Below are 54,875 nucleotides of genomic sequence, written 5' to 3' on the forward strand. Positions count from 1 at the left end.
CCAGAGCAACTGACGCGCGGTCAAGCGCACCTCGCCGTGATGATCCCGGTGCAGCGGCTTGGGTTGTCGGAGCGCGTACCACCAGATGAAGAGCGCCGACATCGACGCCGCGAGCAGGACACCCAGCCGCGGGCTGGCCACGCTGACGGCCGTTGCCCCGAGCATCGGCCCGACCATGAACAGCAACTCCTGAGCCGTCGCATCCACTGCGTACGCCGTCCGAAGCCCCGGCCCTTTGACGAGTCGCGGCCAGGCGGCGCGCAACGTCTGCATCACCGGCGGCACGAACCCACCGCTGATCAGGGCGGCCAGTGGCATCAGCCGATACCACCCGGGCGGCAGCAGAGCGATCCCGAGTTGGGCGACGCTCCAGGCGAGCCCGGTGAGCAGCAGGACGCCACGGGGGCCGCGTCGATCGGCCGCGCGAGACCACAATGGCCCGGCGATCGCCGTACCGATGGAGTACGCACCGGCGACCACGCCGGCCCAGCGGAACGACCCGCTCAGATCCTTCGCGAGGAACGCGATCGGAACCATCGTGGCGAGGATGGGCAGGCGCGCCAGCAGCGAGGACACCAGCAGCGCCATCACGCCGTGCGTCCGCCACAGCTCGCGATACCCGGACAACTCCATGGACGGCATTCTCACTCTGCCCACCGACAGTTTGCGATGGATTACCTCGCGGACGGAACCGGCCCACCTACGATGGGCCAATGACCGAGCACAAGCCGGTGGAAAGCTGGCTCACGGACATGGATGGCGTGCTGGTGCACGAGGAGCGTGCCATCCCCGGGGCCAGCGAGTTCATCGCGGCGCTGCAAGCGTCAGGGAAGAAGTTCCTGGTGCTCACCAACAACTCGATCTTCACTCCCCGTGACCTGCGGGCCCGGCTGCTGGTTGCGGGCATCGACATCCCCGAGACGGCGATCTGGACCAGTGCGCTGGCTACGGCCCAGTTCCTGGACGACCAGCGTCCGGGCGGTACGGCGTACGTGATCGGCGAGGCCGGGCTGACCACGGCGCTGCACGAGGTCGGCTACGTGCTGACCGAGCGGGACCCGGACTACGTCGTCCTGGGGGAGACCCGCACCTATTCGTTCGAGGCGATCACCAAGGCGATCCGGTTGATCTCCGACGGCGCGCGGTTCCTCGCGACCAACCCCGACCCGACCGGCCCGTCGCAGGAGGGTCCACTCCCCGCGACCGGGTCGGTGGCCGCGCTCATCACCCGGGCCACCGGCGTCGCGCCGTACTTCGTCGGCAAACCCAACCCGCTGATGATGCGCAGCGCGCTGAACCGGATCGAGGCGCATTCCGAGACGACCGTGATGATCGGTGACCGGATGGACACGGACATCATCAGCGGTCTCGAGGCCGGCCTCCGCAGCGTGCTGGTGCTCTCCGGCTCCACCGGCGAACACGAGGTGGACCGCTTCCCTTACCGTCCGACGCGGATCGTCGAGTCGATCGCCGACGTCGTACCACTCGTCGCAGCGATGGCCTAGCAGGTCAGCGTGCGGAAACCGTAGCCCTGCGCCTTGAGCGACTTCAGGATGGTGGGCAGCGCGGCCGCGGTCTGAGTGCGGTTCCCGCCGCCGTCGTGCATCAGGATCACCGACCCGTTGTGGACGTTCTTGAGCACGCGCTGCACGATCGCCGGTGCACCGGGCTTGGTCCAGTCACGGGAGTCGACGGTCCACACCACCAGGTCCTTGCCGAGCGCCTTTGCCCGTTGCGTCACGGTGGGGTTCATTCCGCCGTACGGCGGTCGCAGGCAGGCCGGCGTGCTCCCGGTCGCCGCCCGGATGGCCTGGTCCGTCGACGCGACCTCCTGCCGGAACGCCGCTGCGCCCAGCTTGCGGAGGTCGGCGTGGTTCCAGGTGTGGTTCTCCACGCTGTGCCCGGCGGCGTGGATGGTCTTGGTCAGCTCCGGGTGCTTCGCGACGTTCTTGCCTACCTCGAAGAAGGTGGCCTTGGCGTCGTACTTCGCCAGGATCGCCAGGATCTGCGGTGTGTACGTCGCATCAGGCCCATCGTCGAAGGTCAGCACCACGTACTTGGTCGGCAGCGCGACCTTGGCCGGCGTCGGGGCCGCCGCCGAGGGCGCGGGCGCGGGCTTGGATGCCGGTGGTTGACCGGGTGTGCGGGCGGCCGCGACAACGACAGAGCCGATCACCGCGCTGACCACCATCATCATGGCCAGCCCGATCATCCGGTTGCCGGCGCGCGTCAAGCGAACATCCATGCGTCCCCCAGGGCGGTGGGTGGCTCACTTCCTCACCCGTCCACCATGGGCACACCGCTGCCGAAAGCCAGCGCCCACGCCGCTTCCGCGTCAACAAACCACGAATACCGGACGCTCAGGTACAGGACATCGTGGTGAAGCCGTAGCCGCGCGCCTTCAGGGTTCTCAGGATCGTCGGCAGCGCGGCAACCGTCTGGCTGCGATTCCCGCCGCCGTCGTGCATCAGGATCACCGACCCGCTGTGCACCTTCGCCAGCGCCCGGCGCACGATCACCGACGTTCCCGGGCGCGACCAGTCGCGCGTGTCGATGGTCCACACGCGGATCTTCTTGCCGAGGGCGGCTGCCCGCCGGGAGACGAGTTTGTTTGTTCCGCCGTACGGTGGCCGCAGGCAACGTGGGGTGTAGCCCGTCTGGGCCCGGATGTAGCGGTCCGTCTTCTGGACCTGGGACCTGAAGGACGCCGCCGAGACGTGGCGGAGATCCGGGTGCGACCAGGTGTGGTTCTGCACGCTGTTGCCCTGCTGGTAGGCGCGCCGGGTCAGGCTCGGGTAGCGAGCGACATTCTGGCCGATCTCGAAGAAGGTTGCCCTCGCCCCGTATGCGTGAAGGATCTTCAGGATCTGTGCGGTGTACCGCGGACTCGGGCCGTCGTCGAAGGTGAGATAGACGTACTTGGCCGCGGCATCGGCCTGGGTGGCAGCGGTCGTGGTGGCTCGGGTGGTCGTGGCTCGGGTCGTGGTGACCCGGGGTTTGGCAGTCGCCGTGAGCCCAAGCGTCGTGACCAATCCGATGGCGACCGCGGTGATGATGAGTCGGCGTGGCCAGCTTGCCTGGGCCGGCGATCGACGAAACAGAGACATGGCTACCCCCCCGTGTGTAGCTGCACCCCGAACGGGGCCGTTCTCCATCGTGCGCCCCCGGCAGGCCTTTCGGCCAGGGCCTCAGAGCACCTGTGACAGGAACTGCCTCAGCCGCGGCGACTCCGCCGCGCTGAAGATCTGCTCCGGTACGCCGGACTCCACCACGACTCCGTGGTCCATGAATGCCACCTGGTCGGCGACCTCGCGGGCGAACCCCATCTCATGCGTGACGACGACCATCGTCATCCCCGCCTGGGCGAGGTCGGCCATCAACCCGAGCACGCCCTTGACCAGCTCTGGATCGAGCGCCGAGGTCGCCTCGTCGAAGAGCATTACCTCGGGTTTCATCGCCAGCGCCCGGGCAATCGCGACTCGTTGCTGCTGACCGCCGGACAGGTTCCCTGGGCGCGCCTCTGCCTTGTGGCTGAGTCCGACGAGCTCCAACTGCTCCAGGGCGTTGGCCCGCGCCTGCTCGGCGTCGAGCTTCTTGAGCTTGCGTAGGGGGAGGGTGATGTTCTCGAGCACGGACTTGTGCGGGAAGAGGTTGAAGTGCTGGAACACCATCCCGATCCGGCGCCTCAATTCGTCCGGATTGCCCTTCAGTACGGACTCACCGGCCAGCCTGATGTCGCCGGCTTGCGGTTCGAGTAGGCGGTTGATCACCCGGAGCAGCGTCGACTTCCCGGATCCCGATGGGCCGATCACACACGCCGTACGCCCGGTCGGTACGGCGAGATCCACGCCCCGCAGCACCTTGTTGCTGCCGAACGCCAACTCGACTCCGGCCACCTCGAGGCTGGCGGCAGTGTTGACCTCAACGGTGGTTGGCATGCGCCAGCTCCTCCAGTACGACGTCGTCCGCGCGGGACTCGTCGGTCGGACGGCCCTCCCGGAGGCGCTTGTCGAAGTAGTTCACGAGATGGGTCAGCGGCACCGTGATCACCAGGTAGAAGATGCCCGCGAGCAGCAAGGGAGACAGGTTGCCGTTGGTCGCGGCCGCGTCCTGGCCGATCCGGAACAGCTCGCGCTGACTGGCGAGCAGGCCGAGGAAGTAGACCAGGCTCGACTCCTTCACCAGTGCGATGAACTGATTCACCAGCGCGGGCAGGACCCGGCGTACGCCTTGCGGAATAACGACCAGCCGCATGCCGTCCGGGTAGCTGAACCCCAGTGCGCGGGCCGCCTCGAGCTGGCCCTTCTCCACGCTCTGGATGCCGGAGCGGAAGATCTCGCCGATGTACGCGGCGGCGATCAGGGACAGGGCGAGGATGCCGAGCGGGTACGGGTTCGGGCCCCACCAGTGCCTGGTGATCGGGGACAAGCCCTGGCCGATCAAGAGGATGGTGAGGATCGCGGGCAGGCCGCGGAAGATGTCGGTGTAGATCTTCGCAGGCCAGCGCAGCCGGCGCTTGGTGGACAGGGCGAGGACCGCCACGATCATGCCGAGCAAAGTGCCCAGCACGACCGAGGCGGCCGCCAGGATGAGGGTATTGACCAGTCCCACCGTGAGCATCTCGGGCAGGACGTCCTTCATCGACCCCCAGTCGAGGAAGGTGTCGTTCAGCGTGGACCAGATCTCCATCAGCCGGCTGCGGGGGTGGTGCTTGCCTTGGGCGCGGCGACGTTCCCGCTACCCGGCTTGAAGTTCGCCGGTACGGCGCGACCCGGGTAGTACTGCGCCACCAACTTGGTCCAGGTGCCGTCGGCGATCACCTCGTCGAGCGCCTTGTTCACCGCGTCGCGCAGCTTGTCGTTGCTCTTGGCCACGGCGAACGCCATCGGCGCGTCACTCAGCTCCTTGGCGGCCAGGATGACCGTGCCGCCGCCTTGCTCCTTGGCCATCTTCTCGCCGATCTCGGCCGGGCTCACCCAGGCATCGGCCGTACCGGCCTTGAGTTGGCCGAGCGCGGCGTTGTAGTTCGGCACGCGGACCGGGTTCAGGTTCTTGGTCGTGGCGTAGTCGTCCTGGACGGTGCCCTGGACCACGACCACGCGCTTGCCCTCGAGCTGGTCGAACGACGTGATCCCGGAGTCCTTGGTGGTGTTCAGGCCGAGGTAGCCGAAGTCGTACCCGTTGCTGAAGGCAACCGTCTTCTTGCGTGCCTCGGTGACCGTGATCGACGAGCTCCCCAGGTCGAACTGACCGCCGTTGACCTGCGAGAGCAGCGCGGAGAAGTCGGTCCCGACGAACTCGGGCTTCAGGTTCAGCTTCGCCGCCACCGCGGCGATCAGGTCGTTGTCGAACCCGGTGAACTTGCCGTCCTTCACGTACACGTTCGGCGGCGCGTCGGTCAGCGTCCCGATCCGCAACGTCCCGGCCTTCATCAGCCCGAGATCCGGACCACCACCCGCGGCCGAGTCCTCATTGCTGCCACAGGCAACCATCGAGACAGCCAACGTGACCGCGACCCCAACCGCAACAACCCGCCGAACAGCGCCCAACGCGCGCACAAGCCTCTCCTCACAACGTCAACAAACGCAGGGCAATCCACCCCGCCGACGCAACCCAACACCACCCCCACCCCGCCATTCCACCCCCGACACCCACTGAGACAACCCCGAATTGTCCACCCCGCTTGTGCTATATCAACGCTCAGTTCGACACAAAGCCCACCCGTCCTGGGCCCTTCAACCGTGCCCAACCCCACACAAGAGCCGCCGTCCCAGGCGTGCCCAACCCCGCCTGATCTCCTCCGCAAGCCGCCGTCCTAGGCGTGCCCAACCCGCCCGACCTCGCACGAAAGCCAATGTTCTAGGCGTCTGAAGCGTGCCTGACCCGCATGGAAGCCGTTGCCCTAGGCTCCTCAACCGTGGTTTGTGCACGCGGTGGGACCGTCGACGGCGGCTCCTCAGCCGTGGTGTTTCTCATAGTGGGCGAGGGCATCGGCTGTGCGTCCGGTCCCATAGGCCAGCAGCAACTCGGCCACGGCCGGCGAATGCTCCGCGGCCGCAGCGGCCGCCGCCTGGATCTCCTCGGCGGAAGCGACCGCCCGGAAGAGGTCTTGGATCTCGCGCACGACAGCCCGCGCGGGCTGTGACGTGTTCGCGGTCAGATCGTGCGGGACAGCCGGCGAGGGCTGACTCGTCGGTGCCGGCAATCCAGCGGGCGCCGCGAATGGTGTCGCCGAGTCCGTGACCTGTCCTGCCAGGTGGGCGGACGATCGCGGTAGATGTGTGGTCGTGGGGTCGTAGGCGCCGGTGGCGGCCCGGATCCGGTCCAGGTCGCCGGGAATGTCTTCGGGATCGATCTCACCGGCAACCGCCAGGTCGGCGAGCTGCGAGACCGCGCGAAGGCGCGACACCACCGCGGGGTTGCCGATCTTCACCCGCTGCGCGCTCATCAGCTGCGACAGCATCGGCGCGGACAGTCCGATCACCTGCGCGAGGCCGCTCTGGTTCAACCCGAGCGGCCCTGCCACCCGCCGTACGACCTCACCGAGCGGCTCGCCGTATAGGTCGATCTGCTGCTGGATGTTGTGTGCTGTCTGGTCCATCGGTGAGCTCCCCTCTCGCCGGCCGCCGTCCGTGGTCGACTGCAAACATCTTCGCAGTTGCGAAGGCAAATTTCCAGTCCTGGCGTTTGCAGTTGTGGATTTCGAGCGTGAGACAACCGGTTTGACATTTGCGATCGCAAACTGCCAAGGTTTGCGGCAGCGAATCTCACTGGAGGAAACGATGACGGCTCTGCAGGGACACCGCCGCCCCGCGGTGTGGGCGCTCCTCGCCATCACACTGACCGCCATACTGGCCGGTCTGACGACCGGGACTGCCCTGGCCGACCCCGATCCAGCCAGCGGCAAGCTCGTCCTGGTGCTCGACTCATCCGGCTCGATGAAGGAGCCGGCTGGCGACGGGCAGACGAAGATCGCCGCGGCTCGGACCGCGCTGACGCAGGTGGTGACCAAGCTGCCGCCGACCGCGGAGGTGGGCCTGCGGGTGTACGGCGCGACCGTGTTCAAGCGCACCCAGCCCGGCGCGTGCACCGACACCCAGTTGACGGTCCCGATCGGCACGAGCAACCGGCCGCAGCTGCAGGCCGCGATCACGAAGTACAAGCCGTACGGCGAGACTCCGATCGGCTACGCGCTTCAGCAGGCGGCCAAGGACCTCGGCCCGAGCGGTCAGCGCACCATCGTGCTGGTCTCCGACGGCGAGGCCACCTGCGCGCCGGATCCCTGTGTGGTGGCGCAGTCGATCGCGAAGCAGGGCATCGACCTGAAGATCGATGTGGTCGGGTTCCGCGTCGGCGGGAAGGCCCGGACCCAGCTGCAGTGCGTCGCTCGAGAAGGCCGGGGTGACTACTACGACGCCGACTCGACCATCGACCTCGAGGCCGGGCTGGATCGCCTGTCCACCCGCGCCTTCCGCCCGTTCCGGATCTCGGGTACGCCGGTCCAGGGTGCGCCGCAGCAGGAAGGCGCCCCGGTGCTTGCCCCGGGCCACTATTCCGACACGTTCGGGGTGGACGACACCTCGAAGCACTACCTGATCAAGCGGACCATGACCGGGTCGACGCTGCGGGCCGGGGTGAGCTTCCGGCGTCCGTCGGGTGGCAGCTTCGTCATCCAGGCCGAGGTGAAGCTCAACACGCTCACCGGTGAACAATGCGGCTGGAGCTACCCGAGAGCGTTCGACGGTGACCAGGGCCTCGCCACGGGCACGGCCGCAAGCTGGTCGAAGTACAAGAAGGAGAACGACGAGTGCGCTGAGTCCGACCAGTTGGTGCTCACCGTGAACCCGGGCAAGGACTTCCGAGAGATCAAGGGAGTGCCGTACGAACTGCGGATCGAGGAGGAGCCGCCGGTGGATTCGACCACCAGCCTCCCGGCGCCGGCCGCCGACCCGGTCTGGGTACCGATGGCTGGTTCGACTCCGCACGAGATCGTTCCCGGCTCCAGCTTCCCGGATGCACCGCTGCTCGAGCCCGGTAGCTACAAGACGACGTTGATGCCGGGGGAGCTCCAGCTCTACAAAGTCAAGGCCGACTGGGGTCAGCGGATCCAGGCACAGATCACCGTGCCGGAGATGGCCGGCGCCATGGCTGAGGCCATCGATGGGATCCGCTACGTAGACACCGCGCTGATCTCGCCCATCGGTGAGGACGTGTACGCCGTATTCGCCAAGAAGGTGCCAGGTGGTTCGTACACGAAGGCTGTGCTCACCAAGCGTGGCCTCGTGAAGGCAGTGACGACCAAGGAGATCCGCTACCTGAACCGGAACGGAGCCAACAACCAGGACACCGGCACCTCGACCCCGGGCGAGTACTACATCGCGGTCTCGCTGACCCGGAAGACCGACGACAAGGCCTTCGCGATCCCGCTGATCCTGACCGTCGGCCTGCAGGGCACCGCCGGCACCGGAAAGCCCGAGTACGTCGACGGCGCAACGCCGGTCTCCGGTGACTCGATCACCCCGTCGCCAACCGCGTCCCCCTCAGAGACCCCGAGCAACGGCTCTGGTGACGGCAACAACACCGAGGCCGGCGGCCCGGTCCAGGGCAGCGCCGACTCAGACGACGGCACTCCGGTCGGCCTGATCGCAGGCCTCGGCGGAGGCGGCCTACTCCTCCTACTGCTCGGCGCGTTCGCAGTACTCCGCCTCCGCAAGAAGCCGCCCACCGCCCAGCCAGCTGCACCCTGGCACCCCGCCCAACAGCCCCACCCGAACCAGCCCTCGCCCCAGTACCCGAACCAAACCCCACCGCAATACCCAAACCAGGGCAACCAGCAACCGCCGCACCACTAACGCCTGCAACGGGCCCGGATCACCCCCCAGTGATCCGGGCCCTGTCGTCTCCAAACCAGAACCACCACCCGCCCCACCCACCGTCGCGTCAGCCGCTGCCCCACCCACCGTCGCGCCAGCCGCTGCCCCACCCACCGTCGCGCCAGCGGCTGCCGCGCCAACGGCACCGGGCCACCGGCCCGCTGCACAAACCGCCGCTGCGCCGACCGGCCACCGCCGTCAATCGCCGGTGCGCCACCACCGCCCCACCCACCGCCGCCTCTTCCAGCTCCGCCCACCCACATCGCCGCACCGCCGAACGCCGCCGAGTACCGGGGCGAGGCCGGACTGCGGCCGCCCTGCTGACCGGCGACGGGAGCTCCAGCTACTCATCGCAGCGGGGCGGTGGGCTGGGGGTGGTGGGCGGGTGGGGCGGTAGGTTCTGGCTGGTGGAGGCGTTTGCGGGAAGGTATCGGCTGATCGACTTGATCGGGACCGGCGGGATGGGGTCGGTCTGGCGGGCGTGGGATCTGCGGCGGTCGGCGTACGTGGCTGCGAAGGTTCTTGGTCAGCATGATGCGGTGACGTTGCTGCGGTTCGTCCGGGAGCAGTCGTTGCGGATCGAGCACCTGCATCTTGTCGCGCCACACGGTTGGGCTGCTGACGACGACAAGGTCGTGTTCGCGATGGATTTGGTGCGTGGTGGGTCGGTCGCCACGTTGCTTGGTGATCACGGTCTACTGCCGCCGTCGTATGTCGCTGTCCTGCTCGATCAGCTCCTGCATGGGCTCTCCGCAGTTCACGCCGCGGGCGTCGTACACCGTGATGTGAAACCCGCCAACCTCCTGCTCGACGTGACGGGTACGGGGCGACCGCATCTCCGGCTGTCCGACTTCGGCGTCGCGGGCCTGCTCGACGAACCGCGGATGACCAGGCACAGCACAGTCCTCGGCACCCCGGGCTACCTCGCACCCGAACAGCTGGCCGGTGCCGACCCGGACCCACGCCAAGACCTGTACGCCGTCGGCGCCGTCGCAGCCGAACTCCTCACCGGCGAACGCCCCGGCACAGACGGCAAGCTTCCGCCAGTCGGCGGTCCGCTCGCCGACTTCATCCGCCGGAGTACGGCGACCGACCCGTCCGACCGCCCCGACTCCGCGACAACCGCCGGCCGCCTACTCGCCACCACCGGCGTACTCCCACCGGCCGGCACCACACCCTGGACCGCCGACCCCGACTCACCCGAAGTCTTCGACCAACTCCCACCCCTCCCACCCGCGTGGACCCCCACAGGCCCGGCCCCACACCCGCCGCCCTCCCACCTCGCAACCCCACGGTCCACCCCACCCGCCCCCGAAGCCGCCCACCCGATCCCCGCCGCGCGCACAACGTCCGTCTCCGTCGCGCAGGCGTCACCTGTCCCGGGCGTACAGGCACCACCCAGCTTTGGCGGGGAGTCGGCAGCGGCTCCCGGCGGGCTGGCGGCACTCGCGTCCGGGGTGCAGGCAACACCCACCCCCGGCGAGCGGGCGGCACGTGGGTCTGGCGGGGATGTGGTGATGCGCGGGCGGGCGGCATCCGGGACCGGCGGGGATGCGGAGACCGGCGGTCGGGCGGCTCTTGGGGCTGGCGGGGTTGTGCGGTCGGGTGCGTGGGTGCTTCGGTGGACCGCTGGGGTGAGTTTTGTTGGGGCGGCTGGGTTGCTTGGGGCTGCCGCTTGGCTGCTGTTGCGGTGAGTGTGGAATTCCGGTTGCGGTCCGTGGGTGGGGTGGAAGACTGCGGGTGATGGATTCGACGACGGTCGGCGCGCGGGTGGCGGGTGGTGATCGGGTTCGGGTTCGGCGGCTGGTTGCGGCGCTCGCGGTGACGACGACGGTTGGGTACGGCGTACTCACGTATGCGTTCAGCGTGTTGCTCGGGCCGATGAGTCATGAGCTGGGGATCTCCACCACGACCGCGGTCGGTGCGTCGACGACCGCCGTACTGGTGAGTGGTCTGATGTCGATCCCGGTCGGGCGGTGGCTCGATGTGCGGGGTGGGCGTGGGCTGATGACGTCGGGTTCGGTGCTGGGGTCGGTCGCCGTGCTGGGCTGGTCGCAGGTGCAGAACAGTGTCCAGTTGTACGGCGTCTTCGTGGCGATCGGGATCGCGTCGGCGATGGTGCTGTACCCGCCGGCGTTCGCGGTGGTGGTTGCGGCCGCCGCTCCGGTGTCGCGGACGAACGCCATTCTCAGCATCACGTTGGTCGGTGGCCTGGCCAGTTCGATCTTCCTGCCGTTGACCGGTCGACTTGTCCACGGGTACGGCTGGCGCACCACCCTCGTCGTCCTGGCCGGTGTGCTCGCCGTGACCACGATCCCGCTGCACGTGGTCGCCGTACGACGGATCAAACTCCGGGCCACTGTGCGGACGGAGTCGGCCGAGGGGAGAGGGTCACCTGCCAGAGTGCTGCGTGATCCGGGGTTTTGGCTGCTTGCGGGGGCGTTTGTCGTGCACAGTGCTGCGCTTGCTGTGATCTCGGTGCACCTGGTGTTGTACCTCGTGAGTCTCGGGCATCCGCCGGCGCGAGCGGCTGCGCTGGCCGGGCTGCTCGGGTTGTTGTCGGTGACCGGGCGGTTGGTGACGAGTTTGTCGGCTCGGTGGTTGCCGATGGCGACGATTACGGCGGGGATTCTGTTCGTGCAGGGGGTGGCGATCTCGCTGTTGCCGGTGGTGGGGCGGCAGGTGGCGGGGGCGGTTGGGTGTCTGGTGCTGTTCGGGCTCGGGTTCGGGGTGTCGTCGATCGCGACGCCGGCGATCCTGCTGGACCGGTACGGCGCCACCGGGTTCGGCACCATCTCCGGGCTGCTCACGACGCCGACCACCATTGCGAAGGCGCTCGGGCCGCTCGGTGGCGCGGGGCTGGCGAACGTGTTCGGGTACCGCCCGCTGATCCTGACGGTCGCCGGCGGGTGCGCCGTCGCGGCGGTCGCGCTCGCGCTCACCCGGCGGCTCACACCCCAGCGGGAGACCAGGCTGTGAGCCGGTCGCTCGCGCTCACCCGCGGCTCAGACGGCGGCGGGGGCCGAGGATGTGAGCCGTCGCTCTCGTGCTCACCCGCAGCCCACGCCCCCGGCGGGAGACCAGGATGTGAGCCGTCGCTCTCGTGCTCACCCGCAGCTCACACACCGGCGGGAGACCAGGATGTGATCTAGGTCGTAGTGGGAGTTGCGGGGGAGGGCATACTTGAAGCACGAGTGGAACCCACTCGCGTGCTCCGGGGTCGGTGTAATTCCGAGCCGGCGGTGACAGTCCGCGACCCGGCCGCTGCGGTATGGCGGTCGGTTGACCTGGTGGAATTCCAGGACCGACGGTGAAAGTCCGGATGGGAGGCGCACGCGATCGGCGGGTGCGCTCTGGCGTCCGGTGACGCGGCCTGTGATGGGCGGCGGAACCCGAGTCCGAAAATGGACCCCCGGACGGCAGTGCGTGAGCGCCGGTTGTCACGGCCCCGGAGTGCGTCCGTGACGACGAGGGGCCGTGGTGAGCAAGACTTCGCCGATGGACGTCGCCTGGATGCGGCGTGCGATCGAGTTGGCCGCTAAAGGTGTCGGCAGTACCCACCCGAACCCGGTGGTGGGCTGCGTGATCACCGGCCCGGACGGGCATCCGGTCGGTGAGGGGTTCCATGCCGTTGCCGGTGGCCCCCATGCCGAGGTCGAGGCGCTGCGGATGGCGGGACCACGAGCCCGCGGCGGTACGGCGTACGTGACCTTGGAGCCCTGTAATCACACCGGCCGGACCGGGCCGTGTGCCGATGCGCTGATCGAGGCCGGGATCACCCGCGTGGTGTACGCCGTACCCGACCCGAACAACGAGGCGTCCGGCGGCGCCGAGAAGCTGAGCCGCAAGAACATCCAGGTCGAGCAAGGCGTGCTGGAGGCCGAGGCCGAGGCAGTCAACCATGTCTGGCTGCACAGCGTGCGGATGGGGCGGCCGTTCGTCACCTGGAAGTTCGCCACCACGCTCGACGGGCGCAGTGCGGCGCCGGACCGGACCAGCCGGTGGATCACCGGCCCGATCGCGCGCGCCGACGTGCACCGGCACCGGGCCGAGTGCGACGCCATCGTCGTCGGCACCCAGACCGTGCTGGACGACGACCCCGAACTCACGGTCCGCGACGAGAACGACGTACCGGCCGCTCGGCAGCCGCTCCGCGTCGTGGTCGGCGACCGCGAGATCCCGCCGACCGCGAAGGTCCGCAACGATCGCGCGGAGACCCTGCTCCTGCCCACCCACGATCCCTCCGAGGTGCTTCGGCAGCTGGACGACCGGCAGATCCGGCACCTCTGGCTCGAAGGCGGCCCGACGCTGGCCGCCGCGTTCCTGCGCGCCCAGCTCGTCGACCAGATCGTCGCGTACATCGCCCCGGCGGTGCTGGGCTCCGGGTACGCCGCGATCGGGGACCTGGGCGCGGAATCGATCGACCACCTGCGGCGGTTCAAGTTAGCGGACGTCACCCGCCTCGGCGACGACGTCCGGCTGATCCTGACGCCGCTCGAACCGCAAAGGACACCCTGAATGTTCACCGGAATCGTCGAGGAGCTCGGCACCGTCGAAGCCCTCGACCTGCTCGAAGGTGACGCCGCCCGGCTCACCATCCGCGGCCCGTTGGTGACCGAGGACGCCGGCCACGGCGACTCGATCGCGGTCAACGGCTGCTGCCTGACCGTCGTCGAGACCGGCGACGGCACGTTCACCGCCGACGTGATGCGCGAGACGCTGCAGCGCACCAGCCTCGGCCAGGCCGCCAAGGGTTCGCGCGTCAACCTGGAGCGGGCCGTCGCCGCGCACGCCCGGCTCGGCGGCCACATCGTCCAGGGTCACGTCGACGGCGTCGGCACGATCGCGAGCCGGACGCCGTCCGAGCACTGGGAAGACGTCCGGATCGCCGCGCCCGCGAACATCCTCAAGTACGTCGCCGAGAAGGGCTCGATCGCGATCGACGGGGTCTCGCTGACCGTCACCGACGTGGACGACGCGACCGGGACGTTCGGGGTCAGCCTGATCCCCACCACGCTCGAACTCACCGTGCTGGGCGCCAACCAGGTCGGTGACACCGTCAACCTCGAGGTCGACGTGATCGCCAAGTACGTCGAACGACTGCTCAACGGAGGCGCCAAGTGAACCCGATCGACTGGCTACTGCATTCGCAGGTGGTGATCGCCGGTTCGGCAGTCCTGGTCCGGGAGATCGTCGGCAACGGCTTCGGTCTCGCCAGCGCTCTGTTCGGCATGCGCCGTCGGGTCGCGGCCTGGCCGATCGGCATCGTCGGCAACGTCTTGCTGTTCACCGTCTTCGTCGGCGGGGTCTTCGACACCCCGCAGGACAAGGACCTCTGGGGGCAGGCCGGCCGCCAGGTGTTCTTCGCGATCATCAGCGTCTACGGCTGGTATCGCTGGTACCAGACCCGGCATCACGGCGCGACCACGGGTGTGCAGCCGCGCTGGGGGACGACGCGGGAACGGCTCGAGCTGCTCGGCATCGCGGTGGTCCTCTACGCGATCGCGTACGTCGTCCTCCGCGAACTGGGCTCGTGGGGTCCGCAGTGGGATGCGTGGATCCTGACCGGCTCGATCCTGGCGACGTACGGGATGGCTCGCGGGTTCGTGGAGTTCTGGCTGATCTGGATCGCAGTGGACGTGGTGGGCGTACCGCTGCTGGTACAGGCGAAGTTCTACCCGTCGGCGGCGATGTACGTCGTCTACGGACTGTTCTGCGTGCTCGGTTTCGCGTCCTGGTGGAAGATCCAGAACCGCGAACGCGTCGGCACGCCCGAACCAGTGGTGGTGGGATGACATGGGTAACGTGCTGAAGCTCGACACGATCGAGCATGCGATCGACGAGGTCCGGGCCGGACGGCCGGTGATCGTGGTCGACGACGAGGACCGCGAGAACGAGGGCGACCTGATCTTCGCCGCGTCCAAGGCGACCCCGGAGCTGCTGGCATTCCTGATCCGGTACAGCTCCGGCGTGGTCTGCGTGCCGATGGAGGGCGCCGAGCTCGACCGGCTCGGCATCCCGCTGATGACGCCGCACAACCGGGAGCGGATGCGTACGGCGTACACGATCTCGGTCGACGCCCGTGACAGCATCAGCACCGGGATCTCGGCGGCCGACCGGGCCCGGACGATCCGGGTGCTGACCGACTCGGCCTCGGAGCCGTACGACCTGGTCCAGCCGGGCCACGTGTTCCCGCTGCGCGGGCGCGAGGGCGGCGTACTGGTCCGGCCCGGGCACACCGAGGCGTCGATCGACCTGGCCCGGATGGCCGGGCTGACACCGGCCGCGGTCATCTCCGAGCTGGTGAACGACGACGGCACGATGAAGCGCGGTCCGCAGCTGCGGACGTTCGCCGACGAACACGGGCTGGTGCTGGTGTCGATCGACGATCTGATCCGGTACCGCCGCCGTACGGAATCACAGATCCAGCGCGTCGCGACGACCACGCTGCCGACGCAGTACGGCGATTTCGTTGCCCACGGCTACCGGAACACGGTGGACGGGTCGGAGCAGCTGGCGCTGGTTCGCGGCGAGATCGGCGACGGGCCGACGCTGGCGCGGTTGCACTCGGAGTGCTTGACCGGTGATGTGTTCGGCTCGCTGCGGTGTGACTGTGGTCCGCAGCTCGATGAGGCGATGCGGCAGGTTGCGGCTGAGGGCGGTGTTGTCGTGTATCTGCGCGGGCATGAGGGGCGTGGGATCGGGCTGTTGCACAAGCTACAGGCTTATGAGCTGCAGGACGCGGGCCGGGACACGGTTGACGCGAACCTGGATCTCGGGTTGCCGGCGGATGCGCGCGACTACGGCACCGGCGCGCAGATCCTCGCGGATCTGGGCGTGAAAGAGGTGCGGTTGCTGACCAACAACCCGGACAAGCTCGCCGGGGTCCAGGGGTACGGCATCGACGTGGTCGAGCGTCGCAGCATCTCGATCGACCCGACCGAACACAACCTGCGCTACCTGCGGACGAAGCGCGACCGGATGGGTCATCATCTGCCCGGCGGCGTACTCACGGAAGAGAACGGAGCCGGCTGATGTCGGGCAGTGGAGCACCAACCATCGAGGTCCCGCGCGCGGACGGGGCCCGGGTCGCGATCGTCGCGGCCCGGTGGCACCCCAAGGTCACCGACTCTCTGGTCGCGGGTGCGATCCGCGCGCTCGACGACTCCGGCGTCACCGACTACACGGTGATCCGGGTGCCGGGGTCCTTCGAGCTCCCGGTCGCGTCGCTGCACGCGGCCAAGAACGGGTACGACGCTGTGGTGGCGCTGGGCGTGGTGATCCGCGGTGACACCCCGCACTTCGAGTACGTCTGCCAGGCGGCGACCGAGGGCCTCATGCAGGTCGGCGTGAGCACAGGCATCCCGATCGGCTTCGGCGTACTCACCTGCGACAACGACCCCCAGGCCCTCGACCGAGCAGGCCTCCCCGACAGCCGCGAAGACAAGGGCTACGAAGCAACACAAGCAGCCCTCTCCACGCTGCTGGCAATCCGCGAGCTCTAACCACTTCTTCCCCACGCGTGCTACGCGGCCACTCCTGCGTAGCGGTCGCGGCGAAGGAGTGACTGCGTAGCACGCGTGGGAAGGTCACCCCTACTTGATCCGGGTGTGTTGCATTTTCCAGTTGGGGAGCCAGGTTTTGCCGCCGTCGGTGGAGAAGGATTGCTCCCAGGCGGCCTTGTCGACGCCTGGGGTCCAGAGGAAGCGGACGTCGATCGGCTGACCGTCCCAGACGTCCGGACCCTCGAAGGTCCCGATGCCGTCCTCGGCGAAGGAGCCGATGACGGGGGTTTCCAGTTGGCCGCGGAGGCTGTTGATCCAGTGGATGGCCCAGGTCTTCGACGCGGGGTTGTAGATGCGGAGGGTCGCGCCGCGGAAGCCCTCGGTCGGGAACCAGCCCTCGTCGAAGCTGATCGCTCCGTCGAAGTACGTCGTGACTTCCATCTCGGACTGCATGTCGTACCACTCGGCCGGCTCGCCCAGTACAGGCTTGCGGCGGCTGTTGTGCATGTCCCAGCGACCGACGAGGAAGTCGAAATCACCGGTCACCTTGGGGATGTCGAGAGCAGGTGGGGGCGTGGCCCGGCGGGTGAAGTCCATGATCCAGTTGGTTTCCCAGGTCTCGCCGCCGTCGTTGGAGTAGGCCTGCTCCCAGTGCGCGGTCTCCGCGGTGATGTCCGACCACTCGTAGCTGCACAGGATCGGCTTCCCGTCGAGCTCGTCCTCACCGACCAGCCGGCAGGTCGAGCCGTCCTCCGACCAGCCGCCGCGCACCGGGGGATACAGCTGCATCGTGGTGCTGTTGATCCACCAGATGCTCCACTCCTTGGCGACCGGGTCGAACAACCGCACCGACAGGCCGTACGACCCTTTGGTCGGGAAGCGCATCTCGTCGATGCTGATCGCTCCGTCGAAGTACGTGTGTGCCGTCGTCGTCCCGTCGTACTCCAGCCACTCGTCGCTGCCGGCGAAGGCTTGCTTCAAGGTTCGGTGCCGGACGTCGAAGTACCCGTTGAGGAAGTCGAAGTCGCCGGTCACCTTGGTCCATGTCGTCATGCAACACAGCTTCGCTGCCATACCTGACAGGTCATGGCAGTGTTTGCGGCTAACCTCGGAGCATGCGTTCGAGTCGGTTGCTGTCGATCCTGCTGTTGCTGCAGACGCGGCGGCAGTTGACCGCGCGTGAGCTCGCTGACGAACTCGAGGTGTCGCTGCGGACCATCTACCGCGACGTCGAGGCGCTCGCGGCGGCCGGCGTTCCGGTGTACGCCGATCAGGGGCGGGCCGGCGGCTATCGGCTGGTCGAGGGGTACCGGACCAGGCTGACCGGACTCACCGAGCAGGAGGCGGCCGCGCTGTTCCTGGTCGGCCTTCCGGGCGCCGCCGCGGCGTTCGGGTTGACCGCGGAGACGAGCGGCGCCGAGCTGAAGCTGCTGGCCGCGCTGGCGCCGGACCAGCGGGATCGCGCCGGTCGGCTGAAGAACCGCTTCCACCTCGACCTGCCCGCCTGGTACCAGGACGCCGAGAACTCACCGCATCTCGCCGCCGTCGCCGACGCCGTACTGCACGACCGCCGGATCAAGGTGCTCTATCGCCGGTGGGAGAAGCCGCGCAAGGTCGAGCGCGTGCTGGAGCCATACGGGCTGGTGCTCAAGAACGGCAGTTGGTACGTCGTTGCCGCAACCGCCAGCGGGATGCGCACGTACCGGGTCTCCAACATCCTCGAGCTGACGCCGACCGAGGAGGAGTTCGAGCGGGCCGAGGATTTCGACCTATCGCGGTACTGGCAGGAGCATCTCGATCAGTTCGACCAGGTCCGCTTCACCGCGTACGCCGTACTGCGGGTGTCGGCGTGGTTGGTCGGGCGCATGCATGACGTCTCGTTCCCGCAGTTGGTGAAGGCGGTCGCGGCGGCTGAGCCGGCCGAGGACGGGAGTGTGACGGTCACACTGCCGATCGAGTCGGTGCCGAACGCGGCGGCTGCGTTCTGCCGGTTCGGTGATGCCGTGGAGGTGCTGGAGCCGCCGGAGCTGCGGACCGAGCTGGCGAGGCTCGGCCGCACGCTGTCCGACCTCTACTCCTGAGCTAACTGGTCGTTGGCCCGCTCGCCCGCCTCGCTGCTGCGGCGGAGGAAGCCGGCGATCAGGTCGAGCTCGGCCTCGCTGTAGCCGGCCAGGACGTCGTCCATCGCGCCGATCATCGGCTGGTAGAGCCGGAACACCTCCATCCCGCGGTCCGGCAGGACGCGGATGGTGACGCTGCGGCGGTCCGCCCGGGCGCGGTCGCGGGCGATCCAGCCGGCCCGTTCGAGCCGGTCGAGGATGCCGGTCAGCGTGGCCGGGTGCAGCCCCGCCTGGCGGGCCAGGGCGCTCGGCGTCAGCGGGCCGCTGCGCGCCAGTACGTCGAGGCAGTCGAGGTCGACGTCCTTCAGCGCCAGCTTGCCGCCGACCTGGTGGTTCAGCAGGGCGAGCTGGATCCGCAGGTCGCGGAGCGCGGCCTTGATCTCGTTCCCGGCGCGGCGACGGTGGCGCGCGTCACTATCTTGTGTCTGTTCCATATCTTATGAGTTCCGTACTATATGAGTTACAGAGCAGATTTCACGGTAGCGCATGAAGGAGTTCGGAATGAAGATCACGGTGTTCGGGGCGACGGGCGGGATCGGCGGTCACGTCGTCCGGCAGGCTCTCGACGCGGGGCACAAGGTGACGGCGGTGGTGCGTACGTCGTCGGCGTTCGACCTGGAGCACTCGTCACTGGAGGTGTTCCGGGTGCCCGGGTTGGGCGAGGCGGAGCCGCTACGAGACGCGGTGGACGGCAGCGAGGCGGTCATCTCCGGGGTGGGGGCGCGCGGGCGCAAGGACGGGCCGGTCGCGTCGGAGAGCACGCGTTCCATCCTGGCCGCGCTGTCCGCGGTCGGCGTACGGCGGTTTGTCGCGGTGAGCGCCGCGCCCATCGGACCGGTGCCGGCGGACGAGAGCTTCCTCAACCGGCGGGTGGTGTACCCGATGATCAACGCCTTCGCCGCCGATGTGTACGCCGATCTGCGCGTGATGGAGGCGGACATCATGAGCAGCTCGGCCGCGTGGACGATCGTCCGGCCGCCGAAGCTCACGAACAAGGCGCTGACCGGGAAGTATCGGACAGTTGTCGGCGGGACGGTCACGCGGGGATATCTGATCTCGCGGGCCGACGTGGCTCAGCTGATGCTCGCGGTGCTCGACGATCCGGCGACGATCAACCAGCCGGTCGGGTTGGCGTACTGATGACCCGGGTCGTGCGTGGGGTGAGTCTGCTGTTCAGCGGGCTCTTCGCCGGCTTCCTGCTGTGTGTTCTGGTGCTCGAGAACTCGTTGCGCGGGTTCGACGCGTCGGTCTACACGCAGGTCCGGCTGGTCGAGCTGGACCGGCTGGACACGCTCGCGTCGGTGACCCTGATCCCGGCGATCGTGACCACGCTGGTGCTCGCAATCCGGGCCCGAGGCAACGATCGGCGGGTGGTTCTGGTGGCGGTCGCGCTGCTGCTGGTCGTGTTCGCGACGACGCTCGCGATCAACCTGCCGATCAACGCGGACCAGTCGTCGTGGTCGGTGCAGAACCCGCCGGCCGACTGGTCCAGCGTGCGCGACCACTGGCAGGTCGCACATCTGATCCGCACTCTCGCGGCGATGGCGGCGTTCGGCTCACTGATCGCGGCCGCGCTGACCCGCACGCACCAGATCGTGGGGGACGGCGTACGCCGTACGGCCCTGGAAGCCGGTGGTGGTGTGGGCCATCGTCAGTGAGTTGAGGAGGGCTTCTTCGACGGACTCGGTGACGGCTTGGAACGGGCCGCGGAGGTCGCGGTCGGCGTAGCTCGGCGTGCGGTTGGTGGTGAACGCGATGGCGTAATCGCCGCTGCCGGGGGAGTAGTCGGAGCCGACGCGGGCGAGCGCGAAGATCGCGCGGCGAGCCAGGCGGCCGAGTTGGCGGGCGTCGAGGGGGAGGTCGGTGGCGACGACGATCATGCAGGAGTTGCCGTCGGCGTCGAGCGGCTGAGCCGGGATCGGAGTGCCGAGGACCGTCAGCAGACCGGAGAAGTTGGACTGAACCAGAGCACCGACGGTGCCCACGCCGGCGGCGGCGGAGGCGGGGGAGGCGGCGGTGGCGGTGTGTGGCGGTGGGGTGAGGGTGCGGGACGCGGTGCCTATCCCGGCTTTGAAACCCAGGGCCGTGGTGCCGGTGCCAGCTCCGGCGCAGCCTTCGGTTGGGAGGGCGGGGGAGGCCGAGTCCAGGGCGGTGTGGACGTGTTCTGGGGTGATCGGGCGGCGGCGGATGTCAGAGAGGTAGCCGTCGTTGGTTTCGCCGACGATCGGGTTGAGGCTGGTGGCGTTCGGGTCGCGGTCGAGCAGCCAGGTGAGGAAGGCGTCGGCGACGCGGAAGACACTCAACGTCCCGGTGAGCAGGATCGGGGTCTCGATCACCCCGAGTTCGTCGACCTGGGTGGAGCCGACGAGTTTGCCGTACCCGTTGCCGACCGCAACCGCCGCCGGCAGCCCGTCGGCGTACCCGTCCGGCACGATCGCCGTCACCCCGGTGTTGAGATCGCCACCGGAGATCGTCGTCTGCCCCACCCGCACCCCAGGTACGTCGGTGATCGCGTTGAGCGCACCGGGCGGCAGCGCGCCGACGACGACGCCGAGGTCACGGACTCTGCGGGGAGTGTGCATGCGCACTATCGTCGGCCAGGTGCTCGAACACTTGACCGGCCGGGTCTGGCTCTACCCCCACGACCCTGACCCCGACGCGGTCCGCCCGTCCGTAGCCGTCATTGCCGACGACCGTGGCAGCGTCCTGATCGACGCCGGCAACAGCCCCGACCATGCTCGCGACATCCAGTCAGCCATCGCGACCGCCGGGCTGCCCGCGCCGAAGTGGCTCGTCTACACCCACCACCACTGGGACCACACGTGGGGTGCCTGCGCCTGGCCGGGCGACGTGACCGTGGTCGCCCACGCCGCGTCCGTCGAGCTTCTCCGCGCCGAGGCCGATCGCCCGTGGAGCCATCGCTACCTCTACGACCAGGTGAAAGCCAACCCCAAACTTGGCTCCAGCTTCCGCGCCCGCGCCCTCGCGGTCCCCGACTGGGCGGACTTCCGGATCGTCCTCCCGCACCAGACCTTCGACGACACGCTCACGCTGCCGACAGGCGTCGTACTGCGTCATGTCGGTGGCAACCACGCTCCGGACTCCCTGGTGGCGACCGATTCCGGCGTCGTGCTGCTCGGCGACGCCTTCTATCCACCGCCGTTCCACCTGCGCGCGCCAGACGACACCCTCGACTACGCGATGGTCAAGCAGTTCCTGTCCGAGCGCCACTCCTACTACGTCGACGCCCACTCGCCCCCACGCACCCTGTCAGCCGCCCTGATGGGGCAGTAGCGGCGACTTGTCGCCGACGAACCACAGGTGGCCGAAGGGGTCCAGGAACGTGCCCTGCCGGTGTGGGCCCCAGGGCATCGCGTGGATGCGTACCGGGTCCTTTCGCGGGTCTGCGCCGGCGTCGACGGCGCGCTGGATGAAGGTGTCCGGGTCGTCCACGAAGACCTCGACCCGCACCGTCGGGAGGCCGACCGCCTCAGGCGTGGCCCAGCCGTTGTTGCCCGGCTCGCCGAGGAAGAACGCCGCGCCGCCGACGCTCAGGCCGATCACGCTGCCCAGGTTCCACAGCTCCACGGCGCCGAGCGCCCGCGCGTACCACTCCGCCGCGGCCGGTGCGTCCGGCACCGCCAGCATCACCGAGATCTGCACTTGTTCGTCCACGACACCAGTAACCCACAGAACGGGTCCGCCTACCGGACCTGGGGACGATCCCGCCGCACCGGCCCCGTAGGCTGGGCGCGCGATGAAGAGATTTGAGGAGCTGTTTGCCGAGCTGGGCGAGAAGGCGGCGACGCGGCCGGAGGGTTCCGGGACCGTGGCGGCGTTGGATGCCGGCGTGCACGCGATCGGCAAGAAGCTGGTCGAAGAGGCCGCCGAGTCCTGGATGGCTGCCGAGTACGAGAGCAAGGACCGGGCCGCGGAAGAGCTGTCACAGCTGCTCTACCACGCCCAGGTGATGATGCACGCGCTCGGCCTGGACCTCGACGACGTGTACCGACATCTGTAGGAGACGCCCCACAGACCCACCGGTCCACCTCACCATCGAAAGGGCAGTGCCATGCTGCGCGTCGCAGTACCCAACAAGGGCTCGTTGAGCGAAGCCGCCATCGAGATGCTCACCGAGGCCGGATACAAACAGCGCCGGACCACCAAGGACCTCACTCTCACCGACACGGCCAACGAGGTCGAGTTCTACTACCTGCGCCCGCGGGACATCGCCGTGTACGTCGGTGAGGGGACGCTCGACGTGGGCATCTCCGGCCGCGACCTGGTGCTCGACTCGCACGCGGACGCCGATGTGATCATGAGCCTCGGCTTCGGCTCGTCCACCTTCCGGTTCGCCGGTCGGCCGGGCGTCGCCGACTCGGTCAAGGACCTGGCCGGCAAGCGGATCGCCACGTCGTACGCCGGGGTCCTGCAGGATCACCTGGCCGAGAACGGCGTGGACGCCGCTGTGGTCCGCCTCGACGGCGCGGTCGAGTCGGCCGTCCAGCTGGGCGTCGCGGACGTGATCGCCGACGTCGTCGAAACGGGTACGACGCTGCGCCAGGCCGGACTGGAGGTGTTCGGCGACCCGATCCTGAAGTCCGAGGCCGTGCTGATCAAACGGCACGGCGTGGAGACCCCGCCGAACGGGATCCAGCAGCTGGTCCGCCGGCTCGAGGGCGTCCTGATCGCGCGCAACTACGTGATGATGGACTACGACATCCGCGCCGAGGACGTCGACGCCGCGACCGCGGTCGCGCCCGGCCTCGAGTCGCCGACGGTCTCGCCGCTGCACCGCCAGGGCTGGGTCGCCGTCCGCGTGATGGTCCAGCGGGCCGACGCGCAGCGGCTGATGGACCAGCTGTGGGAGGTGGGCGCACGTGCCATCCTCACCACCGACATCCACGCCTGCCGGATCTGACATGACCGACCGGCTGTTCACCTTCCATCCGCGGATCGTGGCGCTGATGGCCGGTCTGATGGGTCTGTCGCTGATCGCCGTGTTCGGCGTGATCTGGTTCCGGCTGCCCGGGGACGCGCGCGAGTCGTTCAGTTGGTTCCAGCGACTCACGCTGCTGGCGTTCTTCGGCGCGATCATGTGGATCCTGTACCGGATGACCACGCTCCGGGTCACGGCGTATCCGGACCGGCTGCGGGTGCGCAACGTGTTCAAGTCGTACACGGTGCCGTGGGGCGACATCTCGGCGCTGCGGTTCCGCTCCGGCGACGCCTGGCTCCAGCTGTTCGATGCCGACGGCAACCGGCTCGGGATCCTCGCGGTCCAGGCCGCCGAAGGATCCCGGGCGAGCCGGGCCGCCAAGGAGCTGGCGGCCGTGGCCCGCGAACACGGCGCCGGCCCGGCCACCAGGCACCCGGAGATCTAGGCCGACACCCGGAGCGTCGTGGTGTGCGACTCACCGGGCTTCAGGACGATCAGGTCCTGCCCGGTGATGAACGCGTTCGGCGGACAGGTCATCGGCTCGACGGCGAGCGCCGTACGTCCGATCGCGGCGCCGGTGTAGAGCTGCAGCCACGGCGTGTCACTGGTCAGGACCGCCTTGGTGCCGGAGTCCGGATCGGTCAGCGTGACCGACCACGAGCCGCCGCCGAGACCGGTGAACGCGTTGTCGATGTCGAGCTTCCCGATCGCCCGCCCGTCGCGGAAGTCGTACGGCGATCCGTCGACCGGCAACAGCCCGATCGGTGTCATCCGCTCCGGCGACACCTCGAGCCACTCGTTCGCGTGGAATTCGAGCACACACTCGTCGATCAGCCGGCCGACGCTGAGATACGGGTGCGTTCCATACCCGTACGGCGCGTCACTCGCGCCGATGTTGGTCGCGGTGGCGGTCACGGTCAGCCCGTCGTCCAGGCGGTAGCCGAGCCGGAGGTCGAGCTGGTGCGGGTACCCGGGCTGCCCGTGCAACCGGTAGCCGACCTCGACGACCGCCGGATCGGTCCCGTCGTCCAAGCGCTCCCAGTTCGCCCAGCGAGTCAGGCCGTGGATCGCGTTCTGCCCGGTGGGCTCGGTCAGAGCGAGCTGCTGGTCGACGCCCTGAAAGGTGTACTTCCCGTCAGAGATCCGGTTCGGCCACGGGAACAGTTGCTGGCCGATCCCCGCGTGCGCCGGCTCGTCCTCGCCGTACCCGAGCAGCAGCGGCCGCCCGTCGTACGTGAGCCCGCGGAGCCCACCGCCGACGCTCACCACGGTCGCGGCGTACCCGCCGGCCTGGACCATCCACTGCTCTCCGGAAGGCAAGACGCTCATGGGACCCATCCTCACAAATTTCCGGTCGACGGTGTCCATCGGAGGGGACCCCGTTCGTGGTGATGCTGTAAACACGCTGACAGGAGGTTCTGATGAAGTACATGCTCTTGATCAACGCCGGTGAGCTCGACGTGAGCGGGGGAGCGGTCGGGTGTGAGCCGGAGGACTGGATGCGGTTCGACAAGGAGATCAACGACTCGGGCGTCGTCGTGGCGTCGGAATCGCTGGCCGACCTGGTCACTGCCACCCGGGTGCAGGTCGCCAACGACGGTCAGCGGACCGTCACCGACGGGCCGTTCGCCGAGACCCGGGAGGTGCTCGGTGGGTTCTTCGTGATCGACGTACCCGATCTCGACGTCGCGCTCGACTGGGCGGCCAAATGCCCGGGATCGCGGGCCGGCGGCTCGGTGGTGGTCCGCCCGGTCGCGGAGTTCTGACGTGGACCAGGTCGAGGAGGTCTTCCGGGAGGAGCGCGGCCGGCTGCTGGCCGCGCTCGTCCGGCGGTTCGGCGACCTCGACCTGGCCGAGGAGGTCGCCTCGGAGGCGATCGAGGCGGCGCTGGTGCGCTGGCCGGTCGACGGCGTACCGCCGAACCCGGGCGGCTGGCTGATGACCACAGCCCGGCGGAAGGCGGTCGACCGGTTGCGGCGTGACCAGGTGTACGCCGCCAAACTCGCCGTACTCCAGGTCGAGGCGGACCGGGCCGCGCCGCCATCCGTGGACGGCCAGTTGCCGGACGAGCGGTTGGAACTGTTCTTCACCTGCGCGCATCCGGCGCTCGCGCCCGAGGACCGGGGGGCGCTGACCCTGCGCTGCCTGGCCGGGCTGACCACGCCGGAGGTTGCGCGGGCGTTCCTGGTCCCGACCGCGACGATGGCGAAGCGGATCGTCCGGGCGAAGACGAAGATCCGGGAGGCGCGGATCCCGTTCCGCGTCCCCGGCCCCGACGAGCTGCCGGAGCGCCTGCCCGGCGTCCTGCAGGTGATCTACTCCGTGTTCACCGAGGGGTACGCCGCCAGCTCCGGCCCGTATCTGCAACGCCTCGACCTCGCCGAGGAGGCGATCCGGCTGGCCCGGATCCTGCACCGGCTGCTCCCGAAGGAGCGCGAGGTCACCGGACTCATCTCCTTGATGCTGCTGATCCACGCCCGCCGCGACGCACGCAGCGGACCCGACGGCGAGATCATCCTGCTCGAAGACCAGGACCGCGACCGCTGGGACCGCGCCATGATCACTGAAGGCCGGGACCTGGTGGTCGCCGCCCTCACCGGCGGCTCGGCCGGCCCGTACGCCGTCCAGGCCGCGATCGCCGCCCTCCACGACGAGGCCGCGGATTTCGCCGGCACCGACTGGCCGCAGATCGTCACGCTGTACGACGTCCTGCTCGCGATCGACCCGTCTCCGGTGATCGCGCTCAACCGCGCCGCCGCGATCGCGATGCGCGACGGACCCGAGGCCGGGCTGGCGCTGCTGGACGAGCTCGCCGGCGAACCCCGCCTACTCGACTACCACCCGTTCGCCCTCGCCCGCGCCGACCTGCTGCACCGGATCGGACGCTTGCCCGAGGCAACCGCGGCGTACGAGCGGGCGTTGAGCCTGGCCGGCGCCGAACCGGAACGAGACCACGTCCGCCGCCGGCTCGCGGCGATCACGACATCGACGGAGGAGATCCGATGACCGAGCCTGACGAGCGTCTCAGCCGGACGGCGCGGGGATGGGACGAGGCGGCCGATGGCTATCAGGCGTACTTCGTGCCCCGCTTCGCGCCCTGGGTGAAGGCTGCCGTCGAGGCGGTGGCCGAGGTGCCCGACGGGCCCGTCCTGGTGCCGTGCTGCGGGACCTTCCCCGAGCTCGACCTACTCGCACCGCGGTTTCCCGGGCGGGCGATCGTCGGCATCGATCTGTCGGCCGAGATGGTGCGGCTGGCCCGGGAACGGGCACGTCGGCTGCCGGACGTCGACGTCTTCCAGGGTGATGCCGCGGCGCTTGATCCGCGATGGTCCGGTTCCTGCGCGGCGGTTGTGTCGGTGTTCGGTCTGCAGCAGCTACCGGCCCCGGCGGCAGCCATCAGCTCGTGGTTCGGCGCGCTCCGGCCCGGCGGCCGGATGTGCGTTGTCTACTGGCCCGAGGTCGCCGAGGACACCGGGCCGTTCGCCCTCCTCGACACGGTTCTGGAAGACCGCACGGACCGCTCGTGGGAGGACGGACTCGTGGATGCCCTCGGCGACGCGGTCGTCGAGCGAGACGAGCTCGTGGCCTATCCGATGACCCACCCGAGCGCAGCGGCGTACTTCGACGCCGCGGACCGGGCCGGACCGCTGCGGGCGCTCGCGCTCGCCCGGGGCGACGCTTTCATCGCGGAACTCCGCAAGCAGTACGTCGACCAGGCGCCCGCGGGAGAGTGGGTCCATCATCCGCACGCCAGGCTGCTCGCGGTCCGGAAGGCGACGAGTGCAGACTGACTCCATGCAGACGGTGTACGAGGCGGCGGGTGGGGCTGACGGGATGCTGCGGCTGGCGCATGCGTGGCATGAGCGGGTGATGGCCGACGAGATCGTGAGTCACGCGTTCAGCCACGGGTTCCGGCCGGACCACAGTGAGCGGCTGGCGGCGTACTGGGGTGAGGCGCTCGGCGGACCGGCCGCGTACTCCGGGACCTACGGGGACGAGACGTCCGTCGTCCGGTTGCACAGCGGGAACGGTCAGCACGAGGAGATGGATCGACGGGCGATCGCGTGCTTCGACCAGGCGCTCGCCGATGTCGGACTGACCGACGACCGGCTGCGCGCGCTGCTGCACGACTACTTCTCGTGGGCGACCACCGGGCCGATGGCGCAGTACCACGACTCGGCCGACGACGTGCCGGACGGCCTCCGCATCCCGCAGTGGTCCTGGGACGGCCTTCAGGAAGCGGCGGAGTCGTGAGGCGGTAGTGCCACCGACTTGGTGATGATCTCCAGCGCCGGGTCGTGCGGGATCGACGGGTTGCCGTCGACGATCACGTGGGCGCGCGAGCGGGTGGCCTGGTCGGCGAAATGGTCGCGCTCCCACCGCATCCACTCCAGCCAGTGGTCGCGCTGGGCCTCGCCGTCGCGTTCGATGCCGCGGTCCAGGCGGACCTCGTTCGACGTCTCGATCCACAGCCGCAGGGACTGCCAGTGGCCGGCGTCGCGGTCGCACGAGGTGACGCCCTCGACGATGAGCAGCTCGATCGTGACCGGTACGACGTGCAACTCGGCGTACGCGCCGAGGTGCCAGTCGTAGCGCCGGTACCGGCCTTCGCGGCCGTCGGCGATCCGCTGCAGGACGTGGTCGCGCAGCAGGCCGAAACCACGCTCGGCTCCGGACCAGCCGTCGTACAGGTCGTCCATGTGGATGACGGCGGTGTGCAGTCCGCGGGCCTCGGCCCGGGCCGCGACGTTCGCCGCGAGGCTGGACTTGCCGGAGCCGGCCGGTCCGTCGATGCCGATCAGCCGGGTCCGGCCGAGGCGAGGCGGGCCGGACTGGACGTTGTCGAGCAGGGAGTCGATGGTCAGGGGGGCGAGGGTGCCGTGGTCAGCGGCGATATCAGTTGATTCCATGGCGTTTCAAGATGTCCTCGATCTCGTCGAACTCCGACGAATCCTGCTGCTTGGCCTTCGACCCCTTGGACGGCTTGGCAGCTTTGGCGGGAGCGGCCGACGCGGGTGCGGGACCCGTGGCGGTCAGCTCGCCCGCGGGCGAGGCGGGTCTGGACTTCTGTGCCTTCGGCGCCTTCTCGGTGTCTCCGCGGCGGCCGCGAGCCACGCCGGAGACGACGTACAGCACCACCGAGACGCCGAACAGCGCGACCCCGGCCCACACTGTCGGCGAGAAGATCAGGTGGGTGAGCCAGCTCACCGCCGACCTGACGATGTCCCAGACCAGCTCCAGCAGCCCGGTCAGGTACAGCGAGACCGGGAGCAGGGACCAGGCCACGCCGCGCGTGCCGGCCGCGACCCCGCGGCGCCGCCACGCGGCCCACGAGCCGATCAGGCCGAGCAGCGTGAGGCCTACGCAGAACGGCAGCAGCGTCAAATCGTTGAAGTCAGGCACATACCCAGGCTCGCACAGTCCGCGCCGGAACCAAGAGGGGAACAGCCCTGACGCCACCCTGAAACCCCGCTCCGGGGACAATGGCCGGGTGCAACCACAACGGCGACTGGCGTTCACGGGGTTCGACAACGACGACGGGTCGGCCGACCCCGCGCTGGCGAAGGCGCTCGCGGAGGGTAACCACGGCGCGATGCTGGCGGCGCTGACCAAGGCGCGGCTGCTGGTGCCGGTGGTCGCGATGCTCGGCGAGGTCGAGTACGACGAGAACGGCCTGGCGCACGACAAGACGTCGAACATGGCGGTCGCGCTGCTCCAGGGCCAGGACGGCCGCAACGCCTTACTGGCCTTCACCGGAACCGAGAGCCTGGTCCGCTGGAGCGCCGACGCCCGGCCGATGCCGGCGCAGACCAAGCTGGTCGCGACCGCGGCCATCCAGGAGGGGGCCGCCGCGATCGTCCTCGACATCGCCGGCCCGGCGACCGGCGTGATCGAGACCGACGACGTACGGCGCCTGGCCGCCGGCCTCCAGGTGGTTCGCCTGGAAGACGGCGGCTACGCGTGGATCGAGTCAGCCGACCGGTGAGCTGAGGGCGTCCATCGGCTTGGGGCGCATCGCGATCCGGCCGGTCATCGCGGTGGTCGGCAGCACCAGCAGCAGGACCACGGCGACCCAGGCGAACAGGATCCAGACCGGACCGGACGGGATCGGCCAGCCCCGGGTCGCGACCGCGATCGGGAGTACGGTGAAGGCCGCCGCGATCATCCCGACCACCAGTCCCAGTGCCGCGATCACCAGACTTTCCAGGGTCAGCATCCGGCGTACCTGCCGACGTGTCGACCCGGTCAGCCGTTGCAGCCCGAACTCCCGCCGCCGATCGAGCACCGCGACTGCGATCGTGTTGATCGACGCGATCGCGGTGTATGCGACGGCGATCCCGGCCAGTAGGTAGGCGATCCAGGCGTCGACACCGAGACCGGCGTCGTACCCGGCACCGAGCAGGTCCCGATCCCCGGCCGTCGCTCCCGGCCACCTCGACAGGTCGGACGTGAGCGCCGCCTTCTTGTCGTCGGTCTTGAGCAGCAGTTGGCCGGGCAGCCCGGTCGTCGTGTGCGCGGCGAGCAGCTTCGCCGGCAGCAGTATCGACTCGTAGCCGGACGGGCCTTCGGCGAGCGCGACCACCTTGAGCTTCACGAGGGCGTCGTCGCCGAGGCGCAGCCCGATCTCTGATCCCACGTCGACCTTGAGCTTCTTCGCCGTACCAGGCGGGAGGGCGACGCTGTTGTCGGTCAGGTCGTCGAGTGAGCCCTTGGTGACCTTTCCCTTGTAGACCGGGCCGTTCAGGCCGAGCAGCGGCCACGCGTCGCTGGTGTGTGAGGTGTCGTACGGCTCCTCGATCCAGCCCTTGCTGCGGACCAGTTCGGACACCGCGGTCACACCGGGCAGTGAACGTGCGCTCTCGGTCAGCGTGGCCGGGATGCCGCCCGACGTGCTCGTGATGACGACGTCCGCGGCCAGGTTGTCGGTGTACGCCTCGACGGCCGCCTTCTGTTGGGTGGTCTGCGCGTAGATGTTGCCGAGAGCAATGGTCGTGGCGATCGTGATCGGGATCAGGATCGCGGCGAACTGCACGGCCCGGACGCGGAGGTTGATCACCGCGAGGACGCCGCTCGTACCGCGCTTCTCGATCAACGCCGTGAGCCGCGGAACCAGTGCCCGCTGGATCACCAGCGGCGCGAGGATCGCCACCGCGATGGAGCCGGTGAGACCGGCCGGTCCGCCGATCGCCGCCGCGTTCGCCGGGCTCATGAAGAGTGTGGAGACCGCGATCGACACCGTCGCCGCGGCGAACACTGCGCCGACGATCAGCCGGATCCGGCCCAGCTCGACGTTCGGTACGGCGGCCTCCGCCAGCGCCTGGATCGGACGGATCCGGGCTGCCCGGCCGGCCGCGAAGCCAACCGTGACGCGCAGCACCACGAAGGTCAGGATCGCCGCACCCGCGAACGGCAGCGGGCCCTGATCGAACCGCAGTTGCGACGGCACGATGCCGCCGTCCGCCAGCATCCCGAAGATCCAGGTGCCGGCGATCCGTCCGCACAGCAGGCCGAGCACCAGGCCGATCACGCCGACGAGCATCGTTTCGGCGATCACCATCTTGCCGACCTGGCCGGGCGTCGCGCCGCTGGCTCGCAGCAGCGCGAGTTCGCGGCGTCGCTGCCGGACCGACAGGCCGATCGTGGCCGACACCACGAGCGCCATCACCACAGCCACCATCCCACCGAAGACGCCGGACATGATGATCAGCGGAAGGCTGGTGGCGATCCCGCTGTACTCCGCGGCACCGCGATCGTCACCCGTGTACGCCCGGACGCCCTCGGGCAACCCGAGCCGCTTGGCCAGCTCACGTACCGAGGTCCCGGCCGCCGGAAACACCCCGATCGCGTCGGGGGCGGGGGAGATCCGCTCGGCGTCGATATCCGCGAGGAACACGGACGGTACGTCGACCTCGTGCTGGGCGGCCGCGATCCCGGCCAGGGTCAAGGTCTTGGGGTCGCCTCTCAGCGCGACGGTCACCTGGTCGCCTGGCTTGGCAGAGCCGGCGAGGCGCTGGTCGAGGACAACCTGACCGGTCTGCGGCGCATGTCCGGCCTTCAGTTGGTACGGCGTCAGAGGTGCCGAAGCCCAGCCATGTCCGATCAGAGGGGTTGTTCCTGGGCTGACGGCCGCCGGAAACGAGCGGTCTGGGATTGCTTGGGCGACTCCCGGCGTACCTGCGAGCTTGGTGGCCAAGCCGGCGTCGACTGGGTGGCGTTCGGGAAAGGCGGCGGAGCCGGAGCCGTTGGGTGGGTGGTAGGCGGGGTCCCCGGTGACGAGGATCGGGGCGGCGGCCAGGCGCTGGGGTGGAGCGTTGAGCCGGAGGCCGGTTTCGAGGAGGCCGCCGGCTGCGCTGAGCAGGGCGCTGCCGAGCAGAACCGCGACGAAGACCGCGAGGAACGCCGCGGTGCGGTACCGCAGGGTGATGAGGGCGAGGCGGATCATGGTTCAGCTCTCCGAGCGGGACAGGCGACCGGCGCTGAGCCGCGCGAGTTCCGCGGCGACGTTCTCGGCGGTCGGGTGGGGTGATTCCGAGACGATCCGGCCGTCGACCAGGAAGACGACGCGATCGGCGTACGACGCGGCGACGGGATCATGGGTGACCATCACGATGGTCTGGCCGAGCGCGCGGGACTGATTGCGGAGCAGCGCCAGCACCTCGAGCGCGGTGACCGTGTCGAGTGCGCCGGTCGGCTCGTCCGCGAAGGTGATCGCCGTACGCCCGGCAAGCGCCCGAGCGATCGCGACCCGCTGCTGCTGCCCACCGGACAACTCACTCGGCCGGTGCCGGACGCGCTCACCGAGGCCTACACGCTGGATCACCTCGGACACCCACGCCTCATCCGGTGACTTCCCGGCCAGGGTGAGCGGCAGTACGACGTTCTGCCGCACAGTCAGCGCCGGCATCAAGTTGAAGGACTGGAACACGAAGGCCACGTACTCGCGCCGCAGTTCGGTCAGCGCGGTCTCGTCGAGCGTGCGCAGGGACTGACCGGACAGCTGCACGTCACCGGACGTCGGCGAGTCGAGGCCTGCGGCGCAGTGCAGCAGCGTGCTCTTGCCGGAGCCGGACGGTCCCATCACCGCGGTGAAGGTGCCGGCCTCGAAGCCGTAGGTGACACCGGCCAGCGCAGTGACTGCGCTGGGGCCGGTGCCGTAGACCTTGCGGATGTCCGTGAGCTGGACGGGCGCGCTCATTGGCTGACCAGTACGTCGGTCTTGCGGTGGTACGACTCGTTGGTCCACCACAGGATGGCGACGACCAGGCCGAGGCCGAGATCCGACCACAGCCACCACGGCCAGTCGAAGTGACCGAAGGCCGCCAGCGCCACCCAGACCACGAACTGCACCACGCAGGTGATCAGCCAGACCGCGCTGGCTGCTCGCAGCGCGACGGTGAGGCCGCGCGGCGGGATCGCGTCGCTCACGCCGTCGAACACCTGGCGGAGGTCGCCGCGGGTGCGGGCTGCGTCCAGGTACTCGAACCGGTCGAGGGCCTGCGGTGGCGTGAGTTTGCCGCGCCGGACGGCGCTTTCGAGCTTGGCGGCGGCGGACTGCCGATCCTTGGCGGACAGTTCGAGCTGGTCGGGGAGCAACAGGGTGTCGAGCACGATGTTCATCGGAGGGTCCTTTCGGGGATGTCCTGACGAGAAAAAGCGTATGGGTTGAACAGTTTTTCCCGCCCGGTGTCCAGGACCCGTTTCCAGGGTGGTGCTAGCACCCCTCTTCCGTTCGGCCGTCGTACGCGAGGATGGAGGGTATGAAGGAGGACTTGCCGCCGGGGCTGGAGCTGTCATGGGGTGTGCAGCCGGTGCAGCGGCGTGGGCCGAAGCCGGCGCTGTCGGTCGAGCGGATCGTGGCGACCGGGATCGAGTTCGGCGACAGGCACGGGTTCGAGGCGATCTCGCTGCAGAAGATCGCGGCGCACTTCGGCGTCAGCACGAACGCGATGTACCGGTACGTGCGATCCAAGGACGAGCTGATCGTGCTGGTCCACGACACCGCGGTCGGACTACCTCCGGAGCTCCCGTCCGGTTGGCGGCCGGCGGCGACCACCTGGGTCAACGCCCAGGTCGAGTTGTACGCCGTACGCCCCTGGCTGCTCGAGGTCCCGATCCGGGGTGCGCCGGTGACGCCGAACGTGCTGCGCTGGATCGAAGCCATCCTCGAGGCGATGGCCGGGACCGGGCTCAGTCAGCACGACAACCTTGGTTGCCTGATGCTCCTGGACGGATATGCGCGTAACTACGCGAACCTGGCGCGGCAGCTCGGGGCCAGTGACAACACGCCCGTGCAGGCCGAGCAGGTCGGCCGGTTCCTCGTGCCGCGGCTGATCGCGGGCGGCTATCCGATGCTGACTGCGCTGTACACGAACCAGGAGTACGAGGACGGTCTGGACGACGAGCTCGAGTTCGGTCTGACCCGGATCCTCGACGGCATCCAGGTCCTGATCGACCGTCAGTCCTGAGGCAGGACGATCCGGACCGGGCCGTCGGCACGGGCCACGACCCACTGCCGGTGGAATTCGCTGCCGGGGGCAACTTCCGGCCGCCGGTGCGGCTGCGTGCGGAGGTTGACCGGCGACGTCAGGGTAGTGGGCGCCGGTTGCGGCGGTACGCCGTTCGCCCGGACGTCCGCGATCAAGTCCGCGAGCGCTTGCGCGGCCGGCTTCCGCTGATGGTCGACGGTGAACAGGCCCAGGTCGTACTCCCGATCCGGAAAGTCCAGCAGTCGCCGGTCGATGTCATGCGACGACCACCAGGTGACACCCCACAGCGCAGGATTCGGCAGCACCGACTCGACCGTCCGCCGGGTGAACTCGGCCTGCAGCTCCACCGGGATGTCCGGACCCGGTACGCCGATCTCCTGCAACCACACGGGTCGCGCCGGATCGAGCGACGTCGCCGCAGCGAGCTCGACCAGATAGTCCGCGTGCGTCAGCGTCGCCAGACCGAGGGGACCGTCCACTCGTGAGACCCCGTTGAAAACCCACGAGTGGACAGTGCTCAGGTCACCCAGTTCCACGACATCAACGGGGTGGAACGGGTGGTCGGCCTTGTACCAGGCGTCGTCGAACAGCGAGTGCAGCGCCAGGACATCGGGTGCGGCCTCCTTCACCGTGGTCAGCAGATCCAGCGCCCAGGCGGACGAGCTCTCGAAGCCGGTCGCGCTGTCCGGCCAGAGGTTGTTGACCTCGTTCCCGAGCGTGATCGCGAAGACGCTCGGCCGCGTCGCGACCGCGCGCGCCACGGTGTCGACGTACGCCGTGAGCCCGTCGCGGACCGTCGGATCCTCGAACAGGCTGGTCTTGTGCCAGGTCAAGACCCACGACGGCAGGAAGTCGAAGCTGGACAGATGGCCCTGGATCAGGTCGACCGCGACCCTCAGTCCGTGCTCGGCGGCGGCGTCGATGGTGTCGAGCAGGTCGTCGATCGCGCGCTCGCGGATGATCGCCCGGTTCGGCTGGATCCAGGGCCAGACCGGGAACACCCGGACGTGGTCCAGACCGATGCCGGCCAGGTCCGCGAAGTCCCGCCGTACGGCGTCGCCGTCGTAGTCGAGCCAGCTGTAGAACCAGCCGGCCGAGGGGACGTGGTTCGCGCCGAACCGGGGATCCGAGGGCATGCGCATGATGCTAAAACGGTTTAGGAATCTTCAGCAACCTCACGCCGGGGGAGCGGTGGACTCGCGGACGGTGAGGATCGGATCGGCGGTGCGGCGGTTGATCACTTGGGTGGGGTCGGCGATCACCTCGAGCAGTACCTCGGCCGCCTGGCGGCCGAAGTCGAAGGTGTCGCGGGACAGCGCGGTCAGGGCCGGATGCATCAGCTGGGTCAGGATCGAGTCGTCGAAGGCCACGATCGACAGGTCGCCCGGCACCGAGACGCCCATCTCCATCGCGACGCCCAGGCCGGCCACCGCCATCACGTCGCTGTCGTAGACGATCGCGGTCGGCCGGTTCGGCTGGGACAGCAGTTTCCGCGTGATCGCCGCCCCCTCCGCGTCGCTGAAGTCCGTGGTCAACGACGGTGCGTCAGTCAGCCCCAGCCGCGGCGCCGCGTCGCGCAGCGCCCGGATCCGGCGCTGCGTGTGCTGGAAGACGGGCGTACCGGCGACGTGCGCGATCCGGCGGTGGCCGAGCGCGGCCAGGTACTCCACGATCGACAGCATCGCGTCCCGGTCGTCGGCCCAGACGGAAGCCAGCGCGCCCTTGCCGCCGCGGCCGCCGATCACGACGGCCGGCAGTTCGAGCGCCTTGAGCTCCTCGATCCGCGGGTCCTTCACCGTCAGGTCGACGAGGATCACGCCGTCGACGCGGTGCTCCGAGGCCCACCGGCGGTACACCTCGAGCTCGGTCGCGGTGTCCTCGACGATCAGCAACTGCAGCGAGATCGAGCGCGCGGACAGCCCCGATTGGACGCCGGACAGCAGGTGCGCGAAGAACGGCTCCACACCGAGCGTGCGAGCCGGCCGGGCGATCACCATGCCGACCGAGTCGACCCGGCCCTCACCCAGCGCCCGGGCCGCGCTGTGCGGCCGCCAGCTCATCTGCTCGGCGATCTTCAGGATCCGCTCCCGGGTCGCGTCGCTGACCCCCGGCCGCCCGTTCAGCGCGAACGACACCGCGCCCTTGGACACCCCGGCCCGGTTCGCGATGTCGGCGATCGTCGGTCTCGCCATCCGGCACCTCCCTTCGAGGGTGTCTCGGCACCCTCTCGCCCCTTGACAGCGGATTCTACGATGTGGATAGTGCAGGAGCTATACCGGTTTATCAAACCCAGGAGATTTCCATGCATAGACGCCGTCTGGCGCCGGTGGCAGCCCTCGCCGCCGCCGCTCTCACTCTGGCTGGTTGCGGCCTCGGATCCGGCGATTCCGGCAGTGCCGCCGCCAAGCCGACCGTCGACGCGAACGCCCAGGTGACCGGTGAGGTCAGCTTCCAGACCTGGGCCCTGAAGCCGAAGTTCACGGCGTACGTCGAAGGCGTGATCAAGGTCTTCGAGACGAAGTACCCGGGCACGAAGGTCACCTGGCTGGACCAGCCGGGCGACGGCTACGACAAGAAGGTGCTGAGCCAGGCCTCGGCCGGCCAGTTGCCGGACGTCACCAACCTGCCGCCGGACTTCGCCCTCTCGCTCGCCAAACAGGACATGCTGCTCGACGTCGGCGCCGCCGACCCGAAGATCAACGACGAGTACGTCGAGGGCGGCGTCCAGGCGTACCAGTACCAGGGCATGGACGGCACCTTCGGCTACCCCTGGTACCTGAACACCGACATCGACTACTGGAACGCGACCAAGTTCGCCGCGGCCGGGCTCGACGTGAAGAACCCGCCGAAGACGTTCGACGAACTGCTCGCGGCCGCCAAGGTCATGCACGACAAGACCGGCGGCAAGGAGTACCTGATGAGCCGGCTGCCCGGCATCGGCGACTTCACCAACGCCGGCGTGAAGATCCTGTCCGACGACGGCAAGAAGTTCGTCTTCAACACCCCCGAGGCCGCCGCGCTGCTGGACAAGTACCGCGACGCCTACAAGGCCGGCTACCTGCCGCGCGACATCCTGACCCAGGAGTACCTGGGCAACTCCAAGCTCTTCACCCAGGGCAAGGTCGCCTGGACCACCGGTGGCGGCAACGCGATCCAGGACTTCCAGAAGGACAACCCGTCACTGAAGGGCAAGGTCGTCCCGTCGCCCGCGCTCGACACTCCGCCGCTGTACGTGCAGGGGCTGTCGGTGTCGGCGAAGACGAAGAACCAGGCGGCCGCGATCGCGCTGGCCCGGTTCGTCACCAACGCGGAGAACCAGGCCGCGTTCGCCAAGATCGTGAACATCTTCCCGTCCACCAAGGCGTCCGCTTCGGACCCGTACTTCTCGAAGAGCGACGGTACGCCGGAGAGCGATGCCAAGGTGCTCGCGTTCGAGTCGCTGGCCAAGGCGAAGGTGCTGCAGCCGCCGGTGATCAGTGGTGCCACCAACGACTTCATCGGGCAGCAGATCTCGCTCGCGATCTCGGGCAAGATCTCGTCCCAGGCAGCCCTCGACGCGGCGGTGGCGAAGGCCAACCAGCTCCTCACGCAGTAATGCGTTATCACCGCTGGTTCACACCGTGGGTGCTGGTGATCCCGGCGCTCGCCTGGTTGCTGGTGTTCAACCTCTGGCCGTCGATCAACACCGTCATCCTGTCGTTCACCAACGCCAGGCCGATCGGCGGCGGCACCTTCGTCGGGCTGAAGAACTTCGAGACCCTTCTGCACGACGACCAGTTGCGCTGGGCGCTGCTGAACAGCGTCATCTACATGGTGGTCTGCCTGCCGTTCCTGACCGTCCTGCCGCTGCTGCTCGCCGTACTGGTGGAGAAGAAGCTGCCCGGGATCACGTTCTTCCGGACCGCCTTCTACACCCCGGTGGTGGCCTCGGCGGTCGTGGTGGCGCTGATCTGGCAGTGGATCCTCGACGATCGCGGTCTGGTCAACGGACTGGCCGAGAAGCTCGGCGTCATCTCCGGGCCGCTGCCGTTCCTGTCCGACCAGTGGCTGTTGTTGCTGAGTGCAATCAGTCTGACGATCTGGAAGGGGCTCGGGTACTACATGATCATCTACCTGGCCGCCCTCGGGAACGTCGGACGTGAGCTGCACGAGGCCGCCGCGGTCGACGGCGCCGGACCGCTGCGGCGGTTCGTGTATGTGACGGTGCCGGGCGTACGCGGGACGATGATCCTGATCTCGATCCTGATCTCGGTGTCGGCGCTGCGGGTGTTCTCCGAGCTGTTCATCCTGAGCGGTGGCAAGGGTGGTCCGGGTGGCCGGGACAACTCGGTGGTGATGCTGATCCAGCAGTACAGCCAGGGTTTCGAGGGCAACCTCGGGTACGCGTCCGCGCTGTCGATCGTGCTGTTCTTCGTCACCGTCGTACCGATGCTGGTGCTGGCCCGCCTCAACCGTCGTGGAGCGGAAGCATGACTCTGCTTTTGGCCGGGCCTTCGGCACCGGCGTGGTTATGGGGCCTTGGTTCCCGGCCTTCCCTCGTCGCTCCAGTCGCTGCGCTCCCTGCGCTCCTCAGTCCAGGCCGGGAGGCCCCATGACCGCGATCAAGGAAGCCGTCGTCCCGGAGGTCGCCGTACCCGAGCCGCCTCGGGTTCGACAGCGTGGTTCGTTCGGGTTCAACACCGTCTCGCCGCGCGAGAAGGTGGTTCGGTACGTGCTGCTGGTGTTCGTGCTGCTGATCACGATCGGGCCGTTCCTGTGGCAGTTGTCCACGTCGCTGAAGGGATCCGGGGAGGACATCTACACCCGGATCCCGCGGTTGCTGCCGGCCCAGCCGACATTCGACCACTACAAGTCCGTGACCGACACGATCCCCGTCTGGGATTATGCGCGGAACTCGCTGGTGGTCGCCGTACTCGTTGTCGGAGGCAATGTTATCGGGGCGTCGCTGGCCGGGTTCGGGTTGTCGCGGTTGCAGTTCCGCGGGCGCCGGCTGGTGCTCGGGTTGTTCCTGGCCACGCTGGTGTTGCCGGGAGAGGTCACGATCATCTCGCAGTACGTGACGGTGCGGGAGTTCGGGCTGGCGAACACGCTGTTCGGGGTCGCGCTGCCCGGCATGATCGGGGCGCTGAACGTGCTACTGATGTACAACGCGTTCCGGTCGCTACCGATCGAGGTCGACCAGGCGGCCGTCGTGGACGGCGCGAACGCGTGGCAGCGGTTCGTGTACATCGGGCTGCCGTCGGTGCGGGGGACCATCAGCGTGGTCGCGATCTTCGCGTTCATTGGCGCGTGGGACGACTTCCTCTGGCCGCTGATCGTGCTCACCGACCCGAACAAGTACACGCTGACCGTCGGCCTGCAGTACCTGTCCGGCACCTTCAGCAACAACCCCCGCCTGATCGCCGCCGGCACGATGATCGCCTTCATCCCGATCGTGATCGTCTTCGCCACCCTCCAACGCTTCTTCTTCAAAGGCGTCGAAGAAGGCGCCGTCAAGGGCTGACCCGCACGGGCGCACCCACGCGCGCTCCCACAGCCACTCCTCGGTCCTGTCCGCCGCGCGCTCCCGCCCACCCGGGGGTGCGCGCTGCCGCGCTTCATCGACTGCACCGTGGTCGCGTGGTTGTGGTGGTTGTGTCGACGGGCTGGGGTGGGTGTGGTTGTCACCCACACGTGCTTTCGCGGCCGCTCCTTCCTCTCGTCCGCTGCGCGCGCTCCCGCCCACCCGGGGGTGCGCTGCCGCGCTTCATCCAACTGCACCGTGGTCGCGTGGTTGAGGCGGTTGCAGAATCCGCTCCGAGTGGAGTTGTCCAACGCGCGCTCTCGCATACCCGGGTGCGTGCTGTCGCGCTTCGTCGAGGACGCCGGCCGGCCTCGGGCACTCGTCGGGGCTTGGACCGGGTCCCGTGGGCTGTCCTGTCATTCATGTGGGTGCGTCGTGGCCCGGCTGCCGCGCGTGGTCGGGATCGGTCACTTTGTGCACCAGATCCGTATGGCGACGGCCTCGGCGTACGGATCTGGTGCACAAAGTCGATCCTGGCCGTCGTTCACGGCTCCGATCCGGCCATTCGAGGAGGTCGCGGAGGGGTGGCAGTCGTGGGGTTCAGGGGATGGCTCCCAGCGTGCTGAAGCGAGCGGCTTTGGGTTTGGCCGTTCTCAAGGGCTACGGGGCGAACTTGTTCGTAACGAACGTGTTCGTTAGGCTGGCAGCATGACGGATGAACCTAGGAGTCGGCGGGAGCGGCCGGCTAAGGCGGCGTTGACTCGGCGCGGGATTGTGGTGGCGGCTGTGGAGGTGATGCGCGCCGAAGGGCTGGATCGGGTGACGATGCGGCGGCTGGCGAAGGAGCTCGACACCGGGCCGGCGTCCCTCTACGTGTACTTCCGGAATACGGCCCAGCTGCACGGCGCCGTACTCGATGAACTGCTCGGTGCGGTGGACTTGTCGCCGGTCGAGGCCGAAGGGGACTGGCGGGAGCGGCTCGAGGCGGTGCTGGCGTCGTACACGCGGGTCCTGTTCGAGTATCCGAGTCTCGCTCAGTCCGCGGTGACCGCGCGGCCGGCGGGGGAGAACTACCTCCGGTTGGTGGAGGGCGTGCTCGCGCTGCTCGACGAAGGTGGCGTGCCGCCACAACAGGCTGCCTGGGGTCTCGACCTGCTGCTCCAGTTGGCGACGTCGACCGCTGCCGAACACGCGGGCGGCGACGACCCGGAGCAGTGGGACGCGTTGGGCGCCGCGTTGCGAGTTGTCCGACCGGAGACGCACCCGCGGATCGTCGCGCAGGGCGAGGACCTGCTCAGCGGGCCAGGGGAGGACCGCGCGTCCTGGGGCATCCGCGTCTTGATCAACGGAGTGCTCGCCACTCCACGGACGGGAGGACAACCGACATGATGCACCACGGAATCGCAATCATCGGCGCCGGCCTCGGTGGCTTGACGCTGGCGCGAGTACTGCACGTCAACGGCATCGAGGCCGCTGTCTACGAACTGGACGCCTCGCCGACCGCCCGCACCCAGGGCGGCATGCTCGACATCCACAAGGAGTCCGGTCAGGCGGCGTTGCAGGCGGCCGAGCTGTACGACGAGTTCCGGCGCATCGTCATGCCCGGTGGCGAGGCGATGCGGATCTACGGCCGGGACGCCGTACTGCGCTTTGCCGACGAGGGTGAAGGTCGTCCGGAGGTGCACCGCCGGGACCTGCGCGACTTGCTGATCGGCAGCCTGCCGGACGGCGTGATCCGCTGGGACTCGAAGGTCGTCGAGATCGTCGACCGTGAAGTGCGGCTGGCGGACGGCAGCACGTTCACGGCCGACCTGCTGGTCGGCGCGGACGGCGCGTGGTCGAAGGTCCGGCCACTCGTCTCCGACGCGACACCGGCGTACTCGGGTCTGTCTTTTGCGGAGCTGGATCTCATCGATCCCGACGTACGGCATCCGGAGAGCGCCGAGCTGATCGGCGCCGGCCTCATGTTCGCCCTCGGCGACGGCCGCGGCTTCCTGGCGCACCGCGAACCCGACCGCCTTCATGTGTACGCCGCTCTGCGCACCGAGGCCGAATGGTCCAGCGGTGACATCACCAAGGACGCTTTGCTGGCCGAGTTCACGGACTGGGACGACCGCTTCCTCCGCCTGATCCGCGATGCCGACGTCGCGCCGTTCCCTCGTGCGATCCACGCCCTGCCGATCGGCCACCAGTGGAAGCGGGTCCCCGGCGTCACGCTCCTGGGCGACGCCGCACACCTCATGTCACCCTTCGCCGGTGAAGGCGCCAACCTCGCGATGCAGGACGGCGCTGAACTGGCCGCGGCCCTGATCGCCCACCCCGATGACACCGAGGCGGCACTGGCGGCGTACGAGTCCGATCTCTTCCCGCGCGCCGAACAGTCCGCGGCCGAATCCGCCGCCAACCTCGACCTCTGCTTCGCCCCCGATGCCCCCACCGGCCTGCTGAACTTCTTCAGCACGATCGGGTAGGACGCACCGCAGCTGAGGAGCACTGTCATGAGACCAGTCCGCATCGGTGCCCAGTTGGCGCCGCAGCGCGCCGAGTACGCCGCGATCCGCCGGGCCGCCGCCGAGGTCGAGGATCTGGGCGCGGACATCCTCTTCACCTGGGACCACTTCTTCCCGCTCGGCAAGGTGGCCGAGGGCAAGCACTTCGAGGGCTGGACGACTCTCGCCGCGTGGGCCGAGCAGACCTCCCGGATCGGCCTCGGCGTCCTGGTCAGCTGCAACAGTTACCGCAACCCGGACCTGCTGGCGGACATGGCCAGGACCGTCGACCACATCAGCGGTGGGCGGGTCGTGTTCGGGATCGGCGCCGGCTTCAAGGAACGCGAGTTCCTCGAGTACGGGTACGAGTTCCCGTCGCCCGGCCGCCGGGTGGCCGAACTCGCCGACGCCCTGCCGCGGATCGAGAAGCGCCTCGCCGCGCTGAACCCGCCGCCGATCGGCCCGATGCCGATCCTGATCGCCGGCGGTGGCGAGCAGAAGATGCTCCGCGTCGTCGCTCGGCACGCCGACATCTGGAACACCTTCGCCGAGGGCGAGGACCTGGTGCGGAAGCTCGGCCTGCTCGATCGGTACTGCGCCGAGATCGGCCGCGACCCGTCGACGATCGAACGCTCCGTCCACGTCGGAGGCGATCCCTGGCAGAACGGTCCGGCCCTTCGCGAGCTCGGTGTCAGCCTGTTCACGGTCTCCACCAGCGGCCCCGACTACGACCTCCACACCATCCGCCGCTGGATCGCCTGGCGCGACGAACAGAACGCCTGACCCTGCAAAGGATTCCTTGACACGTGCGGGCGGCGGTTAGGGCAGTTGTGGGCCGCGTGGGGCCGGCGGGAGTTAGGCCGCCGGCTGGTGCACGCGTGGGGTCGATTACCTGCGGCCGGCGGTGGGGTGGACGGGGCCGGTGTACTTCTCGCCCGGGCCGGCGCCTGGCTCGTCGGGGATGGTGGAGGACTCTTTGAAGGCCAGTTGCAGGGAGCGGAGGCCGTCGCGGAGGGGGGCTGCGTGGTGGTGGCCGAGGGAGGGGGCGGAGGCGTCGAGGAGGCCGGCGAGGGCGTCGATCAGGGAGCGGGCCTCGTCGAGGTCCTGGTGGTCGGGGAGGTCTTCGGCCAGGCCGAGGTGGACGGCGGCGGCGCTCATCAGGTGGAGGGCGGCGGTCGAGATGATCTCCACGCTGGGTACGTCGGCGATGTCGCGCGACACTGTGGACAGCGGGTCCGGGCGGCTGTCGTCCGCGGCCGCCGGCTGAGCGTCGTCCGGCTGCGAAGTGGCACCTGAGTCGGTCATGCTGCTACTCTTACATGGCGACCGACCCGGTCCGTTGGTGACCCCTGAGCGGAATACTCGAGGGCCTCCGATGGTTCGAGTCTAAGCGGAGGGCCACCTCCCACCCAGTCGATGCAGAGTCGGCGGGTCCCGGTCACGCTGAGAGGTTCTGGAGGATATCCGGAGAATCACAGCGGTCGTACGGCGTACCACCCGGAGGGGTTGGGACGTCGTCGATCTGGGAATTGGGCCTTCGTGTGATCGCACGGAGGCCTTCGTGTTTTCCAGGGGCTTCGGTGATCACGAGGTGGCACCAGTACGAGCACAACCCAGGAGGACCCATCACCATTGAACTGCGCGTCAACGAGCGCATCCGCGTTCCCGAGGTGCGACTGGTCGGACCGAACGGTGAGCAGGTAGGCATCGTCCGGATCGAGGACGCACTTCGGCTGGCACAGGAGGCCGATCTCGACCTCGTCGAGGTCGCGGCAACCGCCCGGCCTCCCGTCTGCAAGCTGATGGATTTCGGCAAGTACAAGTACGAGACCGCGCAGAAGGCGCGCGAGTCCCGCCGGAACCAGACCAACACGGTCATCAAAGAGATGAAGCTGCGGCCGAAGATCGACCCGCACGACTACGAGACCAAGAAGGGTCACGTCGTCCGGTTCCTGCGTGCCGGTGACAAGGTCAAGATCACCATCATGTTCCGCGGACGTGAGCAGTCCCGCCCGGAGCTCGGCTTCCGGCTGCTGCAGCGGCTGGCCGAGGACGTGAGCGAGCTCGGCTTCGTCGAGTCCTCGCCGCGGCAGGACGGCAGGAACATGATCATGGTGCTCGGACCGCACAAGAAGAAGTCCGAGGCGCGCGTGGACGTGGAGGCCGAGAAGGCGAAGAAGCAGGCCGAGCGTGAGGCTGAGCACGAGGCGGAGCGCGCCGAGCGCGCCGAGCAGGTTCAGGCGCACGAGGCCGAGCGAGCCGCCGGCTCCACGAAGAAGCCGAAGGGTCCGGCAGACAACCTCGACCCGGAGTGACGTGATTGCTCCGGCCGGCCGCGAGGACAGCCGGAGCACCGCACCGAGTTCGAGTCAACGAAAGAACAACAGGAGTACATAGCCATGCCGAAGATGAAGACCCACTCGGGGATGAAGAAGCGCGTCCGGATCACGGGCACGGGCAAGGTCCGCCGCGAGCAGACCGGCATCCGCCACCTCGCCGAGGCGAAGTCGTCCAAGCGCAAGCGTCGCCTGAGCGGCACCGTCGAGGTCGCGCCGTCGTACGCGAAGAAGGCCAAGAAGCTTCTCGGCATCTGAGCACCGCCCTCAACCCCCCGAACATCCCCGCCGAGTGGGCCCAGTCCGGCTCCGGCGCAGAAATACAAGGAGTAACACCTCATGGCACGCGTGAAGCGGGCAGTCAACGCCCACAAGAAGCGCCGGGTCGTCCTGGAGCAGGCCAGCGGCTACCGCGGCCAGCGCTCGCGTCTGTACCGCAAGGCCAAGGAGCAGGTCACCCACTCGCTCGTCTACGCCTACCGGGACCGCAAGGCGCGCAAGGGCGACTTCCGCAAGCTGTGGATCCAGCGGATCAACGCCGCGGTCCGCGCCGAGGACCTGACCTACAACCGGTTCATCCAGGGTCTGCGGCTGGCCGAGGTCGAGGTCGACCGGAAGATCCTCGCCGACCTGGCCGTCAACGACCCGGCCGCGTTCTCCGCGCTGGTGCAGGTGGCCAAGGCCGCCCTCCCGGCCGACGTGAACGCGCCGAAGTCCGACGCCGCGGCCTGAGCAACACCCCAGACAGCACTGCAGTGGCGAGCCCTGGTCTGCTGACCGCACAGTCCGTGCGGATCAAGCAGGCCCGGCGGCTCGCCACTCGTGCGTTCCGGCGCAAGACCGGCCGCTTCCTGGTCGAGGGACCGCAGGCGGTCCGCGAAGCCCTCGAGCACCGCGAACTCGTCCTCGAGGTGTACGCCGAACCCGCCGTCGCCACCCGTCACCGTGATCTCCGCGACCTGGCCGAGGCCGCCGGTGTGCCCTGGTTCGAGGTCAACCGCGCCGCCGTCGAGGCCCTCAGCGAGACCGTCACCTCACAAGGCGTGGTCGCCGTCTGCTCCCTCGTCGACACACCGTTGGACCAGGCGGTCCGACGTACCGCCAAGCTGGTGGCCGTCGGCGTGCAGGTCCGGGATCCCGGCAACGTCGGCACCTTGATCCGTACGGCGGATGCCGCCGGAGCGGATGCGGTCGTCCTGTCGTCGGAGTCCGTGGACCCGCACAACCCCAAGGCGGTCCGGGCCAGTGTGGGCAGCATCTTCCACGTGCCGATCGCCGTCGACGTGGACATCGCCGCGGCCGCCAAGTCCTGGCGGGATCAGGGACTGCAGGTCCTCGCCGCCGACGGGTACGGCTCCTCCGACCTGGACAGCTGCATCGAGGACGGCACCCTGACCCGGCCGACCGTCTGGCTGTTCGGCAACGAGGCCCACGGTCTCCCCGACGGCTTCGACGCCATCGTCGACCGCTCGGTGAAAGTCCCGATCTACGGCCGCGCCGAGTCCCTCAACCTCGCCACCGCCGCCGCGATCTGCCTCTACGCGTCCGCCCGGGCCCAGCGCCGTACCAGTTGACGCCGACGCGGCGGCCGTGTCAGCGTTGGCGCAGCGCGCGCCAGGGCGCCTCCTCTCCGCGGCAAGCACCGAGTGCACCTGGATCGAACAGCAGGACTCTTGACGGCCGGTGAACCCTTCGGGACGGCCTGATTCAGCGGAGCGGGCTGCCCTGGAAGGATCGTCGATGTCGACCACACCGCTGCCCGCCAAAGCCAGCCTCAGTCAGCTGCGCACGCAGGCGAAGGACCTCCGCAAGGCCGTGACCAAGGGACGTCCGGACGCGATCGAGCGGGTCCGCGCCCAGCACCCCAACTACACAGACGGTTTCACCCTGCGGGACGCGCAGCTGACCATCGCCCGTGAGTACGGGCTGGCCAGCTGGCCCGAGCTGATGGCGAAGGTGGCCACCGAGCTGGTCGAGGGCCGCGAACTGCACCGCTACTTCGGTGTCGAGCTCAACAACGAAACCTGGGACCTGCTCGAGCAGATCGACGAGACAAGTCCGCTCCTCGACCAGGAGCGCGTCCTGTACGGCGCGTACGCCGCCTGCCTGCACTGGCTCGAAGCCGGCAACGAAGCGAACCATGCCCGTGGCGAGCACCTGATCGCCCGGGTCGCACTGCGGATCGGCCGCGTCGAGCTCGGCCTTGACCACGCGCGGCGTTGTCTGCAGCTCATCCAGAACCACCCGGACCAGATGGCCGACTGGGACGAACCGTTCGCCCGCGAGGCGCTCGCCCGCGCGCTCGCCGCGACCGGCTCGCCCGACCAGGCGCGAGCCGAACTCCGCCGGGCGGAGGAACTCACGGCGCTCGTCGCGGATCCCAGAGACCGCGAGGTGCTACTGACCGAGCTCGGCAAGGAGCCGTGGTTCGGCCTCACTTCTTGAGGCGAGCCTCGAGCCCGTCGAGCAGAGCGTCGAGTCCGAAGGCGAAGGACTCGGTGAACAGCGCGTTCACATCCCGGTCGGCGCGTCGCCGGACCGACTCCTGCATGCCGGGGAGGTCGGTGGTGAGGGCTTCGGCCTGCTGCAGAAGGTCCCCGCTCATCTGCTCCAAGGACTGGCCGGCCCTCCGTGCCATCTCGCGGGTCGCGACCTCGGAGCTCGCGGTGCCGAGGACGTAGGACATCACGCTGCCCATCGCGTAATCGACGTCCGGGCCGGAGAAGCCGGCCGCGCCGAACAGCACCAGGCCGCGCGAACCGAGCGTCATGGCGTTCGGCCCGATGCTGGGCCGGACGTACATGATCTCTGGAAGCCACGGATGGCGGAGCACGGTGGCGCGCAGGCTGTGGCCGAACAGCAGCGCACCGCTCCGCCAGCCGGCCAGCTCGGGACCCGGTACGTCGACCTCGCTCCAGATCTCGTCGATGAGCAGGTCGATCAAGTCGTCCTTGGTCGGCACGTGCCAGTAGAGGCTGGTTGCGCCCGCGCCGAGCTTGGCGGCCAGCTTCCGGATGCTGAGCCCAGCGAGGCCCTCCGCGTCCAGGGTGGCCATCGCCGTCTGCACGATCTGCTCCCGGCTGAGCGTCTCGCGGGCCGGGGTGGCAGCCCGCTGCCGGGTCCAGATCGATTCCTTCATGAACCCATCCTAGCCAATCCACTGGAACACTGTGCGAGTTCGTCGTACAGTGTGCGAGTGACTAGTACACCGTTCGAGTCCTCCTCCGTGTCTGATTCTTCGGCGACCGGCCATCCGCGACGCTGGTGGATCCTGTTGATCTTGTGCCTGAGCTTGATGGTGCTGGTCGTCGACAACACCGTGCTCAACCTGGCGATCCCGTCGCTGATGCGCGACCTGGACGCGACGCCCGCGGACATCCAGTGGGTGATCGACGCCTACATCCTGGCGTTCGCCGGGCTGTTGCTGACCGCGGGCAGCCTGTCCGACCGGTTCGGTCGCCGGAAGATGCTGCTCCTCGGGCTGGTGATCTTCGGGGTGGCCTCGCTGCTGGCGACGCTGGCCCAGAACCCGGGGCAGTTGATCGCCTGCCGCGGGCTGATGGGTGTCGGCGGCTCGCTGCTGATGCCGAGCACGCTGTCGCTGCTGTTCACGGTGTTCCCGCCGGAGGAGCAGCGCAAGGCGATGGCCGGCTGGTCGATGGTCGCGATGGTCGGCGTGGTCGCCGGCCCGACCGTGGGCGGCGTACTGCTGAACCACTTCTGGTGGGGCTCGATCTTCTGGCTGAACGTGCCGATCGCCGTACTCGCGATCATCGGCACGCTGGCCCTGATCCCCGAGTCGAAGGGGCCGGCGCGCGACGTCGACCCGGCCGGCGCGGTGCTGTCGATCATCGGTATGGCCGCGGTTGTGTGGGCGATCATCTCGATCCCGGCCGACGGGTTCGGGTCCGCCAAGGTGCTCGGCGGCCTGGTCGTCGGGGTGGCGGCGCTGACCGGGTTCGCGCTGTGGGAGAAGCGGAGTGAGCACCCGATGGTGCCGCTCGCACTGTTCCGGGATCGGAACTTCAGTGGCACGAGCTTCTCGATCGTGTTGCTGTCGTTCACCGCCGGCGGGCTGTTGCTGGCGCTGACGCAGTACCTGCAGTTCGTGCTCGGGTACACGCCGCTGAAGGCCGGCCTGGCGTTGATCCCGTACGCCGTGGCCGCGACGGTGTTCAACGCTCTCGGGGCGACACTCGGCAAGAAGATGGCGGATCGCACGCTGATCGTGCTCGGGCTGGTGATCATCGCCGGCAGCTTCGGCATCCTGACCCAGGTCTCCGACTCGACCGGGTACGGCCTGCTGATCATCGGTTTGATGGTGATGGGCGTCGGCGGCGGTCTGGCCGGACCCGCGGCGTACACGCTGCTCATGCAGGCGGTTCCGCCGGACCACCGCGGTGTCGGATCGGCGATGAACGACACCGTCCAGCAGACCGGTGCCGCGCTGTCGGTCGCCGTACTGGGCAGTGTGCTGGCCGCGGCGTACTCCTCGTCGCTGCCGGACTCGGTTCCCGAACCGGCGCGCAAGTCGATCGCGGACACGCTCGCCCTCGGCCCGGACTTCGTCGCCGCCGCCCGGACCGCCTTCACCGACGCCATGTCGATCTCGATGACCGTCGGCTTGATCGGCGCGCTGGCCGGTGCGTTGGTCGCTCTGCTGGTCCTGCCGCGCCGGCAGGCGGAGCCCTCGGCCGCCGAACCCGCACTGGCCGAAGCGAACACCACTCAGGACAACTGACGGCTGCACTTCTCCCGCGTGCTCCCGGTGCCGACGGCGCCGGGAGCACACGGCTGTGGACAGGCGATTCACGCTCAGGGGCGAGAGGTTCCTAGACTGCAATCCGCAGAAGTTCCGAAACCGAGAGCGAGCCATGTCCGGTCCCAACACTGATTACGACCCGGTCGAAGTGACGCCGCTGCATGCCGAAGAGGTGGAGCGGACCCGCGACGAGGCGCTGAAGGCGTTTACCGAGGCGGCCGACCTGGCCGCCCTGCAGGAGGCGAAGGGCGCGCATCTCGGCGAGAAGTCGCCGATCGCGCTGGCCAACCGGGAGATCGGCGCGCTGCCGCCGCAGGGCCGCAAGGAGGCCGGTCAGCGGATCGGCGCGGCCCGGAAGGCGATCATCGAGGCCTTCGCGGCCCGGCTCGCGGTCCTGGAGGCCGAGCACGAGGAGCGGATGCTGGCCACCGAGCGCGTCGACGTCACGCTGCCGTGGCACACCCCCGAGCTCGGCGCGCGGCACCCGCTCTCGCTGATCTCCGAGCAGGTCGCGGACGTGTTCACCGCGCTCGGCTGGGACGTCGCCGAAGGTCCCGAGGTCGAGGCCGAGTGGCTGAACTTCGACGCCCTGAACTTCCAGCCCGACCACCCGGCCCGGCAGATGCAGGACACCTTCTTCGTCGAGCCGGCCGGCTCGGGCAAGGTGCTGCGGACCCACACGTCGCCGGTGCAGGCCCGGTCGATGCTCACCCGCAAGCCGCCGATCTACGTGATCTGCCCGGGTCGCGTGTTCCGCACCGACGAGCTGGACGCGACCCACACGCCGGTCTTCTACCAGGTCGAGGGCCTCGTGGTGGACGAAGGCATCACGCTCGCGCACCTGAAGGGCACGCTCGACCACTTCGTCGTCTCGATGTTCGGCGAGGGCCTCGAGGCGCGCCTGCGGCCGAACTTCTTCCCCTTCACCGAGCCGTCGGCCGAGGTGGACCTGAAGTGCTTCGTCTGCCGCGGAGCCTCCGTCGGCAACCCGGACCGCCCGTGCCGCACCTGTGGCAGCGAGGGCTGGATCGAGTGGGGCGGCTGCGGCGTCGTGAACCCGCGCGTCCTGCAGGCCTGCGGCATCGACACCGATCGGTACTCCGGCTTCGCGTTCGGGATGGGCCTGGAGCGGACGCTGATGTTCCGCAACGGCGTCGAGGACATGCGGGACATGGTCGAGGGTGATGTGCGGTTCAGCCGCCAGTTCGGGATGGAGATCTGATGCGGGTCCCACTGTCATGGCTTCGTGAGTACGTCGACCTCCCGGCCGGGGTCACGGGTCGCGGCGTCGCGGAGAAGCTGATCCGGGCCGGCCTCGAGGTGGAGACCGTCGAGGAGTCCGACCTGACCGGGCCGCTCGTGGTCGGCAAGGTCCTCACGTACGAGGACGAGCCGCAGAAGAACGGCAAGACCATCCGCTGGTGCTCGCTCGACATCGGCAAGGACGAGCCGCAGTGGGTGGTCTGCGGTGCGAACAACTTCGAGGTCGGTGACCTCGTGGTCGTCGTACTCCCGGGCGCTGTGCTGCCGGGTGGGTTCGCGATCTCGGCGCGGAAGACGTACGGGCATGTCTCCAGCGGCATGATCTGCTCGAGCTCGGAGCTGGGCCTGGGTGACGACGGTACGCACGGCATCGTCGTACTCGAGCCGGGTGAGGCCGAGCCGGGTGACGACGCGATCGAGCTGCTCGCGCTGCGCGACGACGTGCTCGACATCGCGGTCACCCCGGACCGCGGCTACTGCCTGTCCATCCGTGGTGTGGCCCGCGAGGCGGCGACGGCGTACGGCGTTCCGCTGAAGGATCCGGCCGACCTGGCGCTCGACGGCTCTGGTTCGGGCGGTTATCCGGTGCGGGTCGACGACGCCGAGGGGTGCAGCGTCTTCGTCACCCGGACGGTGACCGGCATCGACGCGAAGGCGCTGTCGCCGCGGTGGCTGCAGAAGCGGCTGCTGGCGGCCGGGATGCGCCCGATCTCGATCGGCGTCGACATCACCAACTACGTGATGCTCGAGCTCGGCCAGCCGATTCACGGCTACGACAAGGACCGGCTGTCCGGCGAGATCGTGGTCCGGCGGGCCCACGCCGGCGAGAAGCTGATGACGCTGGACGACCAGACGCGTGAGCTGGACGCCGAGGACCTGCTGATCACCGACGACTCCGGCCCGATCGGCATCGCCGGTGTGATGGGTGGCGCGTCGACCGAGATCTCCGACCGAACCACCGACGTGGTGATCGAGGCCGCGCACTTCGACCCGATCGTGATCGCCCGCGCGTCGCGGCGGCACAAGTTGTCGTCGGAGGCGTCGCGGCGGTTCGAGCGCGAGGTCGACCCGCTGCTGCCGCGGTACGCCGCCCAGCGTGTCGCCGACCTCCTCGCCGACCTGGCCGGTGGCACCATCCAGCCGGACGAAACCGTCGTCGACACCCACACGCTGCCCGAGCCGGTGACGATCCGCGCTGACCACCCCGCCCGCGTCGCCGGCGCTCAGATCAGCATCGCCGAGACGGTCCGGCACCTGCAGTCGGTCGGCTGCACCGTCGAGCCGGCAGTCGCCGGCGCGGTGCCGGCGCCGCTCGCGGCGGGCGTGAACGCCCCGGCGCTGGTCCTGCCGGCCCGCCCTGCGGTCGGTCCGGATGGGGAACAAGAGGGGACGGGAGGCGCACCGGGCAACAATGCGTTGCTCGCCGGGCTGGCCGGCGACGATCTGCTGACGGTGACTCCGCCTTCGTGGCGGCCCGACTTGCGGGATCCCAATGACTTCGCCGAAGAGGTCATTCGGCTGTTTGGGTTCGACAACGTGCCGTCGATTCTGCCGCCCGCGCCGGGTGGGCAGGGGCTGACGGTGTCGCAGCGACGGCGCCGCCGGATCGCGACCGCGCTCGTCGGCGCGGGCCTGACCGAGGTCGTGTCGTACCCGTTCGCCGGAGACGCCGACTTCGACGCCATGGGCCTGCCCGCCGGCGACTCCCGCCGTACTACGGTCAAGCTGGTCAACCCGTTGTCCGACGAAGAGCCGTCGATGCAGACCACGCTGCTCGCGACCCTGCTCCGGACCGCCGAGCGCAACGTCGGCCGCGGCGCCACCGACCTGGCGATCTTCCAGACCGGCCTGGTCTTCCTGCCGAAGCCGGACGCGAAACCCGCACCACTGCCGTCCGTAGCGCACCGCCCGAGCGACGCCGAGGTCCAGTCCCTGTACGACGCTCTGCCCGAGCAGCCGCTGCACGTCGGAGTGGTGCTGACCGGATCACTCACGCCGACCGGTTGGTGGGGCAAGGGCCGCCCGGCCGGTTGGGCGGATGCCGTCCAGCTCGCCCGGATGATCGCGTCGGTGGTCGGCGTCGAGCCGGCCGTGAAGAACGTGGAGCTCGCGCCGTGGCATCCGGGCCGGTGCGCGGAGTTCTCCGTCGACGGCAAGGTCGTCGGTCACGCCGGTGAGCTGCATCCGAAGGTCTGCCAGGCATTCGGTCTGCCGGCGCGGTCGGGTGCGGTCGAGCTCGACCTGGACGCGTTGATCGCGGCCGGTCCGGAGTCGATCACGGCGACGCCGTTCTCGTCGTACCCGGTGGCCAAGGAGGACGTGGCGTTGATCGTCCCGGCCGAGGTGGCCGCGGCGGACGTGGAGGCGGCGCTGGTCGAGGGTGCGGGGGAGTTGCTGGAGTCGATCCGGCTCTTCGACCTGTACACCGGTGAGCAGATCGGTGCGGGGAAGAAGTCGCTGGCGTTCGCGCTGCGGTTCCGGGCGCCGGACCGCACGCTGAAGGAGAACGAGGTCGCCGACGTCCGGCAGGCCGCGGTCCAGGTCGCCGTCGACCGCTTCGGCGCCGTCCAACGGGTCGGATGACGCCATGAGCGGCAGTCATCCGCGGGTCGCCGTGGCCGCGCCGAACGAGGCGGCGGCCGAGGCCGGCGTGCGGGTGGCCGCCGAGGGCGGGAACGCGGTGGACGCGGCGATCGCGGCCACGTTGGTGACGATGGTGAACGAGATCGGTGTGGTCTCGCCGGCCTCGGGCGGCTTCGTCACCCTGCAGGTGGCCGGCGGCGACGCGGTCACCATCGACGGCTGGGTGGAGATGCCGGGCCGCGGCGTGTCCACCGACCGGTTCGGCCGTGGCGTCTGGGACATCACCACCGACTACGGCGGCGGTACGACGACCACCGTCGGCCACGGATCCGTCGCGACCCCCGGCGGGATGAAGGCGCTCGACCTGGCCCACCAGCGATCCGGGAAGGCGCCCTGGCGTGAGGTGGTGCAGCCCGCGATCGACGTCGCCCGGAACGGGTTCGCGCTGAGCCGGACCTCGGGCTACTACCTGGGCTTCACCCACGAGATCATCTTCGGCTGGCACCAGCCGAGCCATCAGGTCGTGCACGAAGAAGACGGTTCGGTGATCAAGGCCGGCACCAACGTCGTGATCCCCGAGCTCGCCGAGGCGCTCGAACTGATCGCCCGCGACGGCGCCGAGACCATGTACACCGGCGAGCTCGCCCAGCTGCTCATCCACGACATGGCCGCGAACGACGGCATCCTCACCGCGGAAGACCTTGCGGCGTACGAGGCCGTCGTACGGCCGGCGCTGATGGTCCGGCAGAACGGCTGGCGCCTGGCGACGAACCCGCCGCCGGCCGTTGGTGGTGTCGCGGTCGCCGCGATGCTCGCGCTGCTCGACGGCGTACCGGCCGACGGCAGCTGGCGGCAGTCCGAGCTCGAACGGCTCGTCGAGGTGCAGCACGCCGTACTCGGGCGGCGGCTGGCCGAGCTGGACGAGGAGGACAGGCGGCAGCTCGAGGCCAACAAGCTGCTGGACCTCGCTGCGGCCGGTGATCTCCGGGCGCTGTCCTCACCCAGTACGGCGACTGTCTCGGTGGTCGACGACGAGGGCGACGCGTGCGCGATCACCGTGTCGTCCGGCTACGGCTCCGGCGTACTCACGCCAGGCACCGGCATCTGGCTCAACAACGCCCTCGGCGAGCAAGAGCTGCTGCACGGCGGTCCGCACAGCCTCGCGCCCGGCACACGGCTCACCTCGAACATGGCCCCCAGCGTCGCGCGCCGGGACAGCGATGGCGCGGTGCTCGCGATCAGCTCGCCAGGCTCCGACCGGATCCCGACCGCGCTGGCCCAGGTCTACGCGCTCTACACGCACGGTGGGCTGCCGCTACGCGAGGCGGTCGACCATCCGCGGCTGCACGTCCGCGTCCGTGAAGACGTGGTCGTCGACTATGAAGACGACCTGCCCGTGTCCGGCTCGACCGCGCTGCCGACCCGGCCGATGCCGCCGCACTCGATGTACTTCGGCGGCGTCGCGGCCGCGTTCTGGGATCCGGCCGACGGCCTGCTCGCGGTCGGCGACCCCCGCCGTACCGGAGCGGTCGCGATCTCGCCGGCCCAGTAAGGTCAACCCTCTGACAACTGAGCTGGAAGGCAGCCGATGCGGGACACCGAGGACCCCGAGCTCTCCGTCGTCGTACCGATGTACGACGAGGAGGACGTGCTGCCGATCTTCTTCGACCGCATGCATCCGCTGCTCGACAGCCTCGGCATCAGCTACGAGGTGCTCGTCGTCGACGACGGCAGCCGGGACAAGACGGCCGCACTGCTGCTCGAGGCCGCGGAGGACTGGGCCCAGCTCCGCGTCGTCCGCCTGCTCCGCAACAGCGGTCACCAGGCCGCCCAGTCGGCCGGCTTCCGCCGCGCCCGCGGCCGGTACGTCGTCACGATCGACGCCGACCTGCAGGACCCGCCGGAAGTCATCGCCGAGTTCCTGACCGCCGTGCGCGAGCAGGACGTCGACGTCGTGTACGGCGTTCGCGCGGATCGCTCGAGTGATTCCTGGGCGAAGCGGACGACGGCTCGGC

The 54,875-nt window shown here is 69.0% G+C and carries 59 protein-coding genes and 1 riboswitch (2 of these 60 cut by a window edge); of the genes, 38 read left to right on the forward strand and 21 right to left on the reverse strand.

Features of this window, described 5'->3' with window-relative positions:
- Positions 1-633 carry the 5' portion of an MFS transporter gene (locus tag OG876_RS23980; RefSeq protein ID WP_328518862.1) on the reverse strand. 585 nt of this gene lie to the left of the window's left edge, so the window shows 633 of its 1,218 coding nt (coding positions 1-633); it begins with the start codon at positions 631-633; the stop codon falls past the left edge of the window.
- Between the two features lie 80 nt (positions 634-713).
- On the opposite strand from OG876_RS23980, the gene OG876_RS23985 reads away from it, so the two are divergent.
- On the forward strand, positions 714-1,505 hold the full coding sequence (locus tag OG876_RS23985) for an HAD-IIA family hydrolase (protein WP_328518863.1): 792 nt from the start codon (positions 714-716) through the stop codon (positions 1,503-1,505).
- Here OG876_RS23985 and OG876_RS23990 read toward each other — a convergent pair.
- From OG876_RS23990 to OG876_RS24015, 6 genes are all read right to left on the reverse strand, one after another.
- Positions 1,502-2,245, reverse strand: a complete 744-nt coding sequence (locus OG876_RS23990; protein WP_328518864.1) for a polysaccharide deacetylase family protein — start codon at positions 2,243-2,245, stop codon at positions 1,502-1,504. The two genes, OG876_RS23985 and OG876_RS23990, sit on opposite strands and share 4 nt — an antisense overlap.
- Positions 2,246-2,360: 115 nt before the next feature.
- Positions 2,361-3,107, reverse strand: a complete 747-nt coding sequence (locus tag OG876_RS23995; protein ID WP_328518865.1) for a polysaccharide deacetylase family protein — start codon at positions 3,105-3,107, stop codon at positions 2,361-2,363.
- Positions 3,108-3,188: 81 nt separating this feature from the next.
- The gene (locus tag OG876_RS24000; protein WP_328518866.1) at positions 3,189-3,938 is read right to left on the reverse strand and encodes an amino acid ABC transporter ATP-binding protein; all 750 of its coding nucleotides are present in this window, start codon (positions 3,936-3,938) and stop codon (positions 3,189-3,191) included.
- Complete coding sequence (locus OG876_RS24005) at positions 3,922-4,689, reverse strand: amino acid ABC transporter permease (protein ID WP_328518867.1); 768 nt, start codon at positions 4,687-4,689, stop codon at positions 3,922-3,924. The genes OG876_RS24000 and OG876_RS24005 overlap by 17 nt, the downstream gene beginning before the upstream one ends.
- Complete coding sequence (locus OG876_RS24010) at positions 4,689-5,558, reverse strand: substrate-binding periplasmic protein (RefSeq protein WP_328518868.1); 870 nt, start codon at positions 5,556-5,558, stop codon at positions 4,689-4,691. The genes OG876_RS24005 and OG876_RS24010 overlap by 1 nt, the downstream gene beginning before the upstream one ends.
- A gap of 398 nt (positions 5,559-5,956) precedes the next feature.
- Positions 5,957-6,601 carry a DNA-binding protein gene (locus tag OG876_RS24015; protein WP_328518869.1) on the reverse strand — a complete coding sequence of 215 codons (645 nt, stop codon included), beginning with the start codon at positions 6,599-6,601 and terminating at the stop codon, positions 5,957-5,959.
- A gap of 181 nt (positions 6,602-6,782) precedes the next feature.
- Between OG876_RS24015 and OG876_RS24020 the strand changes: the two genes are divergently transcribed.
- The 8 genes from OG876_RS24020 to ribH all read left to right on the forward strand — a co-directional run bounded on the left by OG876_RS24020 (position 6,783) and on the right by ribH (position 16,378).
- On the forward strand, positions 6,783-8,852 hold the full coding sequence (locus tag OG876_RS24020; protein WP_328518870.1) for a vWA domain-containing protein: 2,070 nt from the start codon (positions 6,783-6,785) through the stop codon (positions 8,850-8,852).
- A gap of 428 nt (positions 8,853-9,280) precedes the next feature.
- Positions 9,281-10,567, forward strand: a complete 1,287-nt coding sequence (locus OG876_RS24025) for a serine/threonine-protein kinase (protein WP_328518871.1) — start codon at positions 9,281-9,283, stop codon at positions 10,565-10,567.
- Positions 10,568-10,616: 49 nt separating this feature from the next.
- Complete coding sequence (locus tag OG876_RS24030) at positions 10,617-11,852, forward strand: MFS transporter (protein ID WP_328518872.1); 1,236 nt, start codon at positions 10,617-10,619, stop codon at positions 11,850-11,852.
- 226 nt (positions 11,853-12,078) lie between these two features.
- Positions 12,079-12,212, forward strand: a riboswitch (FMN riboswitch).
- 159 nt (positions 12,213-12,371) lie between these two features.
- Positions 12,372-13,391, forward strand: coding sequence for a bifunctional diaminohydroxyphosphoribosylaminopyrimidine deaminase/5-amino-6-(5-phosphoribosylamino)uracil reductase RibD (gene ribD / locus OG876_RS24035; protein WP_328526949.1), 1,020 nt, complete (start codon positions 12,372-12,374; stop codon positions 13,389-13,391).
- On the forward strand, positions 13,392-13,997 hold the full coding sequence (locus OG876_RS24040; RefSeq protein WP_328518873.1) for a riboflavin synthase: 606 nt from the start codon (positions 13,392-13,394) through the stop codon (positions 13,995-13,997).
- The gene (gene pnuC / locus OG876_RS24045) at positions 13,994-14,668 is read left to right on the forward strand and encodes a nicotinamide riboside transporter PnuC (RefSeq protein ID WP_328518874.1); all 675 of its coding nucleotides are present in this window, start codon (positions 13,994-13,996) and stop codon (positions 14,666-14,668) included. The genes OG876_RS24040 and pnuC overlap by 4 nt, the downstream gene beginning before the upstream one ends.
- Before the next feature lies 1 nt (position 14,669).
- On the forward strand, positions 14,670-15,908 hold the full coding sequence (locus OG876_RS24050) for a bifunctional 3,4-dihydroxy-2-butanone-4-phosphate synthase/GTP cyclohydrolase II (protein ID WP_328518875.1): 1,239 nt from the start codon (positions 14,670-14,672) through the stop codon (positions 15,906-15,908).
- A complete protein-coding gene (gene ribH / locus OG876_RS24055; protein WP_328518876.1) occupies positions 15,908-16,378 on the forward strand; it encodes a 6,7-dimethyl-8-ribityllumazine synthase in 471 nt (156 codons plus the stop codon). The genes OG876_RS24050 and ribH overlap by 1 nt, the downstream gene beginning before the upstream one ends.
- A 90-nt stretch (positions 16,379-16,468) precedes the next feature.
- Here ribH and OG876_RS24060 read toward each other — a convergent pair whose 3' ends face one another.
- Positions 16,469-17,431, reverse strand: coding sequence for a hypothetical protein (locus OG876_RS24060; RefSeq protein WP_328518877.1), 963 nt, complete (start codon positions 17,429-17,431; stop codon positions 16,469-16,471).
- Positions 17,432-17,493: 62 nt separating this feature from the next.
- Here OG876_RS24060 and OG876_RS24065 point away from each other — a divergent pair, with 62 nt between their 5' ends.
- Positions 17,494-18,459, forward strand: a complete 966-nt coding sequence (locus tag OG876_RS24065; RefSeq protein WP_328518878.1) for a helix-turn-helix transcriptional regulator — start codon at positions 17,494-17,496, stop codon at positions 18,457-18,459.
- Here OG876_RS24065 and OG876_RS24070 read toward each other — a convergent pair.
- Entirely contained in the window at positions 18,450-18,932 is a 483-nt protein-coding gene (locus OG876_RS24070) for a MarR family transcriptional regulator (RefSeq protein ID WP_328518879.1), read from the reverse strand. The two genes, OG876_RS24065 and OG876_RS24070, sit on opposite strands and share 10 nt — an antisense overlap.
- 67 nt (positions 18,933-18,999) lie before the next feature.
- Between OG876_RS24070 and OG876_RS24075 the strand changes: the two genes are divergently transcribed.
- Positions 19,000-19,638, forward strand: a complete 639-nt coding sequence (locus OG876_RS24075) for an NAD(P)-dependent oxidoreductase (protein ID WP_328518880.1) — start codon at positions 19,000-19,002, stop codon at positions 19,636-19,638.
- Positions 19,638-20,156 (forward strand): anthrone oxygenase family protein, encoded by a 519-nt coding sequence (locus OG876_RS24080; protein ID WP_328518881.1) that lies wholly within the window; start codon positions 19,638-19,640, stop codon positions 20,154-20,156. Before OG876_RS24075 ends, OG876_RS24080 begins: the two co-directional genes overlap by 1 nt.
- On the opposite strand, the gene OG876_RS24085 is transcribed toward OG876_RS24080, so the two are convergent.
- A complete protein-coding gene (locus OG876_RS24085) occupies positions 20,055-21,080 on the reverse strand; it encodes a P1 family peptidase (RefSeq protein WP_328518882.1) in 1,026 nt (341 codons plus the stop codon). The two genes, OG876_RS24080 and OG876_RS24085, sit on opposite strands and share 102 nt — an antisense overlap.
- On the opposite strand from OG876_RS24085, the gene OG876_RS24090 reads away from it, so the two are divergent.
- Positions 21,079-21,792, forward strand: a complete 714-nt coding sequence (locus OG876_RS24090) for an MBL fold metallo-hydrolase (protein WP_328518883.1) — start codon at positions 21,079-21,081, stop codon at positions 21,790-21,792. The genes OG876_RS24085 and OG876_RS24090 overlap by 2 nt on opposite strands.
- Here OG876_RS24090 and OG876_RS24095 read toward each other — a convergent pair.
- Positions 21,769-22,173 (reverse strand): VOC family protein, encoded by a 405-nt coding sequence (locus tag OG876_RS24095; protein ID WP_328518884.1) that lies wholly within the window; start codon positions 22,171-22,173, stop codon positions 21,769-21,771. The two genes, OG876_RS24090 and OG876_RS24095, sit on opposite strands and share 24 nt — an antisense overlap.
- Positions 22,174-22,255: 82 nt before the next feature.
- On the opposite strand from OG876_RS24095, the gene OG876_RS24100 reads away from it, so the two are divergent.
- The 3 genes from OG876_RS24100 to OG876_RS24110 are packed head-to-tail and all read left to right on the forward strand — an operon-like array spanning position 22,256 to position 23,882.
- On the forward strand, positions 22,256-22,519 hold the full coding sequence (locus OG876_RS24100; protein WP_328518885.1) for a phosphoribosyl-ATP diphosphatase: 264 nt from the start codon (positions 22,256-22,258) through the stop codon (positions 22,517-22,519).
- A 51-nt stretch (positions 22,520-22,570) separates the two neighbouring features.
- Entirely contained in the window at positions 22,571-23,419 is an 849-nt protein-coding gene (hisG, locus tag OG876_RS24105) for an ATP phosphoribosyltransferase (protein WP_328518886.1), read from the forward strand.
- 1 nt (position 23,420) lies between these two features.
- Positions 23,421-23,882, forward strand: coding sequence for a PH domain-containing protein (locus OG876_RS24110; RefSeq protein WP_328518887.1), 462 nt, complete (start codon positions 23,421-23,423; stop codon positions 23,880-23,882).
- Here OG876_RS24110 and OG876_RS24115 read toward each other — a convergent pair.
- Positions 23,879-24,766, reverse strand: coding sequence for an aldose 1-epimerase family protein (locus OG876_RS24115; protein WP_328518888.1), 888 nt, complete (start codon positions 24,764-24,766; stop codon positions 23,879-23,881). The genes OG876_RS24110 and OG876_RS24115 overlap by 4 nt on opposite strands.
- 92 nt (positions 24,767-24,858) lie before the next feature.
- Here OG876_RS24115 and OG876_RS24120 point away from each other — a divergent pair, with 92 nt between their 5' ends.
- The 4 genes from OG876_RS24120 to OG876_RS24135 are packed head-to-tail and all read left to right on the forward strand — an operon-like array spanning position 24,859 to position 27,691.
- On the forward strand, positions 24,859-25,203 hold the full coding sequence (locus OG876_RS24120; RefSeq protein WP_328518889.1) for a YciI family protein: 345 nt from the start codon (positions 24,859-24,861) through the stop codon (positions 25,201-25,203).
- Position 25,204: 1 nt separating this feature from the next.
- On the forward strand, positions 25,205-26,443 hold the full coding sequence (locus OG876_RS24125; protein ID WP_328518890.1) for an RNA polymerase sigma factor: 1,239 nt from the start codon (positions 25,205-25,207) through the stop codon (positions 26,441-26,443).
- On the forward strand, positions 26,440-27,228 hold the full coding sequence (locus tag OG876_RS24130; protein WP_328518891.1) for a class I SAM-dependent methyltransferase: 789 nt from the start codon (positions 26,440-26,442) through the stop codon (positions 27,226-27,228). Before OG876_RS24125 ends, OG876_RS24130 begins: the two co-directional genes overlap by 4 nt.
- Positions 27,229-27,232: 4 nt before the next feature.
- Positions 27,233-27,691, forward strand: coding sequence for a group II truncated hemoglobin (locus OG876_RS24135; protein ID WP_328518892.1), 459 nt, complete (start codon positions 27,233-27,235; stop codon positions 27,689-27,691).
- On the opposite strand, the gene OG876_RS24140 is transcribed toward OG876_RS24135, so the two are convergent.
- Both OG876_RS24140 and OG876_RS24145 read right to left on the reverse strand, forming a co-directional pair.
- On the reverse strand, positions 27,670-28,347 hold the full coding sequence (locus OG876_RS24140; protein WP_328518893.1) for a uridine kinase family protein: 678 nt from the start codon (positions 28,345-28,347) through the stop codon (positions 27,670-27,672). The two genes, OG876_RS24135 and OG876_RS24140, sit on opposite strands and share 22 nt — an antisense overlap.
- A complete protein-coding gene (locus OG876_RS24145; protein ID WP_328518894.1) occupies positions 28,334-28,840 on the reverse strand; it encodes a hypothetical protein in 507 nt (168 codons plus the stop codon). Before OG876_RS24145 ends, OG876_RS24140 begins: the two co-directional genes overlap by 14 nt.
- 88 nt (positions 28,841-28,928) lie before the next feature.
- Between OG876_RS24145 and OG876_RS24150 the strand changes: the two genes are divergently transcribed.
- Positions 28,929-29,423, forward strand: a complete 495-nt coding sequence (locus OG876_RS24150; RefSeq protein ID WP_328518895.1) for an SseB family protein — start codon at positions 28,929-28,931, stop codon at positions 29,421-29,423.
- Here OG876_RS24150 and OG876_RS24155 read toward each other — a convergent pair.
- The 3 genes from OG876_RS24155 to OG876_RS24165 are packed head-to-tail and all read right to left on the reverse strand — an operon-like array spanning position 29,409 to position 33,055.
- Entirely contained in the window at positions 29,409-31,880 is a 2,472-nt protein-coding gene (locus tag OG876_RS24155; RefSeq protein WP_328518896.1) for an FtsX-like permease family protein, read from the reverse strand. The genes OG876_RS24150 and OG876_RS24155 overlap by 15 nt on opposite strands.
- A 3-nt stretch (positions 31,881-31,883) precedes the next feature.
- On the reverse strand, positions 31,884-32,633 hold the full coding sequence (locus OG876_RS24160) for an ABC transporter ATP-binding protein (protein ID WP_328518897.1): 750 nt from the start codon (positions 32,631-32,633) through the stop codon (positions 31,884-31,886).
- On the reverse strand, positions 32,630-33,055 hold the full coding sequence (locus OG876_RS24165) for a DUF1707 domain-containing protein (protein WP_328518898.1): 426 nt from the start codon (positions 33,053-33,055) through the stop codon (positions 32,630-32,632). The genes OG876_RS24160 and OG876_RS24165 overlap by 4 nt, the downstream gene beginning before the upstream one ends.
- A gap of 140 nt (positions 33,056-33,195) precedes the next feature.
- On the opposite strand from OG876_RS24165, the gene OG876_RS24170 reads away from it, so the two are divergent.
- Positions 33,196-33,903, forward strand: a complete 708-nt coding sequence (locus OG876_RS24170) for a TetR/AcrR family transcriptional regulator (protein ID WP_328518899.1) — start codon at positions 33,196-33,198, stop codon at positions 33,901-33,903.
- Here the strand turns inward: OG876_RS24170 and OG876_RS24175 are convergent.
- Positions 33,894-35,060, reverse strand: a complete 1,167-nt coding sequence (locus OG876_RS24175; RefSeq protein WP_328518900.1) for a glycoside hydrolase 5 family protein — start codon at positions 35,058-35,060, stop codon at positions 33,894-33,896. The two genes, OG876_RS24170 and OG876_RS24175, sit on opposite strands and share 10 nt — an antisense overlap.
- A 39-nt stretch (positions 35,061-35,099) precedes the next feature.
- Positions 35,100-36,116, reverse strand: a complete 1,017-nt coding sequence (locus OG876_RS24180; protein WP_328518901.1) for a LacI family DNA-binding transcriptional regulator — start codon at positions 36,114-36,116, stop codon at positions 35,100-35,102.
- Positions 36,117-36,226: 110 nt separating this feature from the next.
- Here OG876_RS24180 and OG876_RS24185 point away from each other — a divergent pair, with 110 nt between their 5' ends.
- From OG876_RS24185 to OG876_RS24210, 6 genes are all read left to right on the forward strand, one after another.
- Positions 36,227-37,519: an ABC transporter substrate-binding protein gene (locus tag OG876_RS24185; protein WP_328518902.1), complete on the forward strand. Its 1,293-nt coding sequence runs from the start codon at positions 36,227-36,229 to the stop codon at positions 37,517-37,519.
- A complete protein-coding gene (locus OG876_RS24190) occupies positions 37,519-38,397 on the forward strand; it encodes a carbohydrate ABC transporter permease (protein ID WP_328518903.1) in 879 nt (292 codons plus the stop codon). Before OG876_RS24185 ends, OG876_RS24190 begins: the two co-directional genes overlap by 1 nt.
- Before the next feature lie 118 nt (positions 38,398-38,515).
- Positions 38,516-39,427: a carbohydrate ABC transporter permease gene (locus tag OG876_RS24195; RefSeq protein WP_328518904.1), complete on the forward strand. Its 912-nt coding sequence runs from the start codon at positions 38,516-38,518 to the stop codon at positions 39,425-39,427.
- 708 nt (positions 39,428-40,135) lie between these two features.
- A complete protein-coding gene (locus tag OG876_RS24200; protein WP_328518905.1) occupies positions 40,136-40,816 on the forward strand; it encodes a TetR/AcrR family transcriptional regulator in 681 nt (226 codons plus the stop codon).
- Positions 40,813-41,898 carry an FAD-dependent oxidoreductase gene (locus tag OG876_RS24205; RefSeq protein ID WP_328518906.1) on the forward strand — a complete coding sequence of 362 codons (1,086 nt, stop codon included), beginning with the start codon at positions 40,813-40,815 and terminating at the stop codon, positions 41,896-41,898. Before OG876_RS24200 ends, OG876_RS24205 begins: the two co-directional genes overlap by 4 nt.
- A gap of 27 nt (positions 41,899-41,925) precedes the next feature.
- On the forward strand, positions 41,926-42,699 hold the full coding sequence (locus tag OG876_RS24210; RefSeq protein WP_328518907.1) for an LLM class F420-dependent oxidoreductase: 774 nt from the start codon (positions 41,926-41,928) through the stop codon (positions 42,697-42,699).
- A gap of 105 nt (positions 42,700-42,804) precedes the next feature.
- Here the strand turns inward: OG876_RS24210 and OG876_RS24215 are convergent, their stop codons facing one another.
- Positions 42,805-43,221, reverse strand: coding sequence for a DUF1844 domain-containing protein (locus OG876_RS24215; protein ID WP_328518908.1), 417 nt, complete (start codon positions 43,219-43,221; stop codon positions 42,805-42,807).
- A gap of 275 nt (positions 43,222-43,496) precedes the next feature.
- Here OG876_RS24215 and infC point away from each other — a divergent pair, with 275 nt between their 5' ends.
- The 5 genes from infC to OG876_RS24240 all read left to right on the forward strand — a co-directional run bounded on the left by infC (position 43,497) and on the right by OG876_RS24240 (position 46,697).
- Positions 43,497-44,231: a translation initiation factor IF-3 gene (gene infC / locus OG876_RS24220; protein WP_328518909.1), complete on the forward strand. Its 735-nt coding sequence runs from the start codon at positions 43,497-43,499 to the stop codon at positions 44,229-44,231.
- An 84-nt stretch (positions 44,232-44,315) separates the two neighbouring features.
- Positions 44,316-44,510: a 50S ribosomal protein L35 gene (gene rpmI, locus OG876_RS24225; protein ID WP_328518910.1), complete on the forward strand. Its 195-nt coding sequence runs from the start codon at positions 44,316-44,318 to the stop codon at positions 44,508-44,510.
- An 81-nt stretch (positions 44,511-44,591) separates the two neighbouring features.
- Positions 44,592-44,984: a 50S ribosomal protein L20 gene (gene rplT / locus OG876_RS24230; protein WP_131367113.1), complete on the forward strand. Its 393-nt coding sequence runs from the start codon at positions 44,592-44,594 to the stop codon at positions 44,982-44,984.
- 23 nt (positions 44,985-45,007) lie between these two features.
- A complete protein-coding gene (locus OG876_RS24235) occupies positions 45,008-45,826 on the forward strand; it encodes a TrmH family RNA methyltransferase (RefSeq protein ID WP_328518911.1) in 819 nt (272 codons plus the stop codon).
- Between the two features lie 166 nt (positions 45,827-45,992).
- Entirely contained in the window at positions 45,993-46,697 is a 705-nt protein-coding gene (locus OG876_RS24240) for a hypothetical protein (protein WP_328518912.1), read from the forward strand.
- Here the strand turns inward: OG876_RS24240 and OG876_RS24245 are convergent.
- Positions 46,687-47,391 carry a TetR/AcrR family transcriptional regulator C-terminal domain-containing protein gene (locus OG876_RS24245; protein ID WP_328518913.1) on the reverse strand — a complete coding sequence of 235 codons (705 nt, stop codon included), beginning with the start codon at positions 47,389-47,391 and terminating at the stop codon, positions 46,687-46,689. The genes OG876_RS24240 and OG876_RS24245 overlap by 11 nt on opposite strands.
- 87 nt (positions 47,392-47,478) lie before the next feature.
- Between OG876_RS24245 and OG876_RS24250 the strand changes: the two genes are divergently transcribed.
- The 5 genes from OG876_RS24250 to OG876_RS24270 all read left to right on the forward strand — a co-directional run.
- Entirely contained in the window at positions 47,479-48,993 is a 1,515-nt protein-coding gene (locus tag OG876_RS24250; protein ID WP_328518914.1) for an MFS transporter, read from the forward strand.
- Positions 48,994-49,126: 133 nt separating this feature from the next.
- A complete protein-coding gene (pheS, locus tag OG876_RS24255) occupies positions 49,127-50,236 on the forward strand; it encodes a phenylalanine--tRNA ligase subunit alpha (RefSeq protein WP_328518915.1) in 1,110 nt (369 codons plus the stop codon).
- Entirely contained in the window at positions 50,236-52,860 is a 2,625-nt protein-coding gene (gene pheT / locus OG876_RS24260; RefSeq protein WP_328518916.1) for a phenylalanine--tRNA ligase subunit beta, read from the forward strand. Before pheS ends, pheT begins: the two co-directional genes overlap by 1 nt.
- A gap of 4 nt (positions 52,861-52,864) precedes the next feature.
- Positions 52,865-54,412, forward strand: a complete 1,548-nt coding sequence (locus OG876_RS24265) for a gamma-glutamyltransferase (protein WP_328518917.1) — start codon at positions 52,865-52,867, stop codon at positions 54,410-54,412.
- 36 nt (positions 54,413-54,448) lie between these two features.
- Positions 54,449-54,875, forward strand: partial view of a glycosyltransferase family 2 protein gene (locus OG876_RS24270; RefSeq protein ID WP_328518918.1) — the 5' portion only. It continues 548 nt past the right edge of the window; only the first 427 of its 975 coding nucleotides appear in the window; its start codon is at positions 54,449-54,451; its stop codon lies off the right edge, out of view.

It is taken from the genome of Kribbella sp. NBC_00359, assembly GCF_036097425.1.
Lineage (GTDB): Bacteria > Actinomycetota > Actinomycetes > Propionibacteriales > Kribbellaceae > Kribbella.

Excerpts from the sequence above, each read along its gene's own strand:
- OG876_RS23985 (WP_328518863.1), top strand. The coding sequence starts at position 714 with ATGACCGAGCACAAGCCGGTGGAAAGCTGGCTCACGGACATGGATGGC.
- OG876_RS23990 (WP_328518864.1), bottom strand. The coding sequence starts at position 2,245 with ATGGATGTTCGCTTGACGCGCGCCGGCAACCGGATGATCGGGCTGGCC.
- OG876_RS23995 (WP_328518865.1), bottom strand. The coding sequence starts at position 3,107 with ATGTCTCTGTTTCGTCGATCGCCGGCCCAGGCAAGCTGGCCACGCCGA.
- OG876_RS24000 (WP_328518866.1), bottom strand. The coding sequence starts at position 3,938 with ATGCCAACCACCGTTGAGGTCAACACTGCCGCCAGCCTCGAGGTGGCC.
- OG876_RS24005 (WP_328518867.1), bottom strand. The coding sequence starts at position 4,689 with ATGGAGATCTGGTCCACGCTGAACGACACCTTCCTCGACTGGGGGTCG.
- OG876_RS24015 (WP_328518869.1), bottom strand. The coding sequence starts at position 6,601 with ATGGACCAGACAGCACACAACATCCAGCAGCAGATCGACCTATACGGC.
- OG876_RS24020 (WP_328518870.1), top strand. The coding sequence starts at position 6,783 with ATGACGGCTCTGCAGGGACACCGCCGCCCCGCGGTGTGGGCGCTCCTC.
- OG876_RS24030 (WP_328518872.1), top strand. The coding sequence starts at position 10,617 with ATGGATTCGACGACGGTCGGCGCGCGGGTGGCGGGTGGTGATCGGGTT.
- ribD (WP_328526949.1), top strand. The coding sequence starts at position 12,372 with ATGGACGTCGCCTGGATGCGGCGTGCGATCGAGTTGGCCGCTAAAGGT.
- OG876_RS24040 (WP_328518873.1), top strand. The coding sequence starts at position 13,392 with ATGTTCACCGGAATCGTCGAGGAGCTCGGCACCGTCGAAGCCCTCGAC.
- OG876_RS24050 (WP_328518875.1), top strand. The coding sequence starts at position 14,670 with ATGGGTAACGTGCTGAAGCTCGACACGATCGAGCATGCGATCGACGAG.
- ribH (WP_328518876.1), top strand. The coding sequence starts at position 15,908 with ATGTCGGGCAGTGGAGCACCAACCATCGAGGTCCCGCGCGCGGACGGG.
- OG876_RS24060 (WP_328518877.1), bottom strand. The coding sequence starts at position 17,431 with ATGACGACATGGACCAAGGTGACCGGCGACTTCGACTTCCTCAACGGG.
- OG876_RS24065 (WP_328518878.1), top strand. The coding sequence starts at position 17,494 with ATGCGTTCGAGTCGGTTGCTGTCGATCCTGCTGTTGCTGCAGACGCGG.
- OG876_RS24070 (WP_328518879.1), bottom strand. The coding sequence starts at position 18,932 with ATGGAACAGACACAAGATAGTGACGCGCGCCACCGTCGCCGCGCCGGG.
- OG876_RS24075 (WP_328518880.1), top strand. The coding sequence starts at position 19,000 with ATGAAGATCACGGTGTTCGGGGCGACGGGCGGGATCGGCGGTCACGTC.
- OG876_RS24080 (WP_328518881.1), top strand. The coding sequence starts at position 19,638 with ATGACCCGGGTCGTGCGTGGGGTGAGTCTGCTGTTCAGCGGGCTCTTC.
- OG876_RS24090 (WP_328518883.1), top strand. The coding sequence starts at position 21,079 with ATGCGCACTATCGTCGGCCAGGTGCTCGAACACTTGACCGGCCGGGTC.
- OG876_RS24085 (WP_328518882.1), bottom strand. The coding sequence starts at position 21,080 with ATGCACACTCCCCGCAGAGTCCGTGACCTCGGCGTCGTCGTCGGCGCG.
- OG876_RS24100 (WP_328518885.1), top strand. The coding sequence starts at position 22,256 with ATGAAGAGATTTGAGGAGCTGTTTGCCGAGCTGGGCGAGAAGGCGGCG.
- hisG (WP_328518886.1), top strand. The coding sequence starts at position 22,571 with ATGCTGCGCGTCGCAGTACCCAACAAGGGCTCGTTGAGCGAAGCCGCC.
- OG876_RS24110 (WP_328518887.1), top strand. The coding sequence starts at position 23,421 with ATGACCGACCGGCTGTTCACCTTCCATCCGCGGATCGTGGCGCTGATG.
- OG876_RS24115 (WP_328518888.1), bottom strand. The coding sequence starts at position 24,766 with ATGAGCGTCTTGCCTTCCGGAGAGCAGTGGATGGTCCAGGCCGGCGGG.
- OG876_RS24120 (WP_328518889.1), top strand. The coding sequence starts at position 24,859 with ATGAAGTACATGCTCTTGATCAACGCCGGTGAGCTCGACGTGAGCGGG.
- OG876_RS24130 (WP_328518891.1), top strand. The coding sequence starts at position 26,440 with ATGACCGAGCCTGACGAGCGTCTCAGCCGGACGGCGCGGGGATGGGAC.
- OG876_RS24135 (WP_328518892.1), top strand. The coding sequence starts at position 27,233 with ATGCAGACGGTGTACGAGGCGGCGGGTGGGGCTGACGGGATGCTGCGG.
- OG876_RS24140 (WP_328518893.1), bottom strand. The coding sequence starts at position 28,347 with ATGGAATCAACTGATATCGCCGCTGACCACGGCACCCTCGCCCCCCTG.
- OG876_RS24155 (WP_328518896.1), bottom strand. The coding sequence starts at position 31,880 with ATGATCCGCCTCGCCCTCATCACCCTGCGGTACCGCACCGCGGCGTTC.
- OG876_RS24160 (WP_328518897.1), bottom strand. The coding sequence starts at position 32,633 with ATGAGCGCGCCCGTCCAGCTCACGGACATCCGCAAGGTCTACGGCACC.
- OG876_RS24165 (WP_328518898.1), bottom strand. The coding sequence starts at position 33,055 with ATGAACATCGTGCTCGACACCCTGTTGCTCCCCGACCAGCTCGAACTG.
- OG876_RS24170 (WP_328518899.1), top strand. The coding sequence starts at position 33,196 with ATGAAGGAGGACTTGCCGCCGGGGCTGGAGCTGTCATGGGGTGTGCAG.
- OG876_RS24175 (WP_328518900.1), bottom strand. The coding sequence starts at position 35,060 with ATGCCCTCGGATCCCCGGTTCGGCGCGAACCACGTCCCCTCGGCCGGC.
- OG876_RS24180 (WP_328518901.1), bottom strand. The coding sequence starts at position 36,116 with ATGGCGAGACCGACGATCGCCGACATCGCGAACCGGGCCGGGGTGTCC.
- OG876_RS24185 (WP_328518902.1), top strand. The coding sequence starts at position 36,227 with ATGCATAGACGCCGTCTGGCGCCGGTGGCAGCCCTCGCCGCCGCCGCT.
- OG876_RS24190 (WP_328518903.1), top strand. The coding sequence starts at position 37,519 with ATGCGTTATCACCGCTGGTTCACACCGTGGGTGCTGGTGATCCCGGCG.
- OG876_RS24195 (WP_328518904.1), top strand. The coding sequence starts at position 38,516 with ATGACCGCGATCAAGGAAGCCGTCGTCCCGGAGGTCGCCGTACCCGAG.
- OG876_RS24200 (WP_328518905.1), top strand. The coding sequence starts at position 40,136 with ATGACGGATGAACCTAGGAGTCGGCGGGAGCGGCCGGCTAAGGCGGCG.
- OG876_RS24205 (WP_328518906.1), top strand. The coding sequence starts at position 40,813 with ATGATGCACCACGGAATCGCAATCATCGGCGCCGGCCTCGGTGGCTTG.
- OG876_RS24210 (WP_328518907.1), top strand. The coding sequence starts at position 41,926 with ATGAGACCAGTCCGCATCGGTGCCCAGTTGGCGCCGCAGCGCGCCGAG.
- OG876_RS24215 (WP_328518908.1), bottom strand. The coding sequence starts at position 43,221 with ATGACCGACTCAGGTGCCACTTCGCAGCCGGACGACGCTCAGCCGGCG.
- rpmI (WP_328518910.1), top strand. The coding sequence starts at position 44,316 with ATGCCGAAGATGAAGACCCACTCGGGGATGAAGAAGCGCGTCCGGATC.
- rplT (WP_131367113.1), top strand. The coding sequence starts at position 44,592 with ATGGCACGCGTGAAGCGGGCAGTCAACGCCCACAAGAAGCGCCGGGTC.
- OG876_RS24240 (WP_328518912.1), top strand. The coding sequence starts at position 45,993 with ATGTCGACCACACCGCTGCCCGCCAAAGCCAGCCTCAGTCAGCTGCGC.
- OG876_RS24245 (WP_328518913.1), bottom strand. The coding sequence starts at position 47,391 with ATGAAGGAATCGATCTGGACCCGGCAGCGGGCTGCCACCCCGGCCCGC.
- pheS (WP_328518915.1), top strand. The coding sequence starts at position 49,127 with ATGTCCGGTCCCAACACTGATTACGACCCGGTCGAAGTGACGCCGCTG.
- pheT (WP_328518916.1), top strand. The coding sequence starts at position 50,236 with ATGCGGGTCCCACTGTCATGGCTTCGTGAGTACGTCGACCTCCCGGCC.
- OG876_RS24265 (WP_328518917.1), top strand. The coding sequence starts at position 52,865 with ATGAGCGGCAGTCATCCGCGGGTCGCCGTGGCCGCGCCGAACGAGGCG.